Origin of the sequence: Duganella sp. CF458, assembly GCF_900113115.1 — a bacterium.
Lineage (GTDB): Bacteria > Pseudomonadota > Gammaproteobacteria > Burkholderiales > Burkholderiaceae_D > Rugamonas.
The window spans coordinates 224,639-279,210 of record NZ_FOOF01000006.1; the positions used below are offsets into that span (position 1 = coordinate 224,639).

The 54,572-nt window shown below is 64.9% G+C and carries 62 protein-coding genes, 5 tRNA genes and 1 pseudogene (2 of these 68 running past the window's edge); 60 read left to right on the forward strand and 8 right to left on the reverse strand.

The genetic code is table 11. The features are described from left to right. From acpS to BM269_RS11580, 14 genes are all read left to right on the forward strand, one after another. Positions 1-305 carry the 3' portion of a holo-ACP synthase gene (gene acpS / locus BM269_RS11520; RefSeq protein WP_090437156.1) on the forward strand. 94 nt of this gene lie to the left of the window's left edge, so only the last 305 of its 399 coding nucleotides appear in the window; its start codon lies beyond the left edge, outside the window; it ends in the stop codon at positions 303-305. Then, on the forward strand, positions 298-2,151 hold the full coding sequence (uvrC, locus tag BM269_RS11525) for an excinuclease ABC subunit UvrC (protein ID WP_090437157.1): 1,854 nt from the start codon (positions 298-300) through the stop codon (positions 2,149-2,151). The genes acpS and uvrC overlap by 8 nt, the downstream gene beginning before the upstream one ends. Positions 2,152-2,216: 65 nt before the next feature. Continuing rightward, positions 2,217-2,807, forward strand: a complete 591-nt coding sequence (pgsA, locus tag BM269_RS11530; protein ID WP_055936323.1) for a CDP-diacylglycerol--glycerol-3-phosphate 3-phosphatidyltransferase — start codon at positions 2,217-2,219, stop codon at positions 2,805-2,807. Positions 2,808-2,887: 80 nt separating this feature from the next. Then, a tRNA-Gly gene (locus BM269_RS11535) sits at positions 2,888-2,963 on the forward strand. A gap of 90 nt (positions 2,964-3,053) precedes the next feature. Next, positions 3,054-3,129, forward strand: a tRNA-Gly gene (locus tag BM269_RS11540). A gap of 41 nt (positions 3,130-3,170) precedes the next feature. Further along, positions 3,171-3,246: transfer RNA gene (locus BM269_RS11545), tRNA-Gly, on the forward strand. A gap of 16 nt (positions 3,247-3,262) precedes the next feature. Beyond that, positions 3,263-3,338: transfer RNA gene (locus BM269_RS11550), tRNA-Gly, on the forward strand. 48 nt (positions 3,339-3,386) lie between these two features. Beyond that, a tRNA-Cys gene (locus tag BM269_RS11555) sits at positions 3,387-3,460 on the forward strand. Positions 3,461-3,544: 84 nt separating this feature from the next. Continuing rightward, positions 3,545-3,796, forward strand: coding sequence for a hypothetical protein (locus BM269_RS11560; RefSeq protein WP_090437158.1), 252 nt, complete (start codon positions 3,545-3,547; stop codon positions 3,794-3,796). Between the two features lie 96 nt (positions 3,797-3,892). After that, positions 3,893-4,270, forward strand: coding sequence for a DUF2946 domain-containing protein (locus BM269_RS11565; protein ID WP_090437159.1), 378 nt, complete (start codon positions 3,893-3,895; stop codon positions 4,268-4,270). Positions 4,271-4,357: 87 nt separating this feature from the next. Then, complete coding sequence (locus BM269_RS29435) at positions 4,358-4,516, forward strand: hypothetical protein (RefSeq protein ID WP_170860349.1); 159 nt, start codon at positions 4,358-4,360, stop codon at positions 4,514-4,516. After that, positions 4,513-6,645, forward strand: coding sequence for a TonB-dependent receptor (locus BM269_RS11570; RefSeq protein ID WP_229204599.1), 2,133 nt, complete (start codon positions 4,513-4,515; stop codon positions 6,643-6,645). The genes BM269_RS29435 and BM269_RS11570 overlap by 4 nt, the downstream gene beginning before the upstream one ends. Before the next feature lie 7 nt (positions 6,646-6,652). Continuing rightward, complete coding sequence (locus BM269_RS11575; RefSeq protein ID WP_090437161.1) at positions 6,653-7,975, forward strand: PepSY-associated TM helix domain-containing protein; 1,323 nt, start codon at positions 6,653-6,655, stop codon at positions 7,973-7,975. Further along, on the forward strand, positions 7,975-8,256 hold the full coding sequence (locus BM269_RS11580) for a LamG domain-containing protein (RefSeq protein ID WP_229204600.1): 282 nt from the start codon (positions 7,975-7,977) through the stop codon (positions 8,254-8,256). The genes BM269_RS11575 and BM269_RS11580 overlap by 1 nt, the downstream gene beginning before the upstream one ends. Before the next feature lie 38 nt (positions 8,257-8,294). On the opposite strand, the gene BM269_RS11585 is transcribed toward BM269_RS11580, so the two are convergent. After that, entirely contained in the window at positions 8,295-9,194 is a 900-nt protein-coding gene (locus BM269_RS11585; RefSeq protein WP_090437163.1) for a LysR family transcriptional regulator, read from the reverse strand. Between the two features lie 87 nt (positions 9,195-9,281). Between BM269_RS11585 and BM269_RS11590 the strand changes: the two genes are divergently transcribed. From BM269_RS11590 to BM269_RS11600, 3 genes are all read left to right on the forward strand, one after another. Next, complete coding sequence (locus BM269_RS11590; protein ID WP_090437164.1) at positions 9,282-9,902, forward strand: LysE family translocator; 621 nt, start codon at positions 9,282-9,284, stop codon at positions 9,900-9,902. Positions 9,903-9,987: 85 nt separating this feature from the next. Then, a complete protein-coding gene (locus BM269_RS11595) occupies positions 9,988-11,499 on the forward strand; it encodes an FAD-binding oxidoreductase (protein ID WP_090437165.1) in 1,512 nt (503 codons plus the stop codon). A 94-nt stretch (positions 11,500-11,593) separates the two neighbouring features. Then, the gene (locus BM269_RS11600; protein ID WP_090437166.1) at positions 11,594-12,433 is read left to right on the forward strand and encodes an acyl-CoA desaturase; all 840 of its coding nucleotides are present in this window, start codon (positions 11,594-11,596) and stop codon (positions 12,431-12,433) included. A 4-nt stretch (positions 12,434-12,437) separates the two neighbouring features. Here BM269_RS11600 and BM269_RS11605 read toward each other — a convergent pair. The 4 genes and pseudogenes from BM269_RS11605 to BM269_RS11620 all read right to left on the reverse strand — a co-directional run. After that, positions 12,438-12,777 (reverse strand): annotated as a pseudogene (locus tag BM269_RS11605) (XdhC family protein); the annotation flags it as partial. A 57-nt stretch (positions 12,778-12,834) separates the two neighbouring features. Next, entirely contained in the window at positions 12,835-15,030 is a 2,196-nt protein-coding gene (locus BM269_RS11610) for a xanthine dehydrogenase family protein molybdopterin-binding subunit (RefSeq protein WP_090437167.1), read from the reverse strand. Beyond that, positions 15,027-15,485, reverse strand: a complete 459-nt coding sequence (locus BM269_RS11615; protein ID WP_090437168.1) for a (2Fe-2S)-binding protein — start codon at positions 15,483-15,485, stop codon at positions 15,027-15,029. Before BM269_RS11615 ends, BM269_RS11610 begins: the two co-directional genes overlap by 4 nt. Positions 15,486-15,592: 107 nt before the next feature. Then, positions 15,593-16,477: an AraC family transcriptional regulator gene (locus tag BM269_RS11620; RefSeq protein ID WP_090437169.1), complete on the reverse strand. Its 885-nt coding sequence runs from the start codon at positions 16,475-16,477 to the stop codon at positions 15,593-15,595. Positions 16,478-16,572: 95 nt separating this feature from the next. Here BM269_RS11620 and BM269_RS11625 point away from each other — a divergent pair, with 95 nt between their 5' ends. Continuing rightward, the gene (locus BM269_RS11625) at positions 16,573-18,459 is read left to right on the forward strand and encodes a hypothetical protein (protein ID WP_090437170.1); all 1,887 of its coding nucleotides are present in this window, start codon (positions 16,573-16,575) and stop codon (positions 18,457-18,459) included. 183 nt (positions 18,460-18,642) lie between these two features. After that, on the forward strand, positions 18,643-19,335 hold the full coding sequence (locus BM269_RS11630) for a type 2 periplasmic-binding domain-containing protein (protein WP_139232716.1): 693 nt from the start codon (positions 18,643-18,645) through the stop codon (positions 19,333-19,335). A gap of 32 nt (positions 19,336-19,367) precedes the next feature. On the opposite strand, the gene BM269_RS11635 is transcribed toward BM269_RS11630, so the two are convergent. Beyond that, positions 19,368-20,324, reverse strand: coding sequence for a phytanoyl-CoA dioxygenase family protein (locus tag BM269_RS11635; protein WP_090437172.1), 957 nt, complete (start codon positions 20,322-20,324; stop codon positions 19,368-19,370). Between the two features lie 204 nt (positions 20,325-20,528). On the opposite strand from BM269_RS11635, the gene BM269_RS29975 reads away from it, so the two are divergent. Further along, positions 20,529-20,651, forward strand: a complete 123-nt coding sequence (locus tag BM269_RS29975) for a hypothetical protein (protein WP_255357542.1) — start codon at positions 20,529-20,531, stop codon at positions 20,649-20,651. 48 nt (positions 20,652-20,699) lie between these two features. Here BM269_RS29975 and BM269_RS11640 read toward each other — a convergent pair whose 3' ends face one another. Next, entirely contained in the window at positions 20,700-21,080 is a 381-nt protein-coding gene (locus BM269_RS11640; protein ID WP_229204601.1) for a hypothetical protein, read from the reverse strand. A gap of 213 nt (positions 21,081-21,293) precedes the next feature. Between BM269_RS11640 and BM269_RS29440 the strand changes: the two genes are divergently transcribed. The 7 genes from BM269_RS29440 to BM269_RS11665 all read left to right on the forward strand — a co-directional run bounded on the left by BM269_RS29440 (position 21,294) and on the right by BM269_RS11665 (position 26,770). After that, positions 21,294-21,449, forward strand: coding sequence for a hypothetical protein (locus tag BM269_RS29440; protein WP_170860350.1), 156 nt, complete (start codon positions 21,294-21,296; stop codon positions 21,447-21,449). Positions 21,450-21,508: 59 nt separating this feature from the next. Then, positions 21,509-21,721: a hypothetical protein gene (locus BM269_RS11645; protein WP_055927531.1), complete on the forward strand. Its 213-nt coding sequence runs from the start codon at positions 21,509-21,511 to the stop codon at positions 21,719-21,721. Between the two features lie 9 nt (positions 21,722-21,730). Next, entirely contained in the window at positions 21,731-21,886 is a 156-nt protein-coding gene (locus tag BM269_RS29445) for a hypothetical protein (protein ID WP_170860351.1), read from the forward strand. A gap of 33 nt (positions 21,887-21,919) precedes the next feature. Further along, positions 21,920-23,560: a hypothetical protein gene (locus BM269_RS11650; protein WP_090437173.1), complete on the forward strand. Its 1,641-nt coding sequence runs from the start codon at positions 21,920-21,922 to the stop codon at positions 23,558-23,560. Positions 23,561-23,721: 161 nt separating this feature from the next. After that, positions 23,722-24,723, forward strand: a complete 1,002-nt coding sequence (locus BM269_RS11655) for a class I SAM-dependent methyltransferase (protein WP_090437174.1) — start codon at positions 23,722-23,724, stop codon at positions 24,721-24,723. Positions 24,724-24,725: 2 nt separating this feature from the next. Then, positions 24,726-26,252 (forward strand): class I SAM-dependent methyltransferase, encoded by a 1,527-nt coding sequence (locus BM269_RS11660; protein WP_090437175.1) that lies wholly within the window; start codon positions 24,726-24,728, stop codon positions 26,250-26,252. Positions 26,253-26,344: 92 nt separating this feature from the next. After that, positions 26,345-26,770, forward strand: a complete 426-nt coding sequence (locus BM269_RS11665; protein ID WP_090437176.1) for a hypothetical protein — start codon at positions 26,345-26,347, stop codon at positions 26,768-26,770. A 4-nt stretch (positions 26,771-26,774) separates the two neighbouring features. Here BM269_RS11665 and BM269_RS11670 read toward each other — a convergent pair whose 3' ends face one another. Continuing rightward, complete coding sequence (locus BM269_RS11670) at positions 26,775-27,392, reverse strand: RNA polymerase sigma factor (RefSeq protein WP_229204602.1); 618 nt, start codon at positions 27,390-27,392, stop codon at positions 26,775-26,777. A gap of 211 nt (positions 27,393-27,603) precedes the next feature. Here BM269_RS11670 and BM269_RS11675 point away from each other — a divergent pair, with 211 nt between their 5' ends. From BM269_RS11675 to BM269_RS11835, 33 genes are all read left to right on the forward strand, one after another. Continuing rightward, positions 27,604-28,398 (forward strand): hypothetical protein, encoded by a 795-nt coding sequence (locus BM269_RS11675; protein ID WP_090437177.1) that lies wholly within the window; start codon positions 27,604-27,606, stop codon positions 28,396-28,398. Positions 28,399-28,410: 12 nt separating this feature from the next. Next, on the forward strand, positions 28,411-28,926 hold the full coding sequence (locus tag BM269_RS11680; protein WP_170860352.1) for a hypothetical protein: 516 nt from the start codon (positions 28,411-28,413) through the stop codon (positions 28,924-28,926). Next, positions 28,923-29,261, forward strand: a complete 339-nt coding sequence (locus BM269_RS11685) for a hypothetical protein (RefSeq protein WP_139232717.1) — start codon at positions 28,923-28,925, stop codon at positions 29,259-29,261. Before BM269_RS11680 ends, BM269_RS11685 begins: the two co-directional genes overlap by 4 nt. Further along, positions 29,258-29,713, forward strand: coding sequence for a hypothetical protein (locus tag BM269_RS11690; protein WP_090437180.1), 456 nt, complete (start codon positions 29,258-29,260; stop codon positions 29,711-29,713). Before BM269_RS11685 ends, BM269_RS11690 begins: the two co-directional genes overlap by 4 nt. Continuing rightward, positions 29,694-29,963: a hypothetical protein gene (locus BM269_RS11695; RefSeq protein WP_139232718.1), complete on the forward strand. Its 270-nt coding sequence runs from the start codon at positions 29,694-29,696 to the stop codon at positions 29,961-29,963. Before BM269_RS11690 ends, BM269_RS11695 begins: the two co-directional genes overlap by 20 nt. Before the next feature lie 12 nt (positions 29,964-29,975). Continuing rightward, on the forward strand, positions 29,976-32,066 hold the full coding sequence (sctV, locus tag BM269_RS11700; protein ID WP_090437182.1) for a type III secretion system export apparatus subunit SctV: 2,091 nt from the start codon (positions 29,976-29,978) through the stop codon (positions 32,064-32,066). A gap of 87 nt (positions 32,067-32,153) precedes the next feature. Beyond that, positions 32,154-33,119, forward strand: coding sequence for an FHA domain-containing protein (locus BM269_RS11705; RefSeq protein WP_090437183.1), 966 nt, complete (start codon positions 32,154-32,156; stop codon positions 33,117-33,119). Between the two features lie 26 nt (positions 33,120-33,145). Then, positions 33,146-34,480 (forward strand): FliI/YscN family ATPase, encoded by a 1,335-nt coding sequence (locus BM269_RS11710; RefSeq protein WP_090437184.1) that lies wholly within the window; start codon positions 33,146-33,148, stop codon positions 34,478-34,480. Continuing rightward, on the forward strand, positions 34,477-34,953 hold the full coding sequence (locus tag BM269_RS11715; RefSeq protein WP_090437185.1) for a hypothetical protein: 477 nt from the start codon (positions 34,477-34,479) through the stop codon (positions 34,951-34,953). Before BM269_RS11710 ends, BM269_RS11715 begins: the two co-directional genes overlap by 4 nt. Further along, positions 34,950-35,576 (forward strand): hypothetical protein, encoded by a 627-nt coding sequence (locus BM269_RS11720; protein ID WP_090437186.1) that lies wholly within the window; start codon positions 34,950-34,952, stop codon positions 35,574-35,576. Before BM269_RS11715 ends, BM269_RS11720 begins: the two co-directional genes overlap by 4 nt. Positions 35,577-35,589: 13 nt before the next feature. Beyond that, the gene (gene sctQ, locus BM269_RS11725) at positions 35,590-36,609 is read left to right on the forward strand and encodes a type III secretion system cytoplasmic ring protein SctQ (protein ID WP_090437187.1); all 1,020 of its coding nucleotides are present in this window, start codon (positions 35,590-35,592) and stop codon (positions 36,607-36,609) included. Then, on the forward strand, positions 36,606-37,265 hold the full coding sequence (gene sctR, locus BM269_RS11730) for a type III secretion system export apparatus subunit SctR (RefSeq protein WP_090437188.1): 660 nt from the start codon (positions 36,606-36,608) through the stop codon (positions 37,263-37,265). The genes sctQ and sctR overlap by 4 nt, the downstream gene beginning before the upstream one ends. A 10-nt stretch (positions 37,266-37,275) precedes the next feature. Continuing rightward, complete coding sequence (gene sctS, locus BM269_RS11735) at positions 37,276-37,539, forward strand: type III secretion system export apparatus subunit SctS (RefSeq protein ID WP_090437189.1); 264 nt, start codon at positions 37,276-37,278, stop codon at positions 37,537-37,539. A 3-nt stretch (positions 37,540-37,542) separates the two neighbouring features. Next, complete coding sequence (sctT, locus tag BM269_RS11740; protein ID WP_090437190.1) at positions 37,543-38,340, forward strand: type III secretion system export apparatus subunit SctT; 798 nt, start codon at positions 37,543-37,545, stop codon at positions 38,338-38,340. A 22-nt stretch (positions 38,341-38,362) separates the two neighbouring features. Next, positions 38,363-39,514 (forward strand): type III secretion system export apparatus subunit SctU, encoded by a 1,152-nt coding sequence (gene sctU, locus BM269_RS11745; protein WP_090437191.1) that lies wholly within the window; start codon positions 38,363-38,365, stop codon positions 39,512-39,514. Further along, positions 39,504-39,974, forward strand: coding sequence for a hypothetical protein (locus tag BM269_RS11750; protein ID WP_090437192.1), 471 nt, complete (start codon positions 39,504-39,506; stop codon positions 39,972-39,974). Before sctU ends, BM269_RS11750 begins: the two co-directional genes overlap by 11 nt. Before the next feature lie 63 nt (positions 39,975-40,037). Then, positions 40,038-40,457, forward strand: coding sequence for an EscI/YscI/HrpB family type III secretion system inner rod protein (locus BM269_RS11755; protein WP_229204603.1), 420 nt, complete (start codon positions 40,038-40,040; stop codon positions 40,455-40,457). A gap of 5 nt (positions 40,458-40,462) precedes the next feature. Further along, positions 40,463-41,248, forward strand: a complete 786-nt coding sequence (gene sctJ, locus BM269_RS11760) for a type III secretion system inner membrane ring lipoprotein SctJ (protein ID WP_090437194.1) — start codon at positions 40,463-40,465, stop codon at positions 41,246-41,248. A gap of 2 nt (positions 41,249-41,250) precedes the next feature. Further along, positions 41,251-41,841 (forward strand): hypothetical protein, encoded by a 591-nt coding sequence (locus BM269_RS11765; protein WP_139232719.1) that lies wholly within the window; start codon positions 41,251-41,253, stop codon positions 41,839-41,841. Next, entirely contained in the window at positions 41,838-42,437 is a 600-nt protein-coding gene (locus tag BM269_RS11770) for a FliH/SctL family protein (RefSeq protein WP_090437196.1), read from the forward strand. Before BM269_RS11765 ends, BM269_RS11770 begins: the two co-directional genes overlap by 4 nt. A gap of 73 nt (positions 42,438-42,510) precedes the next feature. Continuing rightward, on the forward strand, positions 42,511-42,744 hold the full coding sequence (locus tag BM269_RS11775) for a hypothetical protein (protein ID WP_090437197.1): 234 nt from the start codon (positions 42,511-42,513) through the stop codon (positions 42,742-42,744). A gap of 3 nt (positions 42,745-42,747) precedes the next feature. Further along, complete coding sequence (locus BM269_RS11780) at positions 42,748-43,155, forward strand: hypothetical protein (RefSeq protein WP_090437198.1); 408 nt, start codon at positions 42,748-42,750, stop codon at positions 43,153-43,155. Beyond that, a complete protein-coding gene (gene sctC / locus BM269_RS11785) occupies positions 43,152-45,104 on the forward strand; it encodes a type III secretion system outer membrane ring subunit SctC (protein ID WP_090437199.1) in 1,953 nt (650 codons plus the stop codon). The genes BM269_RS11780 and sctC overlap by 4 nt, the downstream gene beginning before the upstream one ends. A gap of 168 nt (positions 45,105-45,272) precedes the next feature. Further along, positions 45,273-45,737 (forward strand): toxin co-regulated pilus biosynthesis Q family protein, encoded by a 465-nt coding sequence (locus BM269_RS11790; protein ID WP_229204604.1) that lies wholly within the window; start codon positions 45,273-45,275, stop codon positions 45,735-45,737. Next, the gene (locus BM269_RS11795) at positions 45,734-47,476 is read left to right on the forward strand and encodes a PilN family type IVB pilus formation outer membrane protein (protein WP_229204605.1); all 1,743 of its coding nucleotides are present in this window, start codon (positions 45,734-45,736) and stop codon (positions 47,474-47,476) included. The genes BM269_RS11790 and BM269_RS11795 overlap by 4 nt, the downstream gene beginning before the upstream one ends. Positions 47,477-47,486: 10 nt before the next feature. Continuing rightward, on the forward strand, positions 47,487-48,755 hold the full coding sequence (gene pilO2 / locus BM269_RS11800; RefSeq protein ID WP_090437200.1) for a type 4b pilus protein PilO2: 1,269 nt from the start codon (positions 47,487-47,489) through the stop codon (positions 48,753-48,755). Continuing rightward, positions 48,745-49,251, forward strand: a complete 507-nt coding sequence (pilP, locus tag BM269_RS11805) for a type IV pilus biogenesis protein PilP (protein ID WP_090437201.1) — start codon at positions 48,745-48,747, stop codon at positions 49,249-49,251. Before pilO2 ends, pilP begins: the two co-directional genes overlap by 11 nt. Continuing rightward, positions 49,248-50,855 carry a GspE/PulE family protein gene (locus tag BM269_RS11810; protein ID WP_090437202.1) on the forward strand — a complete coding sequence of 536 codons (1,608 nt, stop codon included), beginning with the start codon at positions 49,248-49,250 and terminating at the stop codon, positions 50,853-50,855. The genes pilP and BM269_RS11810 overlap by 4 nt, the downstream gene beginning before the upstream one ends. Continuing rightward, positions 50,845-51,915, forward strand: coding sequence for a type II secretion system F family protein (locus BM269_RS11815; protein ID WP_090437203.1), 1,071 nt, complete (start codon positions 50,845-50,847; stop codon positions 51,913-51,915). Before BM269_RS11810 ends, BM269_RS11815 begins: the two co-directional genes overlap by 11 nt. Before the next feature lie 50 nt (positions 51,916-51,965). After that, entirely contained in the window at positions 51,966-52,520 is a 555-nt protein-coding gene (locus tag BM269_RS11820) for a type 4 pilus major pilin (protein ID WP_229204606.1), read from the forward strand. A 29-nt stretch (positions 52,521-52,549) separates the two neighbouring features. Then, positions 52,550-53,044 carry a type IV pilus biogenesis protein PilM gene (gene pilM, locus BM269_RS11825; RefSeq protein ID WP_090437205.1) on the forward strand — a complete coding sequence of 165 codons (495 nt, stop codon included), beginning with the start codon at positions 52,550-52,552 and terminating at the stop codon, positions 53,042-53,044. Continuing rightward, positions 53,041-54,408: a shufflon system plasmid conjugative transfer pilus tip adhesin PilV gene (gene pilV, locus BM269_RS11830; RefSeq protein WP_090437206.1), complete on the forward strand. Its 1,368-nt coding sequence runs from the start codon at positions 53,041-53,043 to the stop codon at positions 54,406-54,408. The genes pilM and pilV overlap by 4 nt, the downstream gene beginning before the upstream one ends. Further along, positions 54,386-54,572, forward strand: partial view of a lytic transglycosylase domain-containing protein gene (locus BM269_RS11835; RefSeq protein WP_170860353.1) — the beginning only. It continues 296 nt past the right edge of the window; 187 of the gene's 483 nt are visible here — the first part of the coding sequence; its start codon is at positions 54,386-54,388; its stop codon lies off the right edge, out of view. Before pilV ends, BM269_RS11835 begins: the two co-directional genes overlap by 23 nt.

Sequence of the window (54,572 nt, forward strand, 5' to 3'; positions counted from 1 at the left end):
GTCCTGATGAAATCCTGGTCTACCTGGAGCGCAGCGCCCGCAGCCCGCTACGCGGCGTGCGCTACGCCGCGACCCGTTTCGCCGCCAAGGAAGCGTTCTCCAAGGCGCTCGGCCTGGGCCTGCGCCCGCCGATGACCTGGCACACGGCGCAACTGCTGAATGATGATTTGGGCAAGCCTTACATGGCCTGCAGCGGCGCGCTGGGCGAATTCATGTTGCAGAATGCGCTGGTCGCCCATATCTCCGTGAGCGATGAAGAGGATTACGCGATCGCCTATGCGATCGTCGAGCGAGCGAATGACTGAAAACACCCTAGACCCACGTGAGCAGGTGCTGGCCACCGTTGCCAAGCTGCCAAACCTGCCCGGCGTGTACCGCTACTTCGATGCCGAAGACAAGGTGCTCTACGTGGGCAAGGCGCGCGACCTGAAAAAGCGCGTGTCGAGCTATTTCCAGAAGAACTTGTCGAGCCCGCGCATTGCCTTGATGGTCGAGCGCATCGCGCGCCTGGAAACCACGGTGACGCGCAGCGAGGCCGAGGCCCTGATCCTGGAAAACAACCTGATCAAGGCGCTGCAGCCGCGCTACAACATCCTGTTCCGCGACGACAAGAGCTATCCCTACCTGAAGATCACGGGCGGCGATGTGCCGCGCATGGTGTACTACCGCGGCGCGGTGGACCGCAAGCACCAGTATTTCGGCCCGTTCCCTTCGTCGTGGGCGGTGAAGGAGTCGATGCAGATCCTGCAAAAGGTGTTCATGCTGCGCACCTGCGAGGACAGCGTGTACATGAACCGCACGCGGCCCTGCCTGCTGCACCAGATCGGCCGTTGCAGCGGTCCTTGCGTGGGGCTGATCGCACCCGAGGATTACCGCAACGACGTCAATAACGCGGCGCGCTTCCTGCGCGGGCGCCAGAGCGAGGTGATGGAAGAGCTGGAGCAGAAGATGCTCGCCTACGCCACCGAACTCAAATTCGAGCAGGCGGCGGTGGTGCGCAACCGCATCCAGTCGCTGTCCAAAGTGCTGCACCAGCAGTCGATGGAAACCACCGGCGACCAGGACGTCGACATCCTGGCGGTGGTGGTGCAGGGCGGCCGTGCCTGCGTCAACCTGGCCATGGTGCGCGGCGGCCGCCATTTGGGCGACCGCGCCTACTTCCCGACCCATGTGATGGATGCCGAGGTGGTAGCCGAGCGCCCGATCGAGCAGGAAGTGTTGTCGGCTTTCCTGGTGCAGCATTACACGGAAAAGAGCATTCCCGGCACGCTGATCCTGAACATCGAATTCGACCAGCCGGAGCTGATCCTGGCGTTGCAGGAGCAGTGCGGCCACCGCATCCACCTGATCTTCCAGCCGCAAGGCCAACGCCGCCAATGGCAGGACCTGGCGCAGAAGGGCGCCGAGATCTCGCTGGCGCGGCTGCTGTCCGAGCAAGGCTCGCAGCAGGCCCGCACCCGCGCACTGGCCGACGCGCTGAGCCTGGAGAACGAAGACCTGGACACCCTGCGCGTGGAATGCTTCGACATTTCGCACACGGCCGGCGAGGCGACGCAGGCTTCCTGCGTGGTGTTCCACCATCACCAGATGCAGAACGGCGAATACCGCCGCTACAACATCAACGACATCACGCCGGGCGACGATTACGCCGCCATGCGCCAGGTGCTGACGCGCCGTTACGAGAAAGTGGCCGGCGGCGATGGCGTGATGCCAGACGTGGTGCTGATCGACGGCGGCAAAGGCCAGGTCGAAATGGCGCGCCAGGTGTTTGTCGAACTGGGGCTGGATATCGGCCTGATCGTCGGCGTGGCGAAAGGCGAGGGCCGGCGTGTCGGCCTGGAGACACTGGTTTTCGTCGACGGACGCGCGCCGCAGGAACTGGGCAAGGAATCAGCGGCCCTGATGCTGGTCGCCATGATCCGCGACGAAGCGCACCGTTTCGCCATCACCGGCATGCGTGCCAAACGCGCCAAGGCCCGCCAGACCTCGCGCCTTGAGGAGATCGAGGGCATCGGAGCCAAACGCCGGCAAAAGCTGCTATCGCGCTTCGGCGGCCTGAAGGGCGTGATGAACGCCAGTATCGAGGACCTGAAATCGGTGGAGGGTATTTCCGACACCCTGGCCGAAGAAATCTACAGGCAATTGCACTAGAGTGGCTTTGAATGCGCCGCCGTTATACACTAGCGGCGCGTCATTACAATTCTTATACACCGCATATGCCTTTCAACATCCCGATCCTTCTGACCTGGTTGCGCGTCGCGCTGATTCCCCTGGTCGTTGGCGTGTTCTACCTCCCTGTCACCTGGCTCACCCCGCACGAACGCAACCTGGCCGCCACGCTGATCTTCATCGTTGCCGCGGTGACCGACTGGTTCGACGGTTTCCTGGCCCGCCGCTGGAACCAGACCTCGGCCTTTGGCGCCTTCCTCGACCCCGTGGCTGACAAGCTGATGGTGGCAGGCGCCTTGCTGGTGCTGCTGAACCTGGACGGCGGCCGCTGCCATCCGATCGTCGCCTTTATCATCATCGGCCGCGAAATCACCATTTCCGCGCTGCGCGAGTGGATGGCGCAGATTGGCGCCTCCAAATCGGTGGCGGTCAGTTCGATCGGCAAGATCAAGACGGCCGCGCAAATGAGCGCCATCCCGATGCTGCTGTACTACGACGTGCTCTGGGGCGCGATCGATACCCGCTTCTGGGGCGACCTGCTGCTGTGGCTGGCCAGCGTGCTGACCGTGTGGTCCATGTTCTATTACCTCAAGAAGGCATGGCCCATGATCAAGGAACGCTCGGGCAACTTATCGTAAATAACAATATTGCCCCTTGACAGCGTCTTTGGATCATCTATAATGCTGGCCTGCTGTTGATGACGACGCAGCGATGCGAAGCGGGAGTAGCTCAGTTGGTAGAGCGCAACCTTGCCAAGGTTGAGGTCGAGAGTTCGAGACTCTTCTCCCGCTCCAAACGTCATCGGCGACAAAGTAGGAAGCAAGCAGTAATAATCGCACTGGAAATATGAGAATGTTTCTGCGATAATGCGGTTCCTCTGAAATGCGGGAGTAGCTCAGTTGGTAGAGCGCAACCTTGCCAAGGTTGAGGTCGAGAGTTCGAGACTCTTCTCCCGCTCCAGTTCACTGGAGCAGCAGTAGTAGTAAATGAAATAACTCCATGCGGGAGTAGCTCAGTTGGTAGAGCGCAACCTTGCCAAGGTTGAGGTCGAGAGTTCGAGACTCTTCTCCCGCTCCAAGTTTTTCAAACCCATGCGGGAATAGCTCAGTTGGTAGAGCGCAACCTTGCCAAGGTTGAGGTCGAGAGTTCGAGACTCTTTTCCCGCTCCAGAATTCGAAGAGACACGCGACCTGCCGCGGCTCTTGTGTGACCCCTTCGGCGGGGTAGCAAAATGGTTATGCAGCGGCCTGCAAAGCCGTGTACGCCGGTTCGATTCCGGCCCTCGCCTCCAAAAGAATGAAAAATCCTCGCTTCGGCGGGGATTTTTCATTTCCGGCCTCGATTTTTGTGCAGTTGGCACAGTTGGTGAGATTTTATGCAAAAGCCCGTCAAAACTCCCCGGGAAGCGCTCAAGCTGATCGTCCACACCTGGCGCCATGCCGCGCCGTTTTTCGCGAGTATCGAAGTCTGGCTGATGGTGTTGGTGGCTGCCACCGTTGTCGGCGGCGTGTTCCTGGCTGCAATGGGGGATCCACTCAGCCTGCTGGCAATCGGCTTTGCAGTCGGGTACTTGGTACTGCGGCCTGTGCTGCATGCCAAGGGTATTCTGAGCTGGCCTTTTCTCTGACCTCTGTCAGCCCGATAGCGGCAGGTGCGTGCCGCGCATGCGATGGTTGCCTTCCTAATATTTCGAGACTTGGCGTTGTGATAAAATCGCGGCCCTATGAATCGAAATAGCCGCCTTCACCGCTTCACCGCCTGGCTTGCATGCCTGGCGATGGTGTTTGCTGTGCTGGCTCCGTCGATTTCTCGCGCGCAGTCGGGTGATGGTTGGATCGAGATCTGTACCACTGGCGGCATGAAGCTGGTCAAGATCACCGATGCCGACAGCTCGCAAAAGCCATCTGGTTCGCTGATTCATGGTGAGCATTGCCCCTTCTGCGCCACGCATACCGACATAGCCGGTCCCATTCCAGCGTCACCGATTGTCATCCATCCTGCCGGCCTGGTGTCGGCAGTGCCCCGCCTGTTTCTCCAAGTCCCCCGGACTCTATTCACCTGGGCGCCCGCACAGTCGCGCGCTCCGCCCGCCGCTGCCTGATCTGAGTTTCTGAAACCTGCCTGCCTTGTTGCAGGCTGTCTCCGTGTTCGCGCGGATAAACCGTTTTCGACCTTATCAGGAGTCGCCATGACCCCAATCATGTCGCGCGCGCAGTTCTCACTGTGCCTGCAAGCCATTCGCTGCGCCTGTTTCGCAGCCATTATCGCCCTCGGTGTGTGGAACGGCTACATGCTGCAATACGCCGCCACCAGTCCAACCGTCCTCCGTCTGGTCCAGGTGAAATGATGAAGAGTAGTAAGAACAAGACCATTCAACTCACCTTGCTTTCCTTCTCGATCCTGGCGGCCTTTGGCACCGAAGCCCGGGCCGAAGAATCCGCCCTGGTCGAGGTTGTCGTGATCAGTGCCGCACGCAGCGCTACCAAGCTGTCTGAGACGCCAAGTGCCATTGGCGTGGTCGACCTCGATGTCCTGCAACGCGACAAGCCGAAAACCATGGGTGATGCGCTGAACCGCATCGCCGGCGTGCACTGGAACGATCTTGGCAACGAGCAGCACAGCATGGCCATCCGCCAGCCGATTACCACCGCTTCCGTGTATCAGTACCTGGAGGACGGGATTCCCATTCGTCCGCTGGGCGTGTTCAACCACAACTCGCTCAACGAGATGAACCTGGCGGGCGCCGACAGCGTGGAAGTGCTGAAAGGCCCGGCCTCATCGCTCTATGGCAGCAATGCTGTCGCCGGCGCGATCAACCTGATGACAGCCGCGCCATCGCGCAAGCCGTATGCGATGTTCGGCGTGCGCCGCGAGCCGGTCGCCGGCTTCAGCCGCATCGACACCGCAGCCAGCAATACCTGGGACCGCTTCGGCCTGCGCTTTTCGCACTACAGCAGCCGCCGCAGCCGCGACAACTGGCAGCAATACAGCTATGGCGATAAGGATTCCTTCACCCTGCGTGCCGACTATGCGCTCACTGCCACGTCCCAACTCAGGGCAACGCTGGTGCGTACCGACCTCGATTCGGCCATGGCCGGCAGCCTGTTCGAGAACGACTACCAGGCTGGTAATGGCAAGAGCATCAACACCTTCACCTATCGCAGGGACCTGACTACCCGCGCCACCGTGGCGTGGGAGGGTGAAACCACGGCGGGCGGCACCACCACGGTGACCCTGTTCACGCGCCGCAACGACCACGGCCAGATCCCGAGCTACCAGATCGGCAGCTGCAGCGCGACCTTGTGCAAGGGCGCCAAGAACAATAACCATGTCGATTCGCGCGGCGTCGACCTCAAGCATGTACAGGAATTCCGCTGGCTCGATTCGCGCTTGGTCGCCGGCGTTTATATTGACCGCACTGGCAATCCATTTGTCAGCGATAACCTGAGCATCGTGCGTGAGCCGGCCAGCGGACGCTATGTCAGCTACACCCTGGCCAGCGCGACCCAGCCGCTGGGCGTGCGCGATTATTCCACCGATATCGACAATGACGCGCTGTTCGCGCAATGGGAGTTCACGCCGTTGCCGCATTTGCGCGTGGTGGCGGGCGGCCGGTCCGACCAGATCGAATATGACTACCGAAACCGCCTGGCGCCCAAGGGCAGCACCAACTACGGTGCCCCGGATGAGAAGCGCAGCTTCGCGCGCTTCAGCCCGAAGATTGGCGCCAGCTATGTGCTGGGACCAAACGCCAACGTCTACAGCAATATCAGCGATGGCTTCACGCCGCCTGAAGTCAGCCAGTTGTACGGTAAGACCGGCATCGCCGACCTGCACCCGGCCACCTACCGCAATATCGAACTGGGCATGCGCCTGGCCTTCCTGGGTGGCGCGTTGAGCCTGGATTCGGCGCTGTACCGCCTGACTGGGCGCGACACCATCGTCAGCTATACCGTTTCGCCGGGCAGCAGCGAGAACCGCAACGCCGGCCGTACGCGCAGCCAGGGCGTGGAGCTGGGCCTGAATTATGACGGCAAACTGGTCGATGCGCGTTTTGGCACCGCCATTGCACGCCATCGGTATGACAGCTACCGCCTGTCGAGCACCCAGGACTTCAGTGGCAACGATATGCCGCAAGCACCACGTGACATGACCACCGCTGAAATTGCTTACAAACCGATGGCCGGCGCGCGCGTCGCACTGGAAGTGGTACACCAGGGACGGTACTGGATGAATAACGCCAACACGGTGGAATACGGCGGGCATACCCTGCTTAACCTGCGCGGCGCTTACCGCCTGGGCAATGGCTGGGAAGTCTGGATGCAGGTACGCAACGTCGGCGACAGACATTATGCCGATTCCGCCTCCAGCTCTTATTCCGGCAGCGGCAGTTACGTACCGAATACGCAAAACCAGTATACCCAGGGCTCACCGCGCAGCGTCGCGATGGGGCTGACTTACACCTATGGAAAGTGAGCAGGGCATGACAGACCAACGTATGAAATCGGCCCGTACCGCCTTGTTGTGGCGCGTGCATTGGTGGGCGGCACTGGTGGCATCCCCGTTTGCGCTAGTCGCGGCGCTGACCGGCCTGCTGTATGCCTTTACCCCGCAAATTGAAGCCAGGCTGTATGGGGCGATGGAACTGGTACAGCCAGTGGAAAAACACGTATCGCTAGACGCCATGGTCGGCGCAGCGCATGCCACGGCGCCTGCAATGTCGCAATTGCATTCGGTCGTGGTGCCGGCCGCGCCGGACGAATCGGTCAAGGTGACCTTTGCGGCCGGCGGCGCTGATAGTGGCGAGCACCAGCAGCATGCCGGCCACGCGCCGGCTGCGCCGAAGAAGCCGGCGTTCGGCCCGCCTGCCGGCGCGGTGACCTACTTCGTCGACCCGGCTGATGCAAAAGTCCTGGGCAGCCAGGCGAATGAGGAACGTTTCAGCCAGTGGGCAAAACGCCTGCATTCGCGCTTGCTGCAAGGCGAGACCTGGCGTTGGATGATCGAACTGGCGACCAGCTGGCTGATGGTCATGCTGCTGACAGGTGTTGCCCTGTGGTGGCCCAAGGCCAGCTTGCCGAAGCTTGGCAAGCGGGGCCGCGAAGCGTGGCGCCAGTGGCACGCCTTCTTTGGCGTGGGGTTTGGTGTCTTGACCCTGATTATCCTCACGACCGGTTTGACGTGGAGTAAATACGCTGGCGAAGAAGTACGCTACCTGCGCGACCTGACCGGGCAGGCATCACCCAAAATGCCGCGCGGGCTGGCTTCCGAACATGCCGATCCTGCTACCGCTATGAGCTGGCAGACCGCACTCGATAAAGCCCGCGCCCTGGCGCCGGGCGTGGCGCTGCAATTGACGCCGCCGGCTGGTCCGCATGGCATCTGGAAAATCGGCATGGCCGAGCGGAGCCGCCCTCAGCTTCGCTTTGATGCTGCGCTCGACGCCTATAGTGGCCGCGTGCTGTACCGGTCCGGCTGGGATGAGCAGACTGCCTTTGGCAAGGCGACCACCGTCGGCATTCCGTTCCACCGCGGTGAATTCGGCTGGTGGAACCAGGCCTTGCTGATCGTGTTTGGCGTGGGAACCCTGTTCTCGCTGGTTTCCGGCTGGGTCATGTATTTCAAGCGGCGCAAGGCGGGCCAGCTCGGCTTGCCAAAGGTGCCAGGCGGCGCTTGGCGTGCGATCGGATTCGGGTGGGCGGCTGGCGCGCTGGCCTGCCTTGCGCTCATGCCAATGCTCCTGCTTTCCGCTCCATGTGTCCTCCTTGCTGATCGCCTGTTGGCGAGCGTGATGGCGAGATGGTAGTGGATTGTCGATGGGCGCTGCCGCGCGCGAGCTGGTTCCACATCGCTGTTACGCTGAGTGGCAGCCTATGTACGGTTTATGTGAACGGCGCTGCAGTAGGCAGCAACACCGGCATGATGTTAACGCCAGCCCAGATCGGACATACTGACCAGAACTGGATTGGGCGCTCGCAACGCGATGGTGAACCCTATTTCAGCGGCAGCCTCGACGACTTCCGAATCTATCATGGCGCGCTGAGTGCAAGCCAGGTTACTGCCGTGATGAATGGTCAGTCCATTTGAGTTGTCATCAGCGCCACCGTAGCCGGCTGGCCGTTTCTCTAAAAGGCGCGCGGCGTGGTGCCGAAGCGTTGCACCACGAATTCGACAAAGCTGGCCAGCTTGGGCGTCGACTGCCGGTCGCGCGGGTAGATCAGGTGCATCGGGCGGGGCGCCGGCCAGTATTCATGCAGGATGGGAATCAGCCGGCCGGCCGCAATTTCGTCGGCCAGCACGGCATCCGCCTGCATCACCAGGCCCAGGCCCGCAACCGCAGCGAGGCGCAAGGCTTCGCCATTGTTCGAACGCATGCGGCAATGAGGTGGGGTCCCTTCTTCCGTACCGGCTTGTCCGAGACGCCAGCGCGCGTCATGCCGCCAATGGGAAAAGTCCAGGCAGCGGTGCTGCGACAATTCGGCGGGCGTGCGTGGTACGCCATGGCGCGCCAGGTAGCCTGGTGCGGCGCAGACCATCATTTGCAAAGACGTCAGCGGCCTCGCCACCATGCTGGAATCCTTCAAGGGGCCGATGCGGATGGCGGCATCCAGGCCTTCTTCCACCAAGTCGGACAAGCGGTTCGAGAGGTCGAGTTCGAGGTTCACTTCGGGATTCGATTCCAGGTATTCCGCCATGGCCGGCGCCAGGCAGCGGCTGCCGAACGCCGCCGGTGCGCTGATCTTGAGCGTGCCGCGCGGGACCGTGCGCATCGCCAGCGCGCCGGTCTCCGCCGCACGCACCAGTTGCAGGATATGCCGGCATTGCTCGGCGTACTGCTGGCCGATTTCGCTCAGGCTCTGGCTGCGCGTGGTCCGATGCAGCAGGCGCGCCCCGACCAGTTGCTCGAGGGCGCCAATGTGCTTGCTGACCATCACGGTCGACATGTCGAGGGTACGCGCGGCGGCAGTGAAACTACCCGCATCCACGACACGCACAAACACTTCCATGCTGCGCATCTTGTCCATGCATTTTTAATCCTGAGTTAAAGATGTTGTTAATTTTAGGCTATTTTTAATCCGCTCCCCAGGCCGGATACTGGCGGCATGACAACGATGACCCTTTCCCTCTGGCTGGCGTTCCTGGCCATGGCTCTTGCCGCCACCTTCAGCCCAGGTCCAGCCGTGCTGCTGGCGGTTTCCACTACGCTGACTTTGGGCGCGCGCCGCACGGCGTACAGTTCCGCCGGCAACGCCGTCGGCGTCTTCCTGGTCTCGTGCGTGGCGGTGGGCGGCATGGGATTGGTGTTCAAGGCCTGGCCGCCTGCGTTTTCCGTCCTGAAGCTGGCCGGCGCGGCTTACCTGGCCTGGCTGGGCGTGAAGCAATGGCGCACCGCGGGCCAGGTTGGGACGGCGGCCCAGGCGAGCGCGCCGGAAGGCAGCAGCCGCGGCGCGGTGTTCCGGCGCGGAATGCTGGTCGCCTGCAGCAATCCCAAGGCGATCCTGTTCTTTGCCGCTGTTTTTCCCCAGTTCATGCCACCGGGAAGCGTTGATGTCATGCGGTTTCTGCTGCTTAGCCTGACCTTCGTGGCATGCACCCTGGTCGCCCATCTGAGCTATGTGCTGCTGGCTGCGACAGCGGGAACGCGGGTCATGTCCGGGCCGCGCATGGCAATCCTGCAGCGCTGCACTGCGATATTGTTCATTGGCCTTGCAGGCGCCCTCGCGTTAGAGTGATGTATACCAATTACATACCAATTAATTAATTTAGTGCTAAGATCACTTCCCTCGGCCGATTTGGCATATCACCAGGGGAGAGCACATGGATCGCAGGCGGTTTCTGGAGTTGTCTGGAGGGGCGTCGGCAGCGTTGCTGGCAGGGTGCGGTGGCGGTGGTTCGAGCGGCAGCCCAACGCCCCCGGTTCCTCCGGGAGAGTCGGGCCTGAACTGGACCAGCCTGTCGACTTCTCTGAGTGGCCAGTTGCTGCGGCCCGGTGATGGCGCCTATGCCGCCGCGAGCCTGTTGGCGAATATGCGGTTCGACGCCACCAAGCCTGCGGCCATCATCAAGTGCAATTCGGTGGAAGACGTCAGGACCGGCCTGGCGTTCGTGCGCAACAATAAGCTGGCGGTGACGCCGCGCTGCGGTGGCCATAGCTGGGCGGGGACGTCGACCACTACAGGTGTCGTGCTGAACGTCACGCCGCTGAATGCCATCCAGGTCAACCCCAATGGCACGGCCAAGGTTGGCGCGGGGGCGCGCCTGGCTGAGGTGTACGACACCTTGATCGCAAACGGCGTCTGCATCCCCTCCGGCACTTGCCTGACAGTGGGCATTGCGGGCATCACGATGGGTGGGGGTATCGGCATCCTCGATCGGCAGTTCGGGCTGACCTGCGATAACCTGCTGGCGGCGGAGGTGGTGACGGCCGATGGACGTGTGCTTAGCTGCGATGCGCATACGGAGCCGGAGCTGTTCTGGGCCTTGCGTGGCGGTGGCGGCGGAAACTTCGGCGTGGCCACGTCGTTCACGTTCAAGACCCATCGGATCGAGGACATCAGCGTTGCCCGTGCCGACTTCCGTTTCCAGGATTTCCCTGCCATGTTCGATGCCTGGCAGCGCTGGCCGCAATCGCTGCCCGATAATATCTGGGCCCAGATCTACATGCAATTTGGTTCCGGTGGCGCATCGTGCACCGTGACTGCCTACTGCCTCGGCACATCAGGCTTCCTGCAACCATATTGGAACAGCTTCCTCGCGGCCACCGGCGTCGCCAGCTCGGATATGAGCAGCGCCATCAGTCAGCTGCCTTACCGCGATGTCGCCTGGAGCATGTGTGCCGGGATCCCGTTGAAAGAGTGCAGCTTGAGCGGCTACTCCCCGGAGGGGCGGAAGACGCGATACGACGAGGTACTGAGTTCCGACTTCTTTAATGAGTTGCTGCCGGCGGCCGGCATCGCTGCATTGAACCAGTCGGTGAAGGATGCCATGGCGGCCGGAATTTCGGGCTCGTACATCTTCGACCATATGGGCGGCGCCATCAGCCGCGTCGCAGCCGATGCTACCGCCTTTGTCCATCGCAAGGCCTTGTTCAGCGTGGAATACGCCACCTGGCAATCCCGTGCCGTCTACGACACCGCATTTCCCAACCGCATGCGCGGCGTAATGAAAGCCTGGAGCAGTGGCGGGGCGTACGTGAATTATCTCGACCCGCTCCTTCGAGATTGGCAATCGGCGTATTACGGCGCGAATTACGCGCGCCTCTCGCAAATCAAGAAGCAGTACGACCCCGGCCGGGTTTTCAATATGGCGCAGGGAGTCGAGGTTGCGTGACGGGGTGTTTGAGAATAGTATCTTGCTGTCCAAATAATTCGAGTGCCCCTCGCAGCGTGCGTCAGTGAAGGATCCACATATCTCGCAAATCGCCATGGAAAACTGGAGTAACAGGATTCTCAATCTGGCGTCCATATTCCTGCCCTGGATCCTGATGGCGGCGATTGCGGCAACCGGCTCCTCCCAGCTCACGCCGACGGTCGGCACATTGCTTGTCTTCGGTGTTTTCTTCGCTCTTACCGTGATCGGCGTTGCGATCGGCATGCATCGCTATTTCACCCATCATGCGTTCAAGACCAGCCGGACAATCAAGGTGTGCCTGGGCGTGCTTGGAACCTGGGCGATGCAGGGCGACGTCACGCGCTGGGTGGCCGATCACCGGCGGCATCACCGTTTCGCCGATAAGCGCTTCGATCCCCACTCGCCGTGGTTTTCCGACCGCGGCCCGATCTCAAATCGCTTGCAGGGCTGGTTCCATGCGCACATGGGGTGGATGATTTATGGAAGGGTTTCGCAGCCGGAGCGCTATGCCCCGGACTGTCTTGCCGATCGCAGCATCGTTGCTCTTTCCAGGTTCTACTGGCCGATCGTTGTCGTGGGCCTGGTCCTGCCGGGTGCTGTCGGTTATTGGCTTGGCGGCGAAGGCGAGATGGCCAGGTGCATATTCTGGGCTGGTGCGGCTCGGGTCGCCTTGCTTCACCAACTGACATGGTCGGTAAATTCATTCGGCCATATGTTTGGAAACAAGGTGGCTGGCAGCGATAACGAATCACGGGACAATGTTTTCTTTGCGCTGTTATTGCTCGGAGAGGGCTTGCACAGCCACCACCATGCACGTCCTACCTCGGCGATGAACCTGCCCAAGCATCTCGATTTTGGCGGGTGGATCATTCGCGGGTTCGAGAAGCTTGGCCTGGTTTGGCACCTTCGATAAGGCGTCAGGGCAAAACGTTGCGCAAAGCGATCGGGGCGCCGTGGCGTACGGCAGTCATTTCCGCCACGATCGCGACGGCGATTTCCGGCGGCGTATGGCTGCCGATGGGGAGACCGATCGGACCGTGCAACCGCGCCAATTCCTCGGGCGAGAAATCGAAGTGGCGCGCCAGGCAGCATATCGTCCAGCTTAGGATCGTGCGTCAGTGCGACGACAGCGCAACGCGGGTCGGCGTGCATGGACAGGAATGCGTCATCGGGCATCGAAGTGACCACTTTGGTGCCGGGCACGCGCCATTCGGTGCCGTACTCGCCGCGCGGCTCGCAGATTGTGTTGTCGTAGTCCTCCGTCGCCCGTCCAGCGGCGGGCGGCCTCCAGTACCTGCAAATCCACACTTTCCATCAGGCCTTCAGCTCCTCCGTGCGAATCGGCAGGCTGCGCACCCGTTTACCCGTAGCGGCAGCCAGCGCGTTTGCCAGCGCGGGTGCCAGCGGCGGCACGCCCGGCTCGCCAATGCCGGTAGGCTTTTCGGCCGACGGAACGATATGCACTTCCACCTTAGGCATTTCGGTGATGCGGATCGGGGCGTAGTCGTGGAAGTTGGATTGCTCCACCGCGCCATCCTTCAGCGTGATGGCCCCATGCAGTGCTGCCGACAAGGCGAACCCAACGCCGCCTTCGACCTGCGCGCGCACCACGTCGGGATTGACCACCATGCCGCAGTCGACGGCACAGGTCACACGGTCGACAGTGAAGCTGCCGTCGGCGCTCACGGTCACTTCGGCTACCTGGGCGACGTAGCTGCCGAAGGATTCATGCACAGCGATGCCACGGCCGCGCCGCGTGCCTTGTGCTCCTGCCGGCAGCGGCTGGCCCCAGCCGGCTTTGTCGGCGGCCAGTTTCAGCACGCCCGCATGGCGCGGATGCTTGTCGAGCAATGCCAGGCGGTAGGCCACCGGGTCCTGTTTGGCGATGCTGGCCAGTTCGTCGATAAAGGTTTCGGTGGAATAGGCGGTGTGGGTCGAACCGACCGAGCGCCACCAGAGCACCGGCACCTGAATATCGGCCGGAGAATGCAGCTCGACGCGCATGGAGGGAATGCCATACGGAAGATTGGCTGCACCCTCGACGGAGACGGCATCAACGCCGTCCTTGATCATCATGCCAGCAAATACAGTCCCGGCCACGATTGATTGGCCTACCAGGCGGTGGCGCCAGGCTGTTGGACGGCCGTCTTCGCCCAGCGCTGCCTCCAGCGCATGGTGGAATGCAGGGCGGTAGTATCCGGCGCGCATGTCGTCCTCGCGCAGCCAGACCATCTTGATTGGCGCGCGGGACTTGCTTGCCTTGGCGATCTGCACCGCCTCCAGCACGAAGTCCGCGTCCTTGCTGGCGCGACGGCCGAAGCTGCCACCCGCGTAGAGCATATTGATCTTCACTTTCTCGGGCGCCAAGCCAAGCAGCGCAGCGACAGATGGCTGGTCGATGGACTGGAACTGGGCGCCGTACCAAAGCTCGCATTCTCCTTCGCCGATGCGCACGACGCAGTTCAGCGGCTCCATTGCTGCATGAGCGAGGTAGGGGAAGTCATAGGTGGCGCGCAGCACACGGCCAGGGAGCGCCAGGGCGGCATCGGCATCGCCGGCGCTATGGGTGACCAGGCCAGGCTGTTGCGCCAACGTGCGGTACCGGGCGAAGATTTCTTCGCTGCCCAGCTTGAACGCCCTGGATTCGTCCCAGACGATCTTGAGCGCGTCGCGGCCTTTCTTCGCGCTCCAGGTGTCCTGCGCCAGCACGGCCACGCCGGTCGGGATCTGCACCACGTTCACCACTCCCTTGATGGCCTTGGCCTTGCTCGCGTCGAAGGATTTGACCGTTGCGCCAAAGCGCGGCGCATGGGCGACAACTGCCGTCAGCATGCCTGGCAGGTGCATGTCCTGGGTGAACTGCGCACGGCCATTGACCTTGCCGGCACTGTCTTTGCGCGGCGCGTGCTTGCCGATCAGCTTGAAGTGCTCGGGCGATTTCAGCACCACGTTGGCGGGCACCGGCAGCATTGCTGCGGCAGGCGCCAGCTCGCCGAAGGTGGCCTTGCGCGCACCATGCGTGACGATCCCTTCGCTGACGCGGATATCGCCGGCGGGAACCTTCCACTGTGCGGCGGCAGCCGAGACCAGCATGGCACGGGCGCTGGCGCCAGCCTTGCGCATCTGCTCCCAGGAGTTGGCAATGGCGGTGCTGCCGCCGGTACCCTGGAAGGGACCGAATGCGAGGTTGTTGTAGCGGCGGGCGTCGGCCGGAGCACCTTCCACGCGAACCTGCGACCAGGCAGCGTCAAGTTCTTCGGCCACCAGCGTGGCAAGGCCGGTGTAGGCACCCTGGCCCATCTCCAGGTGCTTGGAAATGACGGTTACCATGCCATCCGTTCCGATGCGGACAAAGGCGTTCGGCTCGAATTCCGGTGTGCTTGCAGCAGCGGTGGCGGCTTGCGCACCGGGCAGGTAGACGGCCAGCGTCAAGCCGGCGGCAGCTTGCACAGCGCTGCGCAGGAAGTCGCGGCGGCTGCCATTCTCAATGCGAGGAGTAGTGAGGTTCATGCCAGCTCCTGTGCGGCGTCGTGGATGGCGGCGCGGATGCGCACGTAGGTGGCGCAGCGGCAGATATTGCCGGCCATGGCAGCGTCAATGTCGGCGTCCGATGGCTTGCGATTTCCTTCCAACAGTGCGACAGCGCTCATGATCTGGCCGGACTGGCAGTAGCCGCACTGCACTACATCGAGCTTCTTCCAGGCTTCCTGCACCACCTTGCCGATGCGTGCGCGGTCGACGCCCTCGATGGTGACAATCTTCTTGCCTACCGCGGCCGAAACGGGCGTGCTGCAGGAGCGGATCGGCGTGCCGTCCAGGTGCGCCGTGCAGGCGCCGCACAAGCCCATGCCGCAGCCGTATTTGGTGCCGGTCAGCTGCAGATTATCGCGCAGCACCCACAGCAAAGGGGTGTCGGCGGCGACGTCGACGCGCGTCGCCTTGCCGTTGATATTCAGTGTGATCATTCCGTACTCTCCGCTCATGTGGAAATGCAAGCTTGCATTCTAGGGAGCGGGTTCTGGCGGCTAATAGCACGATTCCACTGATTTCTTGCCTGATCCTCTTTGGCCTTTCAGGCTGCGGCAGCTTCGCGCCGCATGGCGTCGATATCGCGCTTGGGGGGCGCGCCGAACAGGCGGCTGTATTCGCGGCTGAACTGCGAAGGGCTTTCGTAGCCCACCCTGAACGCCGCGCTGGCTGCATCCAGCTGCTCATTCAGCATCAGGCGCCGAGCCTCATTCAAGCGCAGCCATTTCTGGTACTGCAAGGGGCTCATCGTCGTCAGCTGGCGGAAATGCAGGTGCAGGTTGGATGCGCTCATCTTGACGTGCGCGGCCAGTTCGTCGACGTGCAGCGGCTCTGCGTAGTGCAGGCGTAGCCAGTCGAGCGCACGCGCGATACGGAAGCTATGGCTGCCGACGGAGGCCATCTGGCGCAGGCGCGCGGACTGGTCGCTGAGCAGCAGCCTGTAGTGGATTTCGCGCTCGACCAGGGGTGCCAGAACCGGCAGCGCCTCCGGCTCGTCCAGCAGGGCGAGCAGGCGCTGGAACGGATCGGCCAGGGCAGGCGTCATGCTGCCGATGGCAGCGGCGCCCTGGCTGGCAATGTCGGCCGGTGTCGGGCGCCGGCTATGCGTCGCCAGTTCGGCGATCGTTCGCAGATCGAGCTTATAAACCAGGCCGAGGCAGGGCTGGTCCGGGCTTGCTTCCAGCACCTGGGAGCTGCCAGGAAGGTTCAGCGCGGTCACCATGAAGCGCGTTGCATCGTAGCGGTAGCATTGTTCGCCAATCACCAATTGCTTGGCCCCTTGGGCGACAAATACGATGCTCGGTTCTACCATGCAGACGTGCGGCGTGGTCGGCGCGCTGCGCCGGTACAGGTACAGATTGGAAATGGGGGAATAGTAGTCTTCTTCATCCCGGGTCCATTGCGAGATAGCGTCAGCCAGAGTTTTCATGCCGGTAGCATAACATCACGGCGCGAACCAAAGGACAGGCTCATACCACAAAGTAAGGTCCGCAATGGTGACCGATCAGCGTAAATGGAGATGCAATGCTCAATCGAGCCGGCTACAGTTTCTTGCCAGTCTTGCCGCCAACCGCGAGCGCCAGCCATCCGGCTCCCTCGCCGGCACGCGCGCCGCAGCAAGGCAACCCGCAACCCTCCGTGCGCTTGGCGGCGCCGCGGGCAGGGACGGTACATCCGCTGCAGTCGCAATGGCAGGGCTCCGCTTCGCAAACGGAGCGGCCGCCGTCGCAATCGGTGGGCCGCCATACCACCATCCTGGACATGGTGAAATGGGATACCAGGCAAAACGTCGACCTGGTCGGCAACGTCCTGGTGCTGGGGCATGAGTCGCGCGCCCACGATCCCCGGCTGCGAAATACCGGCGGATCGCCCGATCCGAAGATCAAGCTCACGCTCGATACCGGCACGCTTTCGCCGGCAGACGCCCGGTATGGGGAGATGATGGGCAAGCAGGCGGCGGTGAACATGCTGCAGAACACCGTGCGGCGCTACGACTTGCACGGAACGCCCGCAGCGCAGCGTATCCACGAGATCTGCGATTGGCTGGGCGATCCGCGCAGCCGGATGACCGCGGGCGTACTGGGCGACATCACCAGGGACGTTGGCGAATTGGTGCATGCCCAGGAGACCCGGGACCTGGGGCCGTCCCGTGCCCCGCGCGAGGCCAAGCGCATGCCGATGGAATGCATGACCCATCTTGGCTACGCGATACGGGATATGCGGCATGATGCCCGGCCCGAACATCGCCAGTTCCTGAACGAGCTGGGATATGAAACGATGGACCGCGTCATGCAGCATAAGTTAAGCCCCGACGAGACCCGCGATTGGTTGCGCCAGGTGGATTCGGATTGCCGGCAGGCGGGATTGGAGGGCCTCGGCAAACTGGTGAAGCGCCTGCGCCACGACATTCCCGCGTCGGCGGACGGCTATGAGACGCGCCTGCACGACAATATCTATGGACGCGCCATGGAATCGGTGCTGATCGCCGAACTGGTTCGCGACCCGCCGGCGAACGTCAAACAAGGCATGAGCGCGCTGGCCTTGCACCTGGACTTGACGTTGAAGACCTTGCCGAGGCAAGCGCAGCAGGAAGTGGCGCTCCAGGTGCAAGGCATGATGCGGCACGAGCGGCGTGGCTGGCAAGCCAATTCGCCCGAGCTGGAGTCCTTCTTCAACGCGCGCCCAGAGCAGGCCCTTGGCGCGCTGAAGCGGCTGCTGCGCGCACCCATGGACAACGGCTTCGATTGCATCGCGGTTCCCTACGTGACGGTCAAGATGTCGCTGTGCATGCAGGCCCATGGCGGTGCGCCATGGATGGGGAGGGCGAACCGGAACTACGCCGATGTGGTGGGCCATGCGGCCGCGCGGCTGACGGAGGCGGCGCCCAATTCCAACCGCATGGCGCCGAAGTCCGGCATCACCATGCACCACCAACCCGACATCGTTGGCGGCAGGGAAGCGGCCATGCATCCGGGAGACCGCAACCGGCCCAACCTGGAGCAGGCCAGCCCCGAACTGCACACAGCGCTCGAGCATGGCGTGTCGTTCGTCAGCGGCGTATCCGGTTCGACGAACATCGTCATGCACATGGTGGGCGATATCCTGGACCGGGGCGGACAGGTCGATCCGAAGGACGCCTTGCTGGGCACCATGATGTTCCTGAATTACGATGGCGGCCACTCAATGCACGAGGCGCTGTGGGTCGGCAAGCAGCTGGACCGCAGCCTCGACCTGAGAATGGGAATGCCGGGCGGCGATCCGCGCAACTTCGTCGCCGACTACGATCGCTTCATCGAGTCGTTCCCGCAAGCCAAGGGCCGCGACCAGTTGCGCGCCGCCGCCGATACGGCGTGGGACAAGACTCTCGACCATTTCGGACAGCATAGCCACTACTCGCCCGAAAACCGCTAGTTGATTCCACAGCGTGCTGCGGATGCGCTTTAGGATGGGGTGAACGCTATACTGGCAGGGTTCAACCCTTCCCAATGTCCGATGCGCGCGTGGCCGTTATTATCCATTCTGACAAGTTTCCTGCTCATAGGTCAGGCGGAGGGCGCTTGTCAGCCGCTTCGCTACGGCTATACGGACAAGGCGGTGCCTCCGTATTACAACGGTTCGGGGCCGGAAGCACCCGAGCCGCCCGGGGCGCTGGCGGAATTGGCGCGCGATGCGGCGGCCGGCGCCGGTTGCCGGGTGCGGATGGTGCGCATGCCGCCGGCGCGGCTGCACAAAAGCCTGGACGAGGGGACGATCGATGCCATGTCCTTGTTCGATCCCCAGGTGGTAGGCGAACTTCCCAACGTCATCTATCCGCGCGACAAGCAAGGCAAGCTCGATGCGGCGCGCGCCATGCCGCTGTATGTCGTGGTTTTTGTGCGCGCGCGCGATTACCTGCCGCTCGATGCCGATCCGGCGCTCACCATGCGCGGGCGCACCATCGGCGTTTCGCAAGGTGCGCCGCACATCAAATACCTGCAAAGCGCGGGCGTCGAAGTCGATGCCGGCGCCACCAATCCCGACCTCAATTTCGAGAAGCTCAAGCTGGGCCGCATCGACGGCTTTGCCATTTCGCTGTCGACGCCGGAAGACATGGACGCGCCTGTGGCTGCGCGCTACGGCAAGGAATTCATCCGCCTGCGTAGGCCGATACTCGTCATTAACTCATGGCTGGCAATGAACCGCGCTTATTACGAGAATAACCGCGAAGCTTCCGAAGCGATCTGGAACTGGTACGGTTCCCACGGGCGGGCGCGCCTCAACACGCTACTGAAAAAATACCGGCGCTAAGCGCAGTTGCGCTCAGTTGCGCTCAGTTGCGATCAGTTGCGCCGGTACTGTCGTGCGAACTGGAAGATGTGCTCCCAGGTTTCCGGGAAATCACCGGGGATGCGGCGGTTGTACATATAGATTGCGCCGGCAATCGCCTGCAGCCTGGCTTCGAACGGCAGTTGCAATCCGGGCCCGAAATCGAGTGAAGAAAAGCCGGTGCGGGCGGTGTCGGGATTGATCTCGTGCAGGTCGCAATCGCGGTTGTGAAAATAGATGCCGACGCTGATGCGCGGCTGCCTGGCCCGTGCGCTGCTGCGGCCGCTCCAGTGCAGCACATGCGTGTTCCAGCCCAAGGGCGCACCGGCGGGCACCGGCAGCGCACGGACGTTTTGCCAGTCGCCCAGTTCCAGTTCTATCTGTTCGCCTTCCGGTCCCAGGCTTCGGTCCAGGTTCTGCGGCAGTACGTACATGCAGGCGTTGAGGGGACTGACGTCAGTCAGCGGCAGCCAGATATTGAGTATCCGCGGACGGCCATCCGCGCCGACGGCCTGCGGGTGATGCAGGTCGCGGTGCGGGCCCCAGCCGGTGGCATTTTCCTGCGGCGCCACGTGCCAGGCCCAGATATCGGTGGGCATCATCTGGTAGCGCTCGCCCAGCAGCTGGCGCAGGACGGGGTCGAGCGGCGCGAACATTTGCCAGAACGCGTCGTACACCATGCAGAAAACCGGAGGAATGCCACGCTGCACCAGCCCGCCGATCACCTGGGCGAGTTTGCCGGCATGGCTGCGCGGGATGATGGGACCAGCCTGGAAATAGCCTTCGGCGAGGGCGTCCGCAACATGGCGTCCAGGCTCGCCCAGGCCGGGCAGGGCAGTCGGTGCCGGCTTGGCCAAGGGCGTTGCGCTGATCGGCATGTCCGGATTCATGTCCAGCCAGAAGGCCAACTGGCCGGCGTGGGCCAGCGGCGAAGGAGAAGCTGCCTGTGATTGTTGTTCTGCGTAGTCCATAAGCTCGTCTCAAGTGGGAACGCCGGCAAGCGCTGACAGGGACCGCGCAATTGCGCCCGGCACCAGGCCTGCCGATAGGTGGCTGCTCTGGCGGCGCTGGTTCCGCACCGGTGTTGCGCTGCGATGGAACGCATGCGCTCTTCGTTGCCACTCAGCTTGGGGCGCTGATGCCCCACACCATATCAACCTTGAAAGGAGTCAGAAATGCTGCCAATTCTCGCCGCTATCGGTCGCGCCGTCCTGCCTGAAGTGATCAACACCGCTGCCAAGGTCCTGGGCGGCGGCTCGGAACAGAAGCCGTCCAACCCGGCCGACGACATCATCTAAGTGAAGGGCTTGCGGCCGCACAGGCCGCAAGCGCCAGTTGAAGCTTGTTCAACCGCTGGTGATGTCCGCTCCGGTTTCCTCCCGACCCTTGTCCTTGATCTTCTCCAGCGTGGCCACGCTCACGCCCAGCATGCCGGCCAGCTTCTTCATCTCGTCCGCCGAAATGGTGCCGTCCTGCAGTTTCTTCAGCAGCTTTTGCAGATCGTCCTCATCGTCCCCGCCGCCACCGCCGCTCTTTTCGGCCTGATTGGCCTTGAAGCGCGATTCCAGTTCGTGGCTGATGGCGTCGCGCGCCGCGGGACTCAGGTTGTCCTTGCCCAGCATATTGATCAAGTCTTCATTGGATTTGAATTTCAGGCTGTCCTTGAACAGGTCGCTGACCTGCGAGGAAAAGTTGAAGCCGCCTACCGGTGAAAATTGAATGCCCATATCTGCTCCTTGGATGGTTGAGGTTTTCCTGCGCATGTTCCATTACATAACGCACCGATAGGTAGCGGCTTCATGGCAAACGGTTCCACGCGGGAGGCAAAGCAAAAATCCAATCCGATGCATGGAACTGCCGGCGCACCGGCCTCCACATATCGCTACCGTCGCAACGCAATGCGTAAGGCGGCAACTTCAACCACAACCAAGGAGGTAATTATGTCTGGACTGACCGGGATCGGATCGTGGATCGGCGCTGGCGGCGCTATCGCTGACCAGGAAGCTACCGCAGCTGCAAAAGAGGCGGTGAATGCCAACGCGGCCAAACTGAAGCTGGCCAAGGCCGGCCAGGACAACGCCCTGTCGTTGATCTAAGCCGGAAGAGGTGGGGCCATCCGGCTCCACCTCTGTTGCATCGGTCAAAGGAGAACAGTATGAGCAGTTACCAGAACAGCATGTTCGCGCCATCGCAGGCTCGGCCGGGCCAGGCCATGGAGAAAACCAAATCCATGCCGCTCGGCCAGGCAGCGCAGATGGGGGCCGCCGAAGCCATGGAGTTTCAACTGTGGGTTTCGCAGCAGGGCACCTCGCTGGCCAAGCTGAAGGTCTTCAATGCGATGGCCAAGACGATCAACGACCAGCAATAGGAGCGTCATATGTCCGACTCAAGCATACGGGCAGCGCGTGCCAACGAAGCGAAGTACGTCCGCCAGCTGGAAGAAGTCGCTGCCGCAAGGAGCGACGTCAACAACGTGGCAGTGTTCACGAAGTTGATCAAGAAAGCGGAAGAAATTTCGCAGGCGGCAGTGTAGACGCGCATTTACTCACACGACTAAGGAAACAGCATGTCTGCCACGATTACCACTACCACGACGACGATCACCACCACCTTTGACAACGACACGCCGGGCTATTTGCGCCCGTCGTTTAACGGGGGCTCGCCGCTTGGCGCGGAATCGAGCGATATCCTGTTTGCCCCTTCGCAGCGCAACCAGGGCTCGTCCGACCCGTTGGCCGACGTGCTCGACGAACTGGGCCTGCCGCCCTGGCTGAAGAACGCCGCCAGAAACATGCTGCTTGCCGGTGATGGCGGCAACCAGCTGCCATCGGAATCGAGCGCAGCCAAGACCATCAACTCCTTCCAGCGGGACAACGGCATCCGCTACCTGTCGCCCGACCAGGTGAAGCAGATGGCTGAAACGGGCTATTTCACCGACAAGAACGGCAAGACCCGCCTGGTGGACGACGACGTGCGACTGGCGGCCCAGAAGATGATGGCCAACGGCGGTGAGCTGTACCGGAAGCTGGAATCGGCCAAGAACGGCGAGCATGACGGGAAGCTGAGCCAGGAAGACTATCGCTATGCGGTGAAGGACGGCACCATTTCGGCCAATGGCGGTTCCGGCTATGAGCCAACGATGCGCGGCATTTCGCTGCTGGACTTCATGAACGCGATCATGAACGGCAATATCTCGTCGAACCGCCCAAGCGAATATGGCGCGGCCAAGACCATCAACGATTTCCAGAAAGAGCATGGCATCAGCCACCTGTCGATCGACCAGCTGCAGCAGATGGCCGAAACGGGCTATTGCAAGGACAAGAACGGCAAATTCATCCAGGTGCCGGAAGAAGTGCAGGATGCGGCCCGCGCCATGGCGGCCAATAACTTCGAGCTGTTCAAGAAGCTGGAAAGCGCCACCAACGGCAAGCATGACGGCTCGCTGAGTATCGGCGACTTCAGCGAAGCGGTCCAGGATGGATCGATCAGCAAGGGCCGCGGCTCTATGCGTGATGTCAGTTTCGAGCTGGAGCCGGAGGACAGCGTTGAAGGGCTGCCGTCGCGCGCCGATGCGGCCAGGACGATCAGGGACTTCCAGAAGAATAATGATATCCACCTGCTGGACGTCAATCAGGTGCAGCAGATGGCCGAAACCGGCTATTACACGGACAAGTTCGGAAGGACCCGCCCGGTTCCGGACGACGTGCGCCTGGCAGCCCAGCGCATGGCGGCCAACAACTTCGAGTTGTTCAAGCAGCTGGAGTCGGCCACCAACGGTGAACACGACGGGAAGTTGAGCCAAGGCGACTACACCGAGGCGGTGAAGGACGGCACTATCCAGGGCCGCAGCGGCCACCAGCCGGACTATCGCTACATCAGGAATCCGGATGAAACATGGCCGGGCGGTGGCGACCGGACTTCGGCAACGGCGGCAACCCGCACCATGCAGGAATTCCAGGCGCAGCACGGTATTCGCTTCCTGAATGTCGACCAGGTCCGCCAGATGGCGACTACCGGCTACTGCACGGACAAGGATGGCAATACCATCCAGGTGCCGGAAGAGGTGCGTCAGGCGGCGCAGCGCATGGCGGCCGATAACTACGCCCTGTTCAAGGAACTGGAGTCGGCCACCAACGGCGAGCATGACGGCCGCCTGAGCATGAAAGACTATCGCAACGCCGACAGGGATCGCTATTTCGCCACCTGATTCCTTATCACGCCAAAGAGGAGTTCGACATGACCGCCAACGCGAATATGCACCGGCAACGGCCCACGCGCGAGCAGGACTGCGCCACGCTCGACGATGGCTTCAACTGGCACCGCATCCGGCGCCTGTCCCGCAAAGCCTGAACGCCAGGAGAAGCCGACATGGACAAGCTGTGGTGGGAGCCGGGGCCGGAGCACTTGAACTTCGCCTGCGTGCTGGCCGGCATGGAGCCTGTGCCGCTTGACCGGGCGTTCAATTACCTGGTGCTGGGCTGCGGCGGCGAATCCGCGCAGGCTCGCGTCGCCGGCGGCCATCCGCGGGGAAGTTTTCATGCGGCCGATGCAGGCATGCCGCTGGGCGCTGCCTTGCCGCCGATGGACTTCATCGTGCTGCGCGGCGCTTATAGCTGGCTGGATCGGAATCAGCGGCAGCAAGTCATTGAGCTTATCAATGCTTGCCTTAAGCCGGGCGGCGTGGCCTACATCGGCTACGACGCTTTGCCGGGCTGCAGCAGCATCCTGCCTTTGCAGCGCCTGGTGCGCGAGCAGGGCGGGCTGCATGCCGCCGCCCAGGTCGAGCAATTGCGGGGCGTCGGTGCGGCCTATTTCGCGGACAACGACGCCCCTGCCATGCGCAGCCGCCTGGACGCTTTCGCGCCGGCATGTCATGAATTCACCCGGCGCGGCTGGGAGGCCCTGTATCACGCCGACGTGGCACGCGCCCTGGCCGATGCCAAGTTGGAGTATGTGGCATCGGCCGATCTTTGGTGGAGCGATCCTGGCCGCTACCTTTCCGCGGCGCAGCGCGCACTGCTGGATGCGCAGACCGTCCCGATCTTGCGCGAGATGGTGCGCGACATATTGCTCGATACCGCATTCCGGCGCGACGTCTATATCAGGGGCGCCCGCCGCATGCATCCCATGCGCCAGGCGGATTGGCTGGGCAAATGCCCCCTGTCCCTGTCCCTGGCCGAAGCTCGGGCTGAAGGACGCGATGAAGCGCTTTTCGCGTCCATGCTGGACGCGTTGGCCGTCGGGCCGCAGCCTATCGCTGCACTGGCAAGCCTGCCCGAGATGCGTGGCAAGAACATGCTTGAAGTCGCGCGCCTGGCCGGTTTGCTGCTCGACTCCGGCCATGCGGTGATCAGCAACCAAGGAGCGTGACAATGGATTGGAACGACGGCTATGTGGCGGACCTGGACTATCCGGCGGCATACTTTGCCGAGCAAAGTCCCTGCCACCTCAGTATCGCCTGCATCCTGAACGGGGTCGAACCGGTTCCGACGGACCGCCCCTTCACCTATTTCGAGCTGGGCGCAGGCATGGGCCTGACCTCGAACATCCTGGCCGCCAGTCATCCGCACGGCCGCTTCTATTCCAACGATTTCAATCCCGCCCACGTGGCGGCAGCCCGCCAGCTGGCGGACGAGGCGCAGCTGGAAAACATGACGGTGCTCGAATCCAGTTTCGCTGACCTGGCCGCCGGCAAGGTCGACCTGCCGCCGCTCGACTACATCACCATGTACGGCATTTACAGCTGGATCACTCCAGCCAATCGCCAGTACCTGGTGGAGTTCATCGGCCGCTACCTGAAGCCCGGCGGCATCGTCTATGTCAACTACAACGCTTTGCCGGGCTGGACCCGCACCTTGCCCTTGCAACGCCTGTTGCTCGAACATGCGAACTGCAATCCCGTGCCGCGGGTAGCGCAACTGGAGCAGGCGCGCGAACTGGCGCGCAAGCTGTCGGAGGCCGGCGCCGCCTTCTTCGACGGCAGCAAGCAACTGGATTACCGCATGGCGTCCCTGGCGCGGGACAAGGCCGGCTACCTGGCGCACGAATACTTGAATAGCGGCTGGGAACCGCTTTACCACGCCGATGTGGCAGGCAACCTGGCTGCCGCAGGACTCGACTTCGTCGGTTCGGCGGATCTGCCGCTTGCCTTCGAGGGCGATTACCTGACGGCGCAGCAGCAGGCGCTGCTGGCAGGCATTGCCGAGCCGCGCTGGCGCGAAACGATGCGCGACTACCTGCTCAATACCAGTTTCCGAGAAGACGTCTACGTGCGTGGCGCCCGCAGCATGGGGGAGGAGCGCCGCGCCGGCTGGCTTGCCAGGCTTGGAATGGTACTGACCTCGGTGGTGGAAACCGTCCCGGCGCCCGATCCCGCGGCCGACGACGACAGCGTCGCATTGCGCGAGATCCTCGACGCATTGGCAACGGGGCCGAAAACCCTCGCGGAGCTGGCCCGCCTGCGGTGCGTAAGCCTGCAGGCGATCGCGCGCCTGGCGGCACGCCTGGCCGCCGCCGACAAGATAGCATTCTTCTTCCTTGGCAGCGAGGCGGTCGACCCGGCGCCGGCGATGCGCCTGAACCGCGCCATCGCAGCCCAATCCACCCTCGGCGACCATTACCAGGCGCTTGCCTCGCCCCGGTTGGGCGGCGGACTGCATTCGGGCCTGGCACAGCGCCTGGTCTACCAATGCATGGCACAAGCGGCGCCGGATGCCAAGCCTGACGCACATGACGTCAGCCGCCGGGTGGCATCCCTGCTGCAGGGCCACTTTGCCACCTGCATTCCCGGCAGTCCTGCCGAAGCCGCCTTGCACCAGCTGCGCGAGGGGCTGCCGCACACGGTGGCGGCGATACTGGCGTACCGGCTTCCTATCTGGCGCACACTGTGCATGCTGTAACAATTTAGCCTGCTAGAATATGCCGGCCATGGGCCAGCGTCGGGCCCAGGGCGGCATCCGGGCCGCGTGCGCGACGACATGGGGCACTCGCAGTGCAAGCCGAACAAGCAGAAAGCAGGGAATTCGATGGTTCCAGCCAGGCAGCCAATGCGCTGCTGGCGGAGCTGTGCGCATTATGCGGCCAGAATGCCGCGTCGCCGCCCGTCCTGGAGCTGCAATTCGGGTTTGTGGTGACGCGTACTGCGGTGGATTCCGCTGCAGGGGGAGCCTGGCTCTCCATCTCGGCGCGCTTGCCGGCGCTGGACCAGGACGGCTATGCGCCGCAAGGTCGGAACGCCCGCTTCGACGGGCTGGATTGCATGTGGCATGCCGACGAGGGCTGCCATATCGCGGTGCGGAGGGTTGCGCTGGCCCGCCTTGGCGACGAGCGCAGCGTGATGGACGCCATACTGGAAACTGCCGACATGGCCCAGGCCTGGCATGCCAGCTTGACGCTGGACCAGCCGCCGGCCTGCTGAACCCTCATTCGCGTCCGCATTGGCGGCGTGCCGCGGCACGTACCCGGGCCACGCGCGACCGTACGGTGCCGATCGGAATCTCCAGTTCGCGGGCCGCTTCCTCATAACTCATTTCCCCGTCCAGCACCGCCTCGAAGGTGCTGCGGATCGCTTGCGGCAATTCTTCCAGCAGCTTGTCCACCAGTCCCGCCATCTGGCGCAACTCGCACAACATGGCCGGATCGGCATGCGTGTCGACGATCTGTTCCAGGAAGCCATCGTCGGTCTCTTCGTAACGGTCGGCGCAATTGCGGCGCACCTGGTTGCGCGCGAGATTCAGGGCAATGCCAAACAGCCAGGTGGAAGGCTTGGACAGGCCGGAGAACTGGTCCGCGCAGCGCAACGCTTCCACGAAGGTGTTCTGCACCACGTCTTCCGCGTCGCCCGGGTTGCCCAGGTAACGCTGCACAAACCGCAGCAGGTGGGTGCGGTGCTTTTCGTACAGCTGCACCAGGTCGATGCCGCCGGGCGCCGTGGCTGGCGCAGGTGCCGGGTTGTAGACATTGGCACTGGCCAGGACAGGAACCGGTATGGCGTGGCCGGTGCTATGGATATCGGTGGCAGCGAGCATGGTTTGGTACATGAGATTCTCCCACTGGGCAGGATGGTATCGTCGGGCAGGGCGCTTTATGGAATCGGCGCCCCGGCTTGTGTAGGGTGAAAGATAGCAGCCGATTTGCGCTCTGATGCGCTTCCGTGAACATTGATGAGACTTTGAAAAAAGTTGAGAAAAGCCGGCGGGAGTTGCCGTCTTTTTGCGGAACCGCGCCGGCCGTCGCGGCCACAGATCCCGCATGAAGAACGTATATAACTCCCCGCCAAGCCCCGTTGCGCTGGAATTGCAGGCACGGCTTGCGAAGCCGGAAGCCGCTTCCGCCCATGACTTGCGGCTGGCACACGTGATGGTCGACCTGAAGTCGCGCCAAACGGTCGATGTCGAGGCCGGCGTCAAGGAGGAACTGGCGTTCCTGAACAAGACGCTGGAACAGCGCCGGGTGCCGGTGACGGTCAGGACGGCGCCACGCGGGTCGCTGCGCGACAAGTCGCGCAGCCAACACGCCAGCAAGGCCGCGCACGTGGGCAAGCCCGGGCATCTGGAAGAAGGACACGATGAATGGCATCCCGTGCAGCGCGCATTGGAGATGCTGCGCGAAGACAGCAGCCAGCAGGGCCGGGCCGCAGCCGAAGCGATGCTTGCCGAGCGCTTCGACATGGTCCAGAGCTACAACGCCTTGCTGGAGGCACTGCGCGAAGCGGACCAGTTGGACGGCATGAGCGCCTACAAGAAGCGGGCGCTGAAAGGTGCGCTCAACGAGATGATGAGCGACATGATGCAGCGCAGTTCGGGCGACCTGCGCCACACGCTGCAGGAAACCGAAGAACTGCATGGCGCCATGGAATCGATGGCGGACGACGCGCTGCCGACGACGCGCGAATTGCGCTTCCTGATCGGCGGCAAAGCCAAGGGCCGCGTGGACGTGCCGTTGACGCCACTGACCATGCTCAAGGCCTTGATACGCAATTTCGGCGCGGAGCATTGCGTCTCGGCGATGGAAAGCCTGCGTTCGCGCATGATGGCCGGACTTTAAGGGGAGGGAGGCATGGGAGCGGATTTGCGGCGGGACCCTGAACGCAGGATGGGGCGCTATTGGCTGACGATGTCGGATGCCAAGGCCTTCACCGTCGTCAGGTCGGTATTCGATATCGCGGAAACGCTGCGGCGCGACCTGGCCGACCAGGCGGCGCTGGTGGCGCAGGCGGACGTGCCGGAACTGGCGGTGCAGCTGTTGACGGCGGCGGAAACCGGCTGGGGCAAGGCCAAGGCCGCCGCGCTGATGGCGCAGCTGGGGGACGTGAAGCCGCTGCGCGCTGCCGCCCGCTGCAAGGCGTGGACGCTGCTGCGCAACGCCATGGAAGCCTTGCCCGCCACTCTGTGGCCGGCCGACAAGCTGGCGACCCGGCGCGAGCTGCTGGACGAACTGCAGCGCCAGGCCCAGGCCGCGCACGCCGAACTCCCCCTGTTGCCCAGCAAGGACGAACGCCGCGAACAGGAATGGCGCGACAGTATCGCAGCGCGGGCCAGGGACGAACGCGCGGTGCTGAGGGGCCGGCAATGAAACAGGAGATGAACGAGCTGTACACGCAGCTACTGGCGCAGGCCCGCCTGCACGATGCCGTGGCCACGGCGGTGCTGGCCGGCGGCACGCGATTGTTCATCTATCCGCTGGAACGCGGCGTGCTGCTGGCGCTTGGTGCCGGTACGGGAGGCGGGCAAGCGCTGCGGGCGGAAACCTTGCTGCGCCGCCGCGGCGCTGACCTGCGGCGTTTGGGCGCGTGGCTGCCGGCGCTTTTCAACGATGGCAGCTGGTACCTGGTACGCCGTTGCGCCGACAGCGAGGCGAACGGCCTGGACGACAACGAATGGCTGGCGGCCGAGGAGTTGCTACGGTGATCAACACACGCCTTAACGATGCGGCAAGCATCGGCTTGCACGGGCTGGCCGATGCCGGCGAGATCCACAGCCTGGCGCCCTCGCTGCATACGGTCAAGTCGCGCCCCTTGCTGCTGCCGGCCGAAGAAGCCTTGTCGCTGCCGCCGCCGGTCATCAGCGCTGATCCGAAGCTGGCGATGCTGGCCGATGCCGTCGGGCCGGAGCTCAGTTTCGACAATCCGGTCTGGCGCGGCAATCCCTTGCCTTCGCTGCGCGGCCTGCAAAAGATGCTGATCGACCAGGCGCTCAAGCACCCCCTGGAAGAGCGGGGGCCGGCCTTGCGCGCAGTGCAGGTAGTGGAAACGGCAGTGCAGCTGCGGTTGCGCTGGCAGCAGATGCGGCGCAGCGACGCCGAACCGGATCGCGCATTGCAAACGGCGGAAGGAGGCCAGGATGAGACAGCGCAGCACTAAGGCGGGGATGGCGGAGGAGCTGAGCGCGGCGATCGGCCTGGTTTGGGGTCATATCGGCGCGCTGCAGCATGAGGAAGCCCACGCGCTGGCCAGCGCCTGCCTGCAACTCTGGCCGGGCGACAGGAACCTGTTGCTGCTGGCCGGCTACGCGGCGACGGAACTGGGCATGCCCGCCGACCTGGACGCACTGCGCCACGCCTTCGGCGCGCAACCCTGCCTGGAGCTGATCTCCCGGCGCCAGCCCGCTTAAGGAAAGCACAGCATGCAATCGATGGCCTTCGTCTTATTCCTGAACGGGATCGCCGCCAAGGTGGCCAAGCGCGCCGAGCTGCTCGCGGCCGGCCTGGTGATCGGCATCGTCTTCATGCTGGCCTTGCCGATGCCGGTATGGCTGCTGGACATCCTGATCGCCTGCAGCCTGGGCGCTTCGGCGCTGATCGTGATCGTCGCCATGTACATGCCGGGACCCACGGCATTTTCCACCTTCCCGGCAGTGCTGCTGCTGACCACCTTGTTCCGGCTGGCGATTTCGGTATCGACCACGCGCCTGATTTTGCTGGAGGCCGACGCGGGACATATCGTCGAGACCTTCGGTAATTTCGTGGTGGGCGGCAACCTGGTGGTGGGCCTGGTGATCTTCCTGATCCTGACGGTGGTGCAGTTCATCGTCATCACCAAGGGCTCGGAGCGGGTGTCTGAAGTATCGGCCCGTTTCTCGCTCGATGCGATGCCCGGCAAGCAGATGTCGATCGACAGCGACCTGCGGGCCGGCATCCTGACGGCGGAAGAGGCCAAGGAGAAACGCGCCAAGCTGGGACAGGAGAGCCAGCTGCACGGCGCGATGGACGGCGCCATGAAATTCGTCAAAGGCGATGCGATTGCCGGCATCTGCATCGTGGCGATCAACCTGGTGGGCGGCATCTCGATCGGCATCGTACAGCGCGGCATGGAAGCTTCGCAGGCGATGCAGCTGTATTCCATCCTGACCATCGGCGATGCCCTGATCGCGCAGATCCCGGCGCTGCTTATTTCCCTTGGCGCGGGCATGATCACCACGCGCGTGAGCGGCGATGGCGATGAGGGTGAAGAGAGCAATATCGGGCAGGACATCGTGGGTGAGCTGTTCAAGGAGCCCAAGGCCCTGCTCACCACGGCGGCCATCATGCTGTTGTTCAGCGCCATTCCCGGCATGCCGACCATGGTGTTCCTGACGCTGGCACTGGGCCTGGCAGGGGCTGGCGTGATAGGCATGCTCAAGCCGCTGGCCGACGCGGAAAAGGAAAGGGCGGCGCAAGAGAAGGAGCGGCAGAACGCCAGCATCGTCGACCTGACCAATTTTTCCGCCACTACGCCATTCATCCTGCGCATGCCGGAATCGATGCGCGATACGCCGGAGGCGGAAGCCATCCGCGTGGCGGTACGCGTCATGCGCAATGGCATGCTGGAGCGGCGCGGCATCCCGGACCTGAAGCCGATCGAATTCGAATACCACCATTCCATTCCCGATGGGCGGGTACATTTCCTGATGGCCGAGGTGCCATTGATCGACGAAGAGATCCGGCTCGGTTGGGGCTCGACCCAGGAGGCGGCAGGCCGCTTGCAGGAGCTGGGCTTCACTGCCGTCGAAGCCCAGGTGGCAGGCTCGCGGCGGCGGCGGACGTGGGTGCGCATCGAGGACGAGGCGGCGCTGGCCGAGGCGGGTGTGCAGTACCAGCGCTGGGAGGCCGTCTGCGGCGCCGATATCGAAGTCGAAATGCTGCGCAACTGCCAGATGTTCGTCGGTGTCAACGAGGTTATCCGCTTCACACGCTGGGCAGAGCGGCGCTATCCGGAGCTGGGCAAGGAGGTCAACAAGACCCTGACCTTGCCGCGCCTGACGGAGGTGGTGCAGCGCCTGACGCGCGAGGGCGTATCCCTGCGCAATGCGCGGCTGCTGCTGGAAACCACGCTGGATTGGGCGCCCAAGGAGCGCGATCCGGACGTGATTGCGGATTATGTGCGGCTGGCCCTGAAGCGGCAACTGTGTTTTGAAGTGGCGCGCAACGGCTTGATCGAGGTGATCCTGCTGTCGCCGGAACTCGAAGACCTGCTGCGCAACGCGATGCGCCAGACCAGCCAGGGCAGCTATCTCGATATCGATCCCGAGACCGAGCAGATGATCCTCGATCGCCTGGGCGAGCTGTCGCACAGCGTGAGCTCTCCGGTGGCGCCGCCGGTTCTGGTGACGGCGGCGGACATCCGCCGCTCGGTGCGCAAGCTGATCGAAGAGGAGTTCTTTTCGGTGCCGGTGTTCGCCTTTTCAGAATTGACCCAGCACCTGAGGATCCAGCCGGTCGGCATGATCGAAGCATAGCCGGCGGAAGGGCGGAACCGGGCCGCCTTGGCTTGCCACTCATTGTTGCGGCGCGATCCGGGCGCCGGAAACTGTGGAGGTGGAGAGATGGGCGAACAATCCGGGCTGGAATTGCGGATCCTGAGCGGGCTGCATCGCGGCGCCAGCTTGCCGCTGGGCGGTGAGCGCTACGTGATCGGGGCCAGCGACGATGCGGATGTGGTGTTGCTTGATCCCGGCGTAGCGGACCGGCACGCCACATTGCGCCATGACGGCGAACGCTGGCTGCTGGCGGCGCTGGAGGGAAGCGTGCGCGGCGCAGCTTCGGACGCTGAGTTGGAGGAATATCTCCTGGCGCCTGGCGACAGCGCGCGTATCGGCGCGGTCTGGGTCGGCATTGCCGATGCGGCGGCGTCGTGGGGTGAGCCGCCACCGGCGCCGCCGCCTGCCGTTGCCGGCCACGGGGCTGGCGCAGGCGCAGGCCAGGATGCGCGGCCTGCGGCGCAGGTTCCACCGCCATCGCCTGGGAAACCGGGGAAACGGCGCAGCCGCGCCATGTGGGTGCCCGTGGCCGCCGGCACCGTACTGGCAGGCGTCGCCTCGTTGGCCTTCAGCGCCAGGTCGGCTCCGACGCCGGTGATGCCGCCGGCACCTGCCGCGCTGGCGGTGGTGCCGCCAGCCTCCAAGCCGACGCCCGCGGCCCTGGCCCAGGCCTTCCGCAAACGCCTGGCCGACGTGGACATGCTGCGCCGCTTCGACCTGCAGCTCGATGAAGGCGAATGGCGCATGAAGGGCGCGCTGGACGAAGAGGAAACCCTGCGTTTCCGGCGGATCCTGGCTGATTTCGTCAAAGCGAACGACATCAAGTTTCCCATCGACGTGCAACTGGGTGGCGCAGATACCTTGCTGCCGTTCCAGATCCAGCAGCTGGTGACGGGAAACCAGGCCAGCATCGTGACCAGCGACGGCCAGCGCCTCTACCCGGGCGACGAATACAAGGGCGTGCGCTTGACCGCCATTGACGGCAACCGCATTACTTTTGCCGGGCGCGGGCCGATCGAGGTGCGTTGGTGAACGGAGTGGCCGCAAGCCTGCGGGAAATGCGCGCAGCGCTTCCAGCCTGGAGCGCGCAGCTTCCGCCGCATCCTGGCTTCTCGAGCCGCGGCAAGGTGGCGCAGGTGCTGGGTACCTTGATCGAGGCGCACATGCCGCCGGTGCAGATCGGCGAGCTATGCCACCTGTACGACCAGCAGCGCGGCGGCGCCCCAATGCTGGCGGAAGTGGTTGGCTTTACCGAACGCTGCGCCGTGCTGTCGGCGCTCAGTCCGTTGGAGGGCGTTTCCAGCAGCACGGTCATCGAGCCGCTGCGGCGCGCCCATACCATCGAGGTGGGCGACCACCTGTTCGGCAGCGTGCTCGATGGCTTTGGCCGCCCGATGTTCCGCGCGCCGGCCGCCAGCGACGTGGTTGGCACGTGGCGCGCCACGGTGCCGGTGATCCGCGATGCCCCGCTGGCCGTGGAACGGCCGCGTATCGTCACCCCCTTGCCTACCGGCGTGCGCGCCATCGACGGCATGCTGACCATGGGCCTTGGACAACGGATCGGTGTATTCGCCGGACCCGGTTGCGGCAAGACCACGCTGATGGCGGCCATTGCGCGCGGCTGCCAGGCCGAGGCCATCGTCTTCGGCTTGATCGGTGAACGGGGCCGCGAACTGAATGAATTCCTGGAGCACGAGCTCGATGAAGAACTGGTGCGCAAGACGGTGATCGTCTGTGCCACTTCCGACCGCACGTCGATGGAAAGGGCGCGGGCCGCGTTTACCGCTACCGCCATTGCCGAAGCATTCCGTGCGCGCGGCAAGCAGGTACTGCTGCTGGTCGACTCGCTGACCCGCTTTGCCCGTGCCCAGCGGGAGATCGGCCTGGCGGCGGGCGAACCGCCGGCGCGCGGCGGTTTCACCCCGTCGGTCTACACCATGTTGCCGCGCCTGATCGAGCGCGCCGGCAGCACGCCGGATGGCGCGATCACCGCCATGTACACCGTCCTGGTCGACGGCGAATCTGCTTCCGACCCGATCGGCGACGAGGCCAAGTCCCTGCTGGACGGGCACATCCTCCTGACGCGCAAGCTGGCCGAGCAGGGCCATTACCCGGCCATCGACGTATTGGCCAGCATCAGCCGCGTGATGAGCAATGTGACCACGCGCGAACATCGTGCAGCGGCCGGCCAGTTCCGTGAATTGCTGTCGCGCTACCAGGAGATGGAGCTGCTGATTCGCCTGGGCGAATACCAGCCGGGCGCCGACGCGGTGGCCGACCGCGCCATGCAGCTGCGCCCCGCGCAACTTGAGTTCCTGCGCCAGTACACCGGCAGCGGTACCGGCACGCCGTTCCAGGAAACGCTTGATACGCTGATGGGGATGCAGGCATGAAGCGCGGCAAGCGGGAAGTGGTCGATGTGGCTGAACCCAAGCGGTCGGACCGCAGCCTGGACCAGCTGCTGCACGTGCGCAAGCAAAGATTGGGGCGCCTCGAACGTGAGCGCAGCAGCGCCCGCGAGGACTGGCGCCGCCGCCGCCAGGCACTGCACGACTATAAATTGCGCAAGCGCGAAGCTGTCCGGCAAGCCGCGCAGTTCTGGCAGGAGTCGCGCGCCCAGTTCCTGCAGATGACAATCACCACGGGCCAGTTCCACGTTGCCAAGGCGCGCCATGCACGCATGAAGGAAGAAGCGGCCAGCCTGAACTTGCGTTGCCACGAGGCTGTGCGGGAATCGCGCCGGGCAGGCGTGCGCTTTTTTGAAGCGCGGGCCGAAGCGCGGCGCGCCCAGCGGCAGCAGGAGAAGCTCGGCATCATGCGCGATGAGTTGATGGCATTAAGCCGGCTGGCCGAGGAGGGCGGATGAACCGCTTGCCGCCCGCACTGCCGGGGCGCTGGCTGGACGAGCTGTTGCCGGGCCAGTCGCATGCCCGTACGGGGCAGCGGCCGGCATGGCGTTTTGCCACCGCAGCCGCGCCCCAGACGGCAACGCCGGCGCAGGCTGCGCCCAGGCCCGCTAGGGTGCACGGCAAGCCGGCCGCGCAGGCCCAGGCCGAGGCGCCACGGACGGTTCGCGCCGCGCCGAGCCCTGTCCGCGAGCAGCCGGTCGAAGACGGCGAAGCCTGCCGCGCCGGCCGAGGCGGGAGCGGGGACGGGCAGGGTAGCAGCGGCGGTGGCAGCGGTGCCGGCGACGGGCGAGGCGATGCCGGGCCGGCGGGACCCGGCGCGGTGGCCGAAAGTGCCGGGGCGTTCGATGCGCAAGACATCGTCCTGCTGCTCCCGGCGGGGAACGCCAGTGGCATCTTTGAAGTGCAGCTGCCAGGCGGCGAGATGATGGCAGTGGCGGTGGATGCCGGTCCATCCGCTGTCAGCTATCACCTGAAACCCGCCGGAAAAAGCCTCGCGGAACGCTTGCGCGGCCAACAGAAGGAACTAAGCGCCCACCTGGAGCGACGTATAGGAAAGGATGTGACCCTGACCATACTCTAAGCGGAGGGCCGAAATGGCTGAAACGGAGTGGCTGCCTGCCGCACACGCGAAGGCAATGCGATTGCAGAAAGATGCGATCGGCGCCGCCGGCGCGGCATTGAGCCGCCGCGTGGCGTGCGGCCTATGGTGCAGCCATGCCGGCATGTCGTTGCACCTGGAGTCCGCCGTGCATGGCGCCGATCCGCATCAGGAAAGCGGCATCCCGGGCATCGCCCTGGAAGGCCCGCACGGAACGTTCTACCTGGAGCATGGCGCGGCCCTGCTGCACGGCCTGACCGGCGTCGATCCGATGGCGGCAGCGGATGCGCCGGCGGCGCAGCGCGAGTGGCTGGATGGAGCGTTGCTTGGCCGCCTGGCAGGCACGCCGCTGGCCGGCATGCGTACCCTGCGGCGCGATACTGCGCCGCCGGTGGCGGCCGGGCTGGCCGCCATGCACCTGCGCCTTGACGATGGCGCGCATATGGCGGGCGCGCTGATCCGCGCCACGCCCGAATCCTGGCTGGCCTTGCTGGAACGCCACGAATGGCAACCCAGGACGCAAGCGTTGGAGGCGCTGCATGCGCTGCGCATTGCCCTGCCGGTCAAGCTGGGCAGCCACTTCCTGCCGTCATCGGCGCTGCAAGAGCTGGTCGCGGGCGACATCATCCTGCCGGACAGCACCCGTTTCGATACGCAGGGCCTGGGCCGCCTGCCGCTTGGCGGCATGCTGGCGCAAGTGCGCTATGCGGCACCGGGCCTGCTCACCATACTTACCATGGAGACGCAATTGAACTACGACAGCGAAGACGAAGCGGGCGGCGTGGACGATGCCGCCCTGGACCAGCTACCGCTGGCCCTCAGTTTTGAACTGGGCACGCTCCAGCTGAGCCTGGGACAGTTGCGCACCCTGGCCAGCGGCGCCGTGCTGCAGCTATCCCAGGGCAGTGCCGACAGTATCGCCATCGTGTGCGCTGGCCGCCACCTTGGGCGCGGCGAGGCGGTGGACGTGGACGGGCGGCTGGGCGTGCGCATCACTTCATGGAGCGCGGCATGATGAACGGGCAGACGGATGTCGTCTCATTCTCGCTGATGCTGGCGGGACTGGCGCTGATCCCGCTGCTGGTGGTCACGACGACGTCCTTCCTGAAGCTCTCCATGGTCATGCTGGTGTTGCGCAGCGCCATCGGCGTGCAGCAGGTGCCGCCCACGCTGGCGATCTACGGCATTGCGCTGGTGCTGACCGGCTTCATCATGGCGCCCACGATCCAGCAGATCGGGCAGCGCATGGCGCAGCCGGCGCCGCCAAGCGCCAATGTCCAGGCGCCGCCGGGCCTGGCCAAGGCGATCGACGCCTTTGAGCCGCTACGCGCTTTCATGATCAAGCATGGCAATCCGGACCAGCGTGAACTGTTCCTGGCATCGGCGAAGAAGCTATGGCCGGAGGACTATGCGAAGCAGGCGCGCAACAACGACTTGCTGGTCCTGATTCCGGCGTTCGTCGTATCCGAGCTGCAGGCCGGCTATGAGATCGGCTTCCTGATCTACATCCCGTTCGTGGTGATCGACCTGCTGGTGTCGAATCTGTTGATGGCGCTCGGCATGCAGCAGGTCAGCCCGCAAACCATCACCATCCCGCTCAAGCTGCTGCTGTTTACGCTGGTGGGCGGCTGGGGCAAGCTGCTGCATGCGCTGGCCGCCTCTTACGCCTGAAAGGATTGCCATGGCAGATACGCTGAACTTTTTCCAGCAGGGCCTGTGGCTGGCCGTGATGCTCTCCGCGCCGCCACTGATCATCGCAACCCTGTGCGGCGTGACCGTATCGCTGGTGCAGGCGGTGACGCAGATCCAGGACCAGACCTTGCCGTATGTGGTCAAGCTGGTGGCCGTCGCTGTCACCCTGGCGAGCATGGGACGCTGGATCGGCGTGCAACTGATCCAGCTGACGGACCTGGCGTTCACCATGCTGCCCGCCGTGGGGCGCTAGCCGATGCAAGCGTCGTTGCTGCTGGATATACAGAATGCCCTGGTGGCGCTGGCACTGGTGACGCCGCGGGTGCTGGTGTGCCTGGTGATATTGCCGGGATTCGGCCTGAACGTCCTGACCGGCATGGCCAAGAACATGGCCGCAATGGCGATCGCGCTGCCGGCCGCGCTGCCGACCTACTATGCGGTGCAGCGTTTCGGGCCCGATATGCTGACCTGCGGCATGCTGATCTTCAAGGAAGCGGCCATCGGCTTGCTGCTGGGGGTATTGACCACCATGCCGCTGTGGGCGGTGCAGTCGGTCGGATCCATCCTGGACAGCCAGCGTTCGCCGATCCAGATCCAGACCAATAACGCCGGCGTCGACCGGGATGCCAGCATCATCGGCGGCGTGATGGTGCAGGCGGTGGTCCTGGTCATGGTGCAGGCCGGCCTGTTCGTCGCCCTGGCGCGCATCCTGGTGGAAAGCTACGCCGCCTGGCCGGCCTGGTCGCTGGCGCCACCCTATGAACCGGGGCACCTGGACCTGCTGGTCAAGCGTTTCGGCGAGCTTTTCTGGCACATCGTGGTGTACGGTGCTCCTGTGATCATTCCATTGATCCTGATTGAACTGGCCTTTGCGCTGATCGGCGTGTTTGCGCCCAACCTGCAGGTGTCGTTCGCTTCGTCGCCGATCAAGAGCCTGACCGGCGTGGTGATCCTGCTGTTGTACTGGCCGACCCTGTCGCACCACGTTGCGGGCGACTTTTCCAAGCTGTTGGACCTGGCGGCCGGCCTGCTCGGCGCCCGGCAAGGGCCGTGATCGCCCGGCACAGGAGTGCAGCATGAGCGAAGAAAAGAACGAAGAGCCCACAGACAAGAAGATCGACGATGCCCGAAAGAAGGGCCAGGTCGCGTCCAGCCGCGACCTGGCCCGCCTGGCAACGTTGGTCGCGGTGGCCGAAGCGGCCTTCGCGACGGAGCCTGTTTGGCGCGAACAATTGGATGGCCTGTTCGAGCTGGGGATCGCCAGCGTGGGCCGTCCTTTCGAGGCTACTCTTTGGAATATGCTGCAGGCTGCAGGCACGCTGCTGATCGTCACCTTCTGCAGCTTCTTCCTGATCTGCATTGTGGTAGGCGTTGCGGCGCACTGGGGGCAGTTCGGGGTCCTGGTCGCGCCGGAAGCGGTGACGCCCAAGTTCGACAAGCTGAACCCCGTCAACGGCTTCAAGCAGCTGTTTTCCAAGAAGAAGCTGGTGGAACTGCTGATCGCTGTCGGCAAGGCTGCCTTGATCGGCTGGACGGTGTACGTGCTGGCGCGCGGAGCGCTGCCGGCGATCGTCCAGCTCTCCACCGGGGAGCCGAAGGATGCCTATTTCGGCTTTATCGCAGTATTGAAGTCCATCTTCCATTCGGTTGTCATCATCTGCCTTGGACTGGCGGCGATCGATTTCGCGACGCAGAAGTACTTCCACAAGAAAGAGCTGATGATGGACATGGAAGAGATCAAGCGCGAATACAAGGAATCGGAAGGCGACCCGATGGTGAAGGGCCAGCGCAAGCAACTGGCGCGCCAGTGGGCCAACGAGGCGCCGGTGGAACGCACCGACGACGCCAATGCCGTGGTGGTCAACCCGAGCCACTTCGCGGTGGCGCTGTTCTACGATCCGGAGGCGGGCATGGTGCCGCAGGTCCTGGCCAAGGGGCGCGACGCGACGGCGCAGGCCATGATGGCGCGCGCGCGCCTGCGCGGCATTCCGATCATCCGCCACGTGTGGCTGGCACGGACCCTGTATGCCGGCTGCAAGCCGGATATGGACGTGCCGCGCACCAGCTACGAGGCGGTAGCCCAGGTCTATGCCGTGGTCCTGGAGTTGCAGCGCATGGGACAGCAGGGCGGGGAGGTGGAACTGGAGGAGCACGGCGATCCGCCGCCGGGCATGCTCGGGTTGAGTGCGGACGAAGCGGCCGCGCAAGGAGACCGCAATGCGGGTTAAAGCCAAGGAGACCCTGGGCCAGTCGCCGCCCCAGCCGGCGGCGGAAACGGAGCCGGCACCACCGACGCACGGCAAGCACGCCAAAGCACCGCGGCCACGCCCGCCGCGCTCGCAGATGGCGGGCGGCTGCCTGTTGTACAAGCCGGAGACAACCGCACTGGCCGCCGATACCATGTGCGATGACGGAGCGCCGGCGGCCCAACTTCCTGCGCGGGTGCCCGAGCCGGACGATGCGTTCGAGCCGGACGGCGAAGATCGCGCGCGGCATCTTGCCATGGCCGGCGGCCAGGCCCATCCCTTGCTGCGCCGGCTGGTGCCGAAACCTGCCGCGACGCTGCCGCCGGTGCGTCCCGGCTCGCGGCTGGCCTGCGAGCGGCGCTGCGGCGGCGCGGGCTGCGACCCGGCCAACAGCCATGGCTGCGGTGGCGTGTTCTGCCTGGATCCGCAAGAGCAATTGTGAGGGAACCGCGCGCGTTCCGCTTGCCACCCATCCGCAGTGGATTGAATTTTTTTTGGAGACAGCGTGGATACTCGACTCAGCATGGCGGTGCAAGGCGCCGCATCCGGCCTGGCAGGCAAGCCCGTGCCACAGGTTCACGATCCCGCGGCAGCCGGCGAGGGCGCGGCGAGTTTCAAGGTACAGCTGCAGGTGCAACAGCAGCAGTTCCATTCCGGCGCCCAGCAGGACCTGGCACCGGCGCCTGTCGGCAAGGACAGCCTGGCGGCCGTGATGGCCGAACGGGCCGCTGGCCTGGCGGGCGACGTCAACCGCCACCAGCAATACGTGTCGCGCATGCTGGAGCGCGCCACAGCCAGCGGCGATTCGCTGCACCTGATGCATGCGATGCTGGCCCTGAACGATTACCAGCTGCGGGTCCAGACCATCTCGAAGGTGGTATCGCGGGCCGGCAGCTCGATCGATTCGCTGACCAAGCTGCAGTAAGCGCCATGGTCAAGCGTCTATTCTCCCTGGCATTGTGCGCACTGGCACTGGCTGGTTGCGGCAAGGCGGTGGTCCTGCAGGCGTCACTGCAGGACGCGGATGCCAATGAAATCGTCCTCGCGCTCACGGGGCAAGGCATCGAGGTCGAAAAGCACCAGGACAAGTCCGGCGTCAGCCTGACCGTCAAGGAAGCCGACCTGTCGCGCGCCACCAGCACCATGCAGGCGGCAGGCCTGCCGCGCCGCAGCCGTTCCAACCTGGGCGAGGTTTTCAAGAAGCAGGGCATGATCTCGTCGCCGATGGAAGAGCGCGTGCGCTACATCCATGGCCTGTCGGAGGAACTGGAGTCTACCCTGCAGCTGTTCGACCGGGTATTGTCGGCGCGGGTGCACGTGGTGCTGCCGGAGCGTATCGCCCCGGGCGAAGCGATCCAGCCGTCATCCGCCGCGGTATTCATCCGCTATCGCCCGCCGCTGGATGAAGACGCGATTACGCCGCGTGTACGGCGCCTGGTTTCGTCTAGCATACCGGGCTTGAGCGGCGAAGAGGGGCGCAACAAGGTATCGGTCGTGATGACGCCCGCCGAAGCGGCGCCCGCCCCGCCTGCCTGGACCAAGGTCGGGCCTTTCCATGTGGCGCAGGAATCGGCGTCCGGCCTGCGCTCCGCGCTGGCGGTGCTGGCGGTGCTGGTGCTGGCGGGGATGGCTTATGCCGGCTATGGCCTGCTGCGCAACCATCGCCTGTTTGCAGGCCTGCGCAAGCGTCGCGCACCGGTGGCGGCGGGAGAGTGATCGTGGCGCATGCCGGAGCCGTGGAGTTCCTTGACTGGTGGTTCGATCCATCGATGCGGGCCGACGGCGCTTCGCCGTTGTCACGCCGCCTGGGCTACCGGTTCTGGTGCGGCGAGCATGGCGTACGTCCCGACTTCCCGCGCGCATCCGACAGCGCCTGGCAGCAATTTGCCGGATGCGATGCGGCCGTGCTGCTGCCTGCCGCCCGGCTGTACGGGGCCTTGCTTGCCGCGCGCGAGGGCAGGCATGATGCCTTGGCCGGCCTGCCTGCCGCAGTGCGGCGCTGGAGCCTTGCCACGGCGGCCATCCAGCCGCTGGTGCGGCTTTGCCGGCCAAGCGGGGACCTGCGGTGCGATGGGTTGCGCGAACTTGCCTGCGCCATGGAAGCCGGTTTTCCCGGCATGTGGGACCGCCTGCGCCTGGCGTTGCCCGGCGAGCAGGCCGCCGATGCAGGCGCGGCGTTGACGGGCTTCATCCTGCGCGGGATGGTCCCGGGCGCGTGCAGCGGCGCAGCGGCGCGCAGGCGCCTGCGCTGCTGGGGCTTGTGCCTGGAGCAGGCGGGCAAGGCGCGATTACAAGGAGAGTTGGCATGACTGGTTTCTGCAAAGCGCGCCTGGACGCGGACCCGCGCCTGCAACCGCTGCACGGCATACTGCGCGGTGACGCCATCGAGCGCACGGCGGATGCGCATGTGCTGGCGGGGCAGATCGTCGAGCAAGGCCGGCAGGAGGCGCAGCAACTGCTGGCGGCAGCGCGTGAAGAGGCACGCCTGGCTGTCCACGAGGCGCAGGCGCGCGTGCTGGAGCAGGCCATGCGGCTGCAGCAAGGCATGGATGCGGCCATGGCCGAATTGCTGGAGCAGGCGCAGCACGTGGTCGCCGAGCTTGCCGGCGTCTTGTACGACCGGCTCGTGCTGGAAACCACGGCGCAGGAAAAGGTGGCGGCAGGCTGCCGCCGCCTGCTGCGCGAAGCACCGCCCAAGCTGGTGAATGCCGTGCTGCGCCTGCACCCGCAGGACATGCCGCCGCCACCAGGCCTGCCGTGGCCATGCGAAGGCGACGACCGGCTGGAACCGGGCACTTGCAAGCTGGAGGCCGACAGCGGCGAATGGCGCGCCGATTTCAGCGCGGCTGCGGCGGCCTTGCGCCAGGCGCTGGCAAGCTTGCCCGGCATGCAGGCCGCTACCTGAATTTTCCCGTGCCGGGCGAACCGACGTCCTCCCTGGCGCCACTCACCTGTAGATCACTTCTCAGGAGAGCGCCATGTCCAGCAAGCTGAATCCCGTTGTGCAATCCCTGCATCGCCTTGACCGCAAGTTCGAAGGCGTTGGCGACCAGCTGCACGAGTTTTACCGGCGCCAGGCCAACGGCGAAAAGCCGAATCCAAGCGAGTTTACGCGCCTGCTGGAACAGCAATCGCTGACCCATAGCGCAATGACCGCGCAATTCAACCTGCTGCAGAAACCCCTGAAAACCGTTCTCAACGAATCGAAATAAGCCATGAGCGACGATATCGCACGCTGGCTGGAGGACCTGCCGGCCGACGCGCCCCTGGTTCTCGACGGCGAATCGGCCTACCTGCAGCCCGCATCCGGTGGTGCCGAACTGGGTGCCATCCTGTTGCGCGAGGCGAGCGATGCCCAGCTGGAAGAGGCTGCGCGCACCGGCTTCCAGGGTGCCCGCCAGTTCGAGGCCGGCCTGGCCTTGCGGGCCGACGGCGCGCTGGTCCTGTCGCAATGGCTGCCGCAGGCGGAAAGCTGGCTGGATGCCGCGCCGGCGCTTGAGCAATTGTTCAACCAGCTCGCCATGTGGCGCATGGCGGCAGCCCCCGCGCGCGCACGCGCCAACAATTCCCCTGACCAGAGCGAGCAGCGCATCCGCGCCCTGTTCGCGGGAGTGCAGCGATGAAGTGTCCTGCCATCTTCAAGCGCCTGCTGCTGTTGCTGGCCATGCTGCTGTTGCCGGCCGGCGCATCGGCAGCCATTCCGGCTTCCTGGAAGGGAACGGGATTCGCCATCAACGCCAGCGGCATGACGCTGCGCGCGGTGCTGGACGAATTCGGCCGCGTGTACGGCGTGCGCGTGTCGATGGAGGTGCCGGGCCAGAAAGCGATGAATGGCCGCCTGGCCGCCAACAGCGGCAGCGAGTTCCTCAACCGTCTGGCGCCGCTGTGCCTATGCGGCTGGTTCGTCTACAACGAAGTGCTGTACATCGTTCCCGCCAGCGACCACACCTCGGTGCGGCTCGACCTGGGAGACGATGCGGTGCAGGATGCCAAGGCCGCCATGGTTGGCGTGGGCCTGTTCGACGAGCGATTCGGCTGGGGCGAGTTGCCGGACGTGGGCACGGTGATCGTGAGCGGCCCGCGCAGCTATGTGAAGTTCGCGCGCCAGATCCTGCTGCCCGACGAGCAGCGTGCCAAGGTGCGCGGCAGGCGGGTGATGGTGTTCCGCCTGAAGTACGCCAGCGCCATGGACCGCACCATCAATGCGCGCGGCCAGACCGAAATCATCCCGGGGGTGAAGACCATCCTCTCCGGCCTGCTGCTGGGTCCCACCTCGGCCGAGAAGCTGGCCGACACCAACCAGTTCGATGTCGGCAGCCCGAAACGTTCGCACCGGCCGAAGGGGAGCGCCGGTGCTGCGCAGGAAGCGCCGCGCGGCGGCAATGCCTTCGTGCCGATCTTCTCTCCGGCCCAGGGCGGCAATGCGCCGCTGCCCGCCACGCCGCCGCAGGGAGAGGGTTCCGGCAAGAAGGCGCAGGGCGGCAGCGCGGAAAACGGCAAGCCGCGCATCGAAGCCAGTGCGGCAATGAACGCCATCCTGATCTACGACGACGTGCAGCAGCGCGAGATGTACGCCGCCCTGATCGCGGAACTTGACGTGCCGCCGCAGCAGATCGAGATCGAAGCATTGATCATCGACATGGACCGCAGCAACCTGGCCGAAATGGGCGTGGAGTGGGGCGTGCGGGCCGGCACCAGCAACCTGACGTTCAATTCCACGGCAGGCGAGTCGCAGGGAAGCGACCTGCCATTGCCTGGGGCCACGCTCCTGATCAGCAACATCAACCGCTTCTATGCCCGCCTGAAGGCGCTGGAGGCGAAGGGCGAAGCGCGCGTGCTGGCGACACCGACCGTGCTGACCCTTGATAACGTGGCTGCCGTGCTGGACCTGAGCCAGACGGCCTACGTGCCGCTGGTCGGCGAGCGCGTGGCCGACCTGGCCGACATCACGGCCGGCACCATGCTGCGCGTGATCCCGCGCCTTATCCGCGAGGCGGACGGCGCCAAGGTGCACCTCGAAGTCGACATTGAGGACGGCTCCCTCGATGGCGCCGGCAATAGCGGGCCGGGCAAGGATTCGCGCAGCAATGTGCGCGTCACGCGTTCGACCATCAGCACGCAAGCCATCGTCAACCTGCAGCAGACCCTGATGATCGGCGGCTACCGCGCCGAGCGGATGGCCACGGACAAGCAGAAGACCCCCGTACTGGGCGACCTGCCGCTGGTCGGCGGCCTGTTCCGCAACCAGACCGAATCGCGCAGCACGCGCGAACGCCTGTTCCTGATCACGCCGCGCATCAGTGGCCAGGACCGGGCGTACACGGCACCGGCGGCCGGCGGCACCCGGCGGGGTGGGGCCGCATCGGAGGCTCCGCGCCAGCTGGCGGCGCTGCCTCCGCCCCCGGCACCGGGCAAATCCGCCACCACGCAATTGCCCTTGCCATTGCCGCTGCCGGCGCCGCCTGCCGCCAAGGATGCCGCGCCGGCGAAGATGCGCGCTCCCGCGCCTCCCTCGGGCGAACGTTCGCCCTGGGCCCTGATCCCCGCCGCCGTCAGCCCCGAACAGCGTTGACGCGCGTCTCCCCGCGGGGTGAGGATTGTTGAGCCTTGTTGAGAAATTCGGAATGCACTTTCGTCTATATTTCTCCTAGCCCTGGCGCACTTGCGATGCAAGCGCTCCTGGCGGCGGCAAGGCTTTGTTGATGTCATCTGCCAGCAATGGCCATCAGGAGGAAGAGCGTTGAACCTCAATATCACATTGAATGGCGCGGCCAAGGTTTCCTTTGCGGCGCTTGGTCTTTCGCTGTGCTGCGGCACGTTTGCCGCGGAATCGGCGAAGCCCGCGGCAAGCGGCAAGCCGGCCAAGCCCGCGCTGCGGTCCGCCAACGGCAAAGGCCGTGCCATAGCGGTCGCGGCACCGGTCAGCGAGCCGGCCGTACGTGCGGCACCGGACGCCTGGGACATCGTCCCGGCCGACAAAACCCTGAATTCTGCGCTGGCGCGCTGGGCCGGCGCAGCGGGCTGGCAGTTGCTATGGGAGCTGCCGGTCGACTACGCGGTGCAGGTGCGCACCACCGTGCCAGGCACCTTCGAAGAAGCTATCGCCACGGTAGTGGGCAGCATGGACAGTGCGGAAATGCCGATCAAGGCGGTTTTCTATAAGGGCAACAAGGTGTTGCGCATCATCGGCCGGGGTGCGCAATGATGCGCCGCCCGATCACCCAATGCCTGCCGGTTCTGGCCTGCGCGGTGCTGTCCCTGAGCGGCTGCTCCGACCTGGCCGACCGCGTGTCCTCCAACGCCGATGCCGCCGATGGAACGACGTCCGGCCTGGTCAAGGAAGTGGGGCGCAATGCGCGCGGCGCCGTGGTGCCGGCATCGGCCCGCGTGGTGCACGAACCGGGCATCTGGTTGGGCAAGAACGTGGTCAAGCTGGGGCAGCCGCCGTTGCCGGCAGTGTTCCACCAGCCCGCGGCGTTCGACCGCAGCATCTATTCCCTGTCCGAACTGGCGGAACGCCTGACGCTGCGCTCGGGCATTCCGAGCCGGGTCAATGCCGACGCCTCCAGCGTTGCCGCCAGCGCCTTCAAGCGTGGCGGCGGCCGCCTGCCTTCGCCGCCAGCCATGCGGCAACCGGCCGGCGTGCCTGCAATGCCGCTGCCGCTGCCACAGGGCATGCCGGGCGAGCAGCCGGTGGCGGGCGACGCGCCGCTGCGCAGCGGCGCCGCCGACGCCAGCGTCAGCTTCCAGCCTGACTTGCAGGGTGGTATCCGCGTCAGCTATGCCAACGGATCCTTCAAGGGATTGCTGGATACGATAGCGGCCCGCTTCGGCGTCTCCTGGAAGTATGCCGACGGCGTGATCCAGTTCTACCATACCGACGCGCGCACCTTCCAGATCAGTGCCGTGCCGGGCGATGCATCGTTTGCCGCATCGGTGACCAGCGGGGCGGCTTCGCTGGCCGGCGGGGGCGGCTCGGGTGGCGGTTCGGGGGGCACCGGCGGCAACAGCGGCAGCTCGGTCTCGGCCAATAATAGCCAGAACACCGGCGTGGTGTCCAAGCTGTCGGTGTACAACGGCATTGAGAACGCGGTGAAAGTGATGCTTTCGCCGCACGGCAAGGTGTTGGCCGCGCCGGCGACGGGCACCATCACGGTGGTCGATACGCCCGATACGCTGGAGCGCATCGGCGCCTATATCGAAAGCGCCAACCAGGCCCTGTCGCGCCAGATCGTGATGAACGTCACGGTGCTGTCGGTCAGCCTGGAGCAGGGCGACGAGTACGGCATCAACTGGAACCTGGTGTACAACAGCCTGAAAAACAAGTACGGCCTGCAAAACACCTTCAACACCACCCAGGGCGCGTCGGCGCTGTCGGCCGGGATCGTCGGCAACTCGCGCTTCAGCGGCAGTACGGTGGTCGCCAAGGCGCTGGCGGAGCAGGGCAAGGTGCGGCGCCAGACCACGGCGTCGGTGGTCACGCTGAACAACCAGCCGGTGCCGGTGCAGGTGGCACGCCAGACCACCTACCTGCAAAGCTCGCAGACCGCGATCGTGGCGCAGGTCGGCACCACCACCACCATGGTGCCGGGCGTGGTGACGGCCGGCTTCAATATGAGCATCCTGCCGCATGTGCTCAACAACGGCGCGGTGATGCTGCAGTTCTCGATCGATATTTCGACCCTGCGCAGCATCCGCGTCATCGAGAGCAATAACAGCCGCATCGAGTCGCCGGAGCTGGATACCCGCAACTTCCTGCAGCGCGTGTCGATGAAATCGGGCGAAACCCTGGTGATCGGCGGCTTTGAGCAGACCGACGAAAACGTCGATCGCCAAGGCGTGGGCAAGCCGGACAACTACCTGCTGGGCGGCGGCGTCAAGGCCAAGAGCAACAAGGAAGTGATCGTGGTGCTGATCACCCCGATGGCGATGGCCGGTACCTGAGGAGGGCGGTATGGGCATTCATATCATCCAGATCGACAAGGCGCGCTTCGTCTGCGGCCTGTTCTGGCAGTCGCTGTCGCGGCCGCGCGAACTGCAGCGCGAAGCGATGGAACTGGGACGCAAGATCGGCTCCGACCTGATGGTGGTGCGGCGCGACCAGTCGACCGCGCAGGCCGGCTATGCGCAAAGCAGCGACGGCGCGGCGCGCACCCTGTATTCGCTGGGCGCGGCGGTATCCAAGACGGTGGCCATGGAAGGCGCTTTCTACGACGGGCTGCTGCAACCGGTACACAATTGGCTGGCGGCCTTGCAGCTGCCGGACGGGAAGTGGGCTTATTTCGCCGTGCGCGACGCCAATTTCCTGCCCAACGGCGACTTCGCCGGTACCAAGGAAGAAGTACTGGAACGCCTGTACGGCGACTATGCGCTGGGCGGCTGGAACGTGGTGATCGGCGACGAAAGCCTGGCGGGACAAGGTTTTCACAACTTCAATGCGCGCCGCATAGAAAGCCTGCTGCCGCACCGCAAGGACGGCAGCCTGCGGATCTTCCGCTGGTGGCGCCTGCGCCCGATCGCGGCCCAGCGCGCGCCGGAGTGGCGCCTGGCCGCCGGCGTCGCGCTGGCCGTGGTGGGCGCAGGCCTGTTCTTCGGATGGAGGCAGTGGCAGGCGCGGCGCGAGGCCGAGCAGGTCGTGCTGGCACAGCGTGCCGCCGTGCCCAGCGCGGTGCAGCGGCCCTGGATCGGCCAGCCTTTGCCGTCCGCCGCATTCCGCGCCTGTTTCGACCGCCTGGACCACCTGACGCCCGGCGGCTGGCGGCTCGACGAATACAGCTGCACGCGCGGCCAGTTCAGCTATGCCTGGTCGCGCAATGCCGCCACGGTTGCCACCTTGCGCGACGCCGTGCCGCAAGCCGTGATCGATCCGACCGGCGACAAGGCGACCCTGAACGGGGCATTGGCCGCGTTGCCGGCGGCGCGCGGCGAAGAGCTGCTGGCGGCGCCGCAGGCGATCGAACCGCTGATGGCCCAGATGCAGAACCTCGGCCTGTCGCTGCGCCTCAACAAGCGGGCGGCGGCGCCTGTCGCAGCGTCCATGGGGCCGGCGCCGGCGGCCGGGCCGGCGGTCCAGGATTGGCAAGCCTTCGGCTTCCAGCTCGATGCCCAGGGCGTGGCGCCGCAACAACTCGCGGCCATGCTGGAACGGCCCGGAGTGCGCATCGAAAAGATCAGCTATCGCGGTATGGCATGGTTACTTGAAGGAGTCATTTATGCAAAATAATCAGACCAGGGGCGTCGCTGCGCTGACGCTGGCACTGTGCATGCTGCCGCCGGCGGTGGCGCGCGCGGAAAGCACGGCGGCCAGCCTGACCCGCATCGAGGCGGAAACCATGCTGCTGCGGGCCCGCGAAAAACAGCTCGAGGTGCAGTCCTCCATCATCACCAAGCAGAACGAGATCGCCGCCAAGCAGACCATGGGTGCGATGCTGAGCCAGCCCGTGGTGGTCGGCGACCCGGTGGTGCGCGCCGTGGAAGGCTTGGGCGACACCATGTTCGCCACCCTTGAAATGTCGAACGGCAGCGTGGCCGAGGTGCAGGTCGGCAGCGTGCTGCCGGGCGGCATGCGCATCGTCTCGATCCAGAACAATGAGGTGATGGCGAGCGCGCCGGGACGCAAGCGCGTCCGCCTGTCCGGCTATACCCAGCAGGTCAACGCCTTCAATCCTGGCACGCCGGCCCCCTTGCCGGTGGCGGCGGCGCCAAGGAGCGCGCGATGAAACTGCGCATTGCGCTGCCAGGCATGCAGGCCGGCGCGCAGTCCCCTGGCAATGCGCCGGCCGAAGCGCCGCTGCAAGGCGCTGCGGTGCTGAGCCACGCCGGCCAGTTCGAAGCCAGCGCCGAGGAGCGCAAGCTGGTGTGCCTGCTGGCCGATGGCCGCCTGCTGGTGGCGGTCGGACAGGACATGAATGCGCACGTGCTGTCCTACCAGGCGCGCTTGCAGCGCATGCAGAAGCCGTTCCGCGTCGAGCACGCGAAGATCGACGAGTTGCGCCACCTGTACGCCAGCGGCAATGGCGCGCTGGTGGAGCGGCGCCAGGAACACTCGATGATGCAGGTGACGGCCAAGGATCTGCTGAGCCGTGCCTGTGCCGCGCGCGCCTCCGACATCCACATCCGGGTGCGCCAGCGCGCCACCGAGATCCTGTTCCGCGTGCGCGGCGACCTGACGCCGGTCGGCGTCCAGACGCGCGAATACGGCGAGCGCCTGCTGGCCACCCTGTACGGCGCGATGGCCTCGGTCTCCGACAGCTCCTACAAGCCGACCGAGCGGCAGGATGCCAGCATCGCCGACCGCGACAAGCTGCCGCCCGAGCTGCACGGGGTGCGCATCGCCACCGTGCCGACCAACGAAGGCACGCTGATGGTGCTGCGCCTGCTGTACCTGGACGCTGGCGACGGCGAACTGTGCCCGCTCGGCTTCAGCGAGCAACAAGCCGCCATGCTGCAGCAACTGAAGGAACAACCGATCGGCATGAACATCATCGGCGGGCCGACCGGCTCCGGCAAGTCGACCACGCTGCAGCGCATCCTGTCCGGCCAGATCGCCGAGGCCGAGGGACGGCGCCACGTGCTCACCATCGAGGATCCGGTCGAATACCCGATCGACGGCGCGGTGCAGACCTCGGTCACCAATGCCGGTTCGGAGGACGAGCGGTCGCGCCTGTTCGCGGCAGCCATTTCGAATGCCATGCGGCTCGACCCGGACACCATCATGGTGGGCGAGGTGCGCGACCGCGCCTCGGCCCAGAATGCGGTGCGCGCAGCCATGACCGGGCACCAGGTCTGGACCACCATCCACGCCAACAGCGCGCTGGCCATTGCCGACCGCCTGCTCGACCTGGGACTGGCTGCCAGCCAGGTGGCGGACCACACGGTGGTCACGGGCTTGATCAGCCAGCGCCTGGTCAAGGCCCTGTGCCCGCACTGCAAGCTGCCGCTGCACGCCGCCCCGGCGCCGTTGCCGCCCGCCGTGATGGGCAGGCTGCGCGACGTGGTGGCGGACCTGCGGCGCGTGCACGTGACCGGGCCCGGCTGCGAACATTGCGCGGGGCACGGCAGCATCGGGCGCACGGTGGTGGCAGAGATCATCCTGCCGGACGACGAATTTTTCGGCCACGTACGGCGCGGCGACAAGGCGGCAGCACTGAGCTACTGGCTGCGCTCGGGCGGACGCACGATGGTCGAGCACGCGGTGGAAAAAGTCGCCGCCGGCCTGGTCGATCCGCGCATGGCCGAACAGGTGCTGGGCCACCTGAATGCCGGCGCGGCCCTGGCGCGACGCCGCCTGCAGGTGGTGGAGGAGGGCTGCGATGCGCGTTGAAATCGTGCGTTACTGGGCGCGTACCCAGTTCAATGCTTCCGAGCGGGTGCGCCTGTACCGCAAGATCGCCAAGATGCTGGCCGGCGGCCTGCCGCTGCTGCGCATCCTGGAGGAACTGGCGCGGCGCAATGCCGGCCCTGGCGGCGACAGCACCCTGTCGCTGGTGCTGGACGACTGCCGGCGCATGGTGCAGAACGGCCAGCTGCTGTCGGACGGCCTGGCCTGGTGGGTGCCCGGCACCGAGCAGATGATCATCATGGCGGGCGAGCAGTCCGGCCGGCTGGAGGGCAGCCTGCATGCGCTGGTGGATGTGGTGCAGGCGGGGCGCCGCATCAAGACCGAGATCCTGAGCGGCGCCGCCTACCCGCTTGCCATCCTGGTCATGATCGCGCTCTACATCTGGCTGTTCGGCGCGCTGGTGATCCCGCAGTTCACGCGCCTGGTCGACCCGGCGGGCTGGCACGGCGCGGCCCTGTCGCTGTACCGCATGTCGCTCTGGGTGCAGGACTGGATGCTGTTTGCGGTGGCCGGAATGGTGGTCTTCATCGCCGCCATGCTGGCCTCGCTGCCGCTATGGCGCGGCAATGTGCGGGTGTTCCTTGACCGTTTCGCCCCATTCTCGATCTACCGCCTGATCGTCGGCAGCGGTTTCCTGATGGCGTTTGCCGCCCTGCAGGCGGCCGGCGTCACAGTGGAGAAGTCGCTGGCGCGGCTGTCCGTCAAATCCGAGCCCTGGCTGCGCGAACGCCTGGACGGTGCGCTGATGGGCGTGCGCTCCGGCCTCAATTGCGGCGAAGCGCTGCGCCATGCGGGCTACGGTTTTCCTTCGCCGGCCATTATCGACGACCTGTGCGTGTACGCCGATTACAAAGGCTTTTCGGAAGCGCTCAAGCTGCTGGCGGCCGAATGGATGGAAGAGGGCGTGGAAGCGGTTGCCCTGCGCATGAAAGTATTGAACGGCTTCGCCATCGTCACCCTGGCATTGGTGATCGCCTGGCTGGTGACCGGCTTCTTCGGCATCCAGCAGGAAATCGCCGCCGCCACGCGCGGCGTCGGCTGAAGCCTGGCCGATTTACCTGACAGACCAGTCACACAAATGGAGGCATGACCATGAATCACCTGTACCAATCGCAGCAACGTTCCAGCCGCATGCCATCGCCGTTCCGCCAGCGCGGCGCCTCCCTGCTGGAAGGTATCGCCTACCTCGGCATCGCCGCCGTGGTGGTGCTGGGCGCCGTGTCGCTGTTGGGCGGCGCCTTCAGCAGCGCCAAGTCGAACCAGGCCACGGAGGAAGCGGTGGCCATGCGCACCGCCGTGCGCAAGCTGTACATCGGCCAGTCGTATCCGGTGGAGAGCCTGGTGCCCACGCTGATCGCCGCCAACGCCATCCCCAGCACATTGGCCAAGAACACCGAGGGCAACACCCTGAAAAACAGCTGGGGCGGCGCCGTCACGGTAACGGGAACCGCCGCCGGTTTCGAGATCACTTATGCATCGGTACCCAAGGATGTCTGCGTCAACCTGATCAGCGGCGCCAGCGGCTGGGTCGAGATCAGCGGCGGCGGCAAGGCCATCACCACCTTCCCGGTCTCGGTCAGCGATGCAACGACCGTGTGCACGGTGGCCGGCGCCGCCGGCAACGCCGTGACGTTCAAGGGCGCCTGAGGCGTATCAAAGCACGCAGGGGAGGCAGCATGTGGAATGTCGTGATACTGGCACTGGTGATGTCGATGGCGGGCGCCTACGTGGCGCTGGCCGAGCACCATGCCGCGGCCGGGCAGCAGCACCTGGCCGAAGCCAGCGCCGAAGGCATGGCGAATTACCGCAGCGCGGTGGTGGCCTATTTCCAGGCCAATGACCTGCGTGCCACCAGCGTCAGCATCGATACGCTGAAAACCAGCGGCGTGCTGCGCGCCTGGCCCCTGCTGGAGGCGCAGCCCGCTACCGCCTGGGGCAATTATCGCGATGCGGCCGGCACCATCTACATTTACGCCCGCCAGTTGCCGCGGCGCGAATTGACGCGTGAAATCGTGCGGCTGGCCCGCAACTCGGTGCTGGCCGGCAGCTACCGGCGCGGCGTCGCCAACCTGCAATCGCCGGTGTACGGCGACACCGGCATCCCGCTGGCGGCCCTGGCCAGCCTGGCGTTGCCGGACGGGGTGCCGGTCTGGCTGGCGGTGGCGCCATGACCGCCCGTCGCCGCCAATCCGGCGTCGGCATGCTGGAACTGCTGGCGGCGCTGGCCGTCGGCGCCGTGCTGCTGCTTGGCTTGACCGGCATGAGCGACAATTCGCTCGACGAGCTGCGCGGCCAGCAAGCCGCCTATTACCAGGCGCAGGTGGTGCATGCGGCAGAACGCTATATGCAGGCCCACCATGACGAGATCAAGGCGGCGACACCGACCGCCGCCACGGTGCTGGCGGTCAGCCTGGAGCAACTGCGCGCCGGGCATTTCCTGCCGGCCGGCTTTACCGACCTGAACGCCTACCAGCAGGGCACTTGCGTGCTGGTGCGCCAGCCCGATGCCGCCGCCGCGCCGGGCAAGTTCGACGCACTGGTGGTCACCAGCGGCGGCAAGCCTATCGGCGACAAGGACCTGGCCGCCGTGGCCCTGCACGCGGGGCCCGGCAGCGGCTTCATCACGGCACGTGAACCGGCCTTTGCGCGCGGCGCATCCTGGCGCATGGAAACCACGCCTTATCGCGGCATCACCTGTGCCGGCGGCGCCGGTGCGGTGCTGCAGGGGACGGCAGCCGATGCCGGCCACCTGGTGTCGAACCTGTTCTACGATGGCGCCGGCCAGATGGCGACGGACTTCCTGTACCGGGGCAGGGTGCCGGGCCGGCCGGAGCTCAATCGCATGGAAGTCGCATTGCGGCTGGGGACAACCGCGCTGGCCAATGCGGGCGACTCTTGCCTGGACGAGAGCGGGGCCACGCCGGGCTTGACCATCGACGCCGGCAGGCGCGAGCTGCTCAGTTGCGACGCGACGGGCCGCTGGATGCCGGCCTCCTCGTGGAAGGCACCGGTCGAGGCCTGGAGCGACCTGCCGGTGGCCGGCAGCCTGCGCGGCGACGTGCGCATGGTGATGAACCTGAGCCGCGCCTTTACCTTCGACGGTGCGGGTTGGGCGCCGCTTGCCCTGGACAAGGACGGCAACCTGGATGCGCCGGGCGAAGTGAAGGCGCGCAACCTGCGTGCGGTCCAGGCGATCGAATCGGAAGGTACCATCCACGCGGTCGCCGACATCGCCAGCGACCGCGACCTGCGGGCCGGCCGCGACCTGGACGTGCAGCGCGACGCCAACGTGGTGCGCTCCGTGCTGGCGCGCAGGATAGAAGCGAGCAGTTGGATGGCGGCCCCCTCGATCAACCTTACCTCGGTCAAAGTGGCGGCCGGCGCCTGCCATTATTGGGAATGGAGCGACCTGGAAGGCCGTAGCGTATTGAAGTTCCCAGCCGGTACCGTCGTCATGGATGCCGACATGCGCCCGCTGATTTGCGGCCAGGACCACACCTTCAGGTATGCCAATGGAAACTACACACCCAATTAAGCGCCGCGCCGCGGCGCTGGCGGCCTGCCTGTCGCTGGCCAGCCTTCCTGCACACGCGTGCTGGGAAGAAGCCGCGACCTGGTACCGCGTCAATCCCTACCTGTTGTATGCGATCGCCAAGACCGAATCGGGCCTGAATCCGACGGCCATCAACCGTAACAAGA

Bases quoted from the DNA above. Each gene is read 5' to 3' on its own strand.
- uvrC (WP_090437157.1), top strand. From the start codon at position 298: ATGACTGAAAACACCCTAGACCCACGTGAGCAGGTGCTGGCCACCGTT.
- pgsA (WP_055936323.1), top strand. From the start codon at position 2,217: ATGCCTTTCAACATCCCGATCCTTCTGACCTGGTTGCGCGTCGCGCTG.
- BM269_RS11560 (WP_090437158.1), top strand. From the start codon at position 3,545: ATGCAAAAGCCCGTCAAAACTCCCCGGGAAGCGCTCAAGCTGATCGTC.
- BM269_RS11565 (WP_090437159.1), top strand. From the start codon at position 3,893: ATGAATCGAAATAGCCGCCTTCACCGCTTCACCGCCTGGCTTGCATGC.
- BM269_RS29435 (WP_170860349.1), top strand. From the start codon at position 4,358: ATGACCCCAATCATGTCGCGCGCGCAGTTCTCACTGTGCCTGCAAGCC.
- BM269_RS11570 (WP_229204599.1), top strand. From the start codon at position 4,513: ATGATGAAGAGTAGTAAGAACAAGACCATTCAACTCACCTTGCTTTCC.
- BM269_RS11575 (WP_090437161.1), top strand. From the start codon at position 6,653: ATGACAGACCAACGTATGAAATCGGCCCGTACCGCCTTGTTGTGGCGC.
- BM269_RS11585 (WP_090437163.1), bottom strand. From the start codon at position 9,194: ATGGACAAGATGCGCAGCATGGAAGTGTTTGTGCGTGTCGTGGATGCG.
- BM269_RS11590 (WP_090437164.1), top strand. From the start codon at position 9,282: ATGACCCTTTCCCTCTGGCTGGCGTTCCTGGCCATGGCTCTTGCCGCC.
- BM269_RS11595 (WP_090437165.1), top strand. From the start codon at position 9,988: ATGGATCGCAGGCGGTTTCTGGAGTTGTCTGGAGGGGCGTCGGCAGCG.
- BM269_RS11600 (WP_090437166.1), top strand. From the start codon at position 11,594: ATGGAAAACTGGAGTAACAGGATTCTCAATCTGGCGTCCATATTCCTG.
- BM269_RS11610 (WP_090437167.1), bottom strand. From the start codon at position 15,030: ATGAACCTCACTACTCCTCGCATTGAGAATGGCAGCCGCCGCGACTTC.
- BM269_RS11615 (WP_090437168.1), bottom strand. From the start codon at position 15,485: ATGATCACACTGAATATCAACGGCAAGGCGACGCGCGTCGACGTCGCC.
- BM269_RS11620 (WP_090437169.1), bottom strand. From the start codon at position 16,477: ATGAAAACTCTGGCTGACGCTATCTCGCAATGGACCCGGGATGAAGAA.
- BM269_RS11625 (WP_090437170.1), top strand. From the start codon at position 16,573: ATGCTCAATCGAGCCGGCTACAGTTTCTTGCCAGTCTTGCCGCCAACC.
- BM269_RS11635 (WP_090437172.1), bottom strand. From the start codon at position 20,324: ATGGACTACGCAGAACAACAATCACAGGCAGCTTCTCCTTCGCCGCTG.
- BM269_RS29975 (WP_255357542.1), top strand. From the start codon at position 20,529: ATGCTGCCAATTCTCGCCGCTATCGGTCGCGCCGTCCTGCCTGAAGTG.
- BM269_RS11640 (WP_229204601.1), bottom strand. From the start codon at position 21,080: ATGGGCATTCAATTTTCACCGGTAGGCGGCTTCAACTTTTCCTCGCAG.
- BM269_RS29440 (WP_170860350.1), top strand. From the start codon at position 21,294: ATGTCTGGACTGACCGGGATCGGATCGTGGATCGGCGCTGGCGGCGCT.
- BM269_RS11645 (WP_055927531.1), top strand. From the start codon at position 21,509: ATGAGCAGTTACCAGAACAGCATGTTCGCGCCATCGCAGGCTCGGCCG.
- BM269_RS29445 (WP_170860351.1), top strand. From the start codon at position 21,731: ATGTCCGACTCAAGCATACGGGCAGCGCGTGCCAACGAAGCGAAGTAC.
- BM269_RS11650 (WP_090437173.1), top strand. From the start codon at position 21,920: ATGTCTGCCACGATTACCACTACCACGACGACGATCACCACCACCTTT.
- BM269_RS11655 (WP_090437174.1), top strand. From the start codon at position 23,722: ATGGACAAGCTGTGGTGGGAGCCGGGGCCGGAGCACTTGAACTTCGCC.
- BM269_RS11660 (WP_090437175.1), top strand. From the start codon at position 24,726: ATGGATTGGAACGACGGCTATGTGGCGGACCTGGACTATCCGGCGGCA.
- BM269_RS11670 (WP_229204602.1), bottom strand. From the start codon at position 27,392: ATGTACCAAACCATGCTCGCTGCCACCGATATCCATAGCACCGGCCAC.
- BM269_RS11675 (WP_090437177.1), top strand. From the start codon at position 27,604: ATGAAGAACGTATATAACTCCCCGCCAAGCCCCGTTGCGCTGGAATTG.
- BM269_RS11680 (WP_170860352.1), top strand. From the start codon at position 28,411: ATGGGAGCGGATTTGCGGCGGGACCCTGAACGCAGGATGGGGCGCTAT.
- BM269_RS11685 (WP_139232717.1), top strand. From the start codon at position 28,923: ATGAAACAGGAGATGAACGAGCTGTACACGCAGCTACTGGCGCAGGCC.
- BM269_RS11695 (WP_139232718.1), top strand. From the start codon at position 29,694: ATGAGACAGCGCAGCACTAAGGCGGGGATGGCGGAGGAGCTGAGCGCG.
- sctV (WP_090437182.1), top strand. From the start codon at position 29,976: ATGCAATCGATGGCCTTCGTCTTATTCCTGAACGGGATCGCCGCCAAG.
- BM269_RS11705 (WP_090437183.1), top strand. From the start codon at position 32,154: ATGGGCGAACAATCCGGGCTGGAATTGCGGATCCTGAGCGGGCTGCAT.
- BM269_RS11710 (WP_090437184.1), top strand. From the start codon at position 33,146: ATGCGCGCAGCGCTTCCAGCCTGGAGCGCGCAGCTTCCGCCGCATCCT.
- BM269_RS11715 (WP_090437185.1), top strand. From the start codon at position 34,477: ATGAAGCGCGGCAAGCGGGAAGTGGTCGATGTGGCTGAACCCAAGCGG.
- BM269_RS11720 (WP_090437186.1), top strand. From the start codon at position 34,950: ATGAACCGCTTGCCGCCCGCACTGCCGGGGCGCTGGCTGGACGAGCTG.
- sctQ (WP_090437187.1), top strand. From the start codon at position 35,590: ATGGCTGAAACGGAGTGGCTGCCTGCCGCACACGCGAAGGCAATGCGA.
- sctR (WP_090437188.1), top strand. From the start codon at position 36,606: ATGATGAACGGGCAGACGGATGTCGTCTCATTCTCGCTGATGCTGGCG.
- sctS (WP_090437189.1), top strand. From the start codon at position 37,276: ATGGCAGATACGCTGAACTTTTTCCAGCAGGGCCTGTGGCTGGCCGTG.
- sctT (WP_090437190.1), top strand. From the start codon at position 37,543: ATGCAAGCGTCGTTGCTGCTGGATATACAGAATGCCCTGGTGGCGCTG.
- sctU (WP_090437191.1), top strand. From the start codon at position 38,363: ATGAGCGAAGAAAAGAACGAAGAGCCCACAGACAAGAAGATCGACGAT.
- BM269_RS11750 (WP_090437192.1), top strand. From the start codon at position 39,504: ATGCGGGTTAAAGCCAAGGAGACCCTGGGCCAGTCGCCGCCCCAGCCG.
- sctJ (WP_090437194.1), top strand. From the start codon at position 40,463: ATGGTCAAGCGTCTATTCTCCCTGGCATTGTGCGCACTGGCACTGGCT.
- BM269_RS11770 (WP_090437196.1), top strand. From the start codon at position 41,838: ATGACTGGTTTCTGCAAAGCGCGCCTGGACGCGGACCCGCGCCTGCAA.
- BM269_RS11775 (WP_090437197.1), top strand. From the start codon at position 42,511: ATGTCCAGCAAGCTGAATCCCGTTGTGCAATCCCTGCATCGCCTTGAC.
- BM269_RS11780 (WP_090437198.1), top strand. From the start codon at position 42,748: ATGAGCGACGATATCGCACGCTGGCTGGAGGACCTGCCGGCCGACGCG.
- sctC (WP_090437199.1), top strand. From the start codon at position 43,152: ATGAAGTGTCCTGCCATCTTCAAGCGCCTGCTGCTGTTGCTGGCCATG.
- BM269_RS11795 (WP_229204605.1), top strand. From the start codon at position 45,734: ATGATGCGCCGCCCGATCACCCAATGCCTGCCGGTTCTGGCCTGCGCG.
- pilO2 (WP_090437200.1), top strand. From the start codon at position 47,487: ATGGGCATTCATATCATCCAGATCGACAAGGCGCGCTTCGTCTGCGGC.
- pilP (WP_090437201.1), top strand. From the start codon at position 48,745: ATGCAAAATAATCAGACCAGGGGCGTCGCTGCGCTGACGCTGGCACTG.
- BM269_RS11810 (WP_090437202.1), top strand. From the start codon at position 49,248: ATGAAACTGCGCATTGCGCTGCCAGGCATGCAGGCCGGCGCGCAGTCC.
- BM269_RS11815 (WP_090437203.1), top strand. From the start codon at position 50,845: ATGCGCGTTGAAATCGTGCGTTACTGGGCGCGTACCCAGTTCAATGCT.
- BM269_RS11820 (WP_229204606.1), top strand. From the start codon at position 51,966: ATGAATCACCTGTACCAATCGCAGCAACGTTCCAGCCGCATGCCATCG.
- pilM (WP_090437205.1), top strand. From the start codon at position 52,550: ATGTGGAATGTCGTGATACTGGCACTGGTGATGTCGATGGCGGGCGCC.
- pilV (WP_090437206.1), top strand. From the start codon at position 53,041: ATGACCGCCCGTCGCCGCCAATCCGGCGTCGGCATGCTGGAACTGCTG.